The organism is Microcoleus sp. CAWBG27 (assembly GCF_020883145.1).
In the GTDB taxonomy this organism is placed as follows: Bacteria; Cyanobacteriota; Cyanobacteriia; order Cyanobacteriales; family Microcoleaceae; genus Microcoleus.
Map to the genome: position 1 here is coordinate 1 of NZ_JAHREU010000050.1, position 57,671 is coordinate 57,671.

46 protein-coding genes and 1 tRNA gene (1 of these 47 running past the window's edge) are annotated in these 57,671 nt (G+C 46.1%); 23 read left to right on the plus strand and 24 right to left on the minus strand.

Translation table 11 applies throughout. The features are described from left to right. The 8 genes from QZ938_RS23180 to QZ938_RS23215 form a co-directional block, all read left to right on the plus strand. Positions 1-1,159, plus strand: a 1,159-nt coding sequence (locus QZ938_RS23180) for a WD40 repeat domain-containing protein (protein ID WP_293365644.1), incomplete at its 5' end; no start/stop codon positions are given. Between the two features lie 431 nt (positions 1,160-1,590). After that, on the plus strand, positions 1,591-1,917 hold the full coding sequence (locus tag QZ938_RS23185; protein ID WP_293349389.1) for a calcium-binding protein: 327 nt from the start codon (positions 1,591-1,593) through the stop codon (positions 1,915-1,917). Continuing rightward, on the plus strand, positions 1,901-2,248 hold the full coding sequence (locus QZ938_RS23190; protein WP_293349386.1) for a hypothetical protein: 348 nt from the start codon (positions 1,901-1,903) through the stop codon (positions 2,246-2,248). The genes QZ938_RS23185 and QZ938_RS23190 overlap by 17 nt, the downstream gene beginning before the upstream one ends. A gap of 320 nt (positions 2,249-2,568) precedes the next feature. Next, on the plus strand, positions 2,569-3,927 hold the full coding sequence (locus tag QZ938_RS23195) for a cytochrome 450 (RefSeq protein ID WP_293349383.1): 1,359 nt from the start codon (positions 2,569-2,571) through the stop codon (positions 3,925-3,927). A 315-nt stretch (positions 3,928-4,242) separates the two neighbouring features. Next, positions 4,243-4,788, plus strand: a complete 546-nt coding sequence (locus tag QZ938_RS23200; protein WP_293142983.1) for a hypothetical protein — start codon at positions 4,243-4,245, stop codon at positions 4,786-4,788. A 321-nt stretch (positions 4,789-5,109) separates the two neighbouring features. After that, on the plus strand, positions 5,110-6,156 hold the full coding sequence (locus QZ938_RS23205; protein WP_293349380.1) for a PDDEXK nuclease domain-containing protein: 1,047 nt from the start codon (positions 5,110-5,112) through the stop codon (positions 6,154-6,156). Positions 6,157-6,403: 247 nt separating this feature from the next. Further along, positions 6,404-7,033 carry a hypothetical protein gene (locus tag QZ938_RS23210; RefSeq protein ID WP_293349377.1) on the plus strand — a complete coding sequence of 210 codons (630 nt, stop codon included), beginning with the start codon at positions 6,404-6,406 and terminating at the stop codon, positions 7,031-7,033. A gap of 818 nt (positions 7,034-7,851) precedes the next feature. After that, positions 7,852-9,009, plus strand: a complete 1,158-nt coding sequence (locus QZ938_RS23215; protein ID WP_293349374.1) for a matrixin family metalloprotease — start codon at positions 7,852-7,854, stop codon at positions 9,007-9,009. Between the two features lie 86 nt (positions 9,010-9,095). Here the strand turns inward: QZ938_RS23215 and QZ938_RS23220 are convergent. The 4 genes from QZ938_RS23220 to QZ938_RS23235 all read right to left on the minus strand — a co-directional run bounded on the left by QZ938_RS23220 (position 9,096) and on the right by QZ938_RS23235 (position 11,095). Next, a tRNA-Pro gene (locus tag QZ938_RS23220) sits at positions 9,096-9,169 on the minus strand. A gap of 37 nt (positions 9,170-9,206) precedes the next feature. Then, positions 9,207-9,572: a DUF1818 family protein gene (locus QZ938_RS23225; RefSeq protein ID WP_293337292.1), complete on the minus strand. Its 366-nt coding sequence runs from the start codon at positions 9,570-9,572 to the stop codon at positions 9,207-9,209. 241 nt (positions 9,573-9,813) lie between these two features. Continuing rightward, the gene (locus tag QZ938_RS23230; RefSeq protein ID WP_293142967.1) at positions 9,814-10,458 is read right to left on the minus strand and encodes a hypothetical protein; all 645 of its coding nucleotides are present in this window, start codon (positions 10,456-10,458) and stop codon (positions 9,814-9,816) included. A gap of 403 nt (positions 10,459-10,861) precedes the next feature. Next, positions 10,862-11,095: a DNA-directed RNA polymerase subunit omega gene (locus QZ938_RS23235; RefSeq protein ID WP_106148190.1), complete on the minus strand. Its 234-nt coding sequence runs from the start codon at positions 11,093-11,095 to the stop codon at positions 10,862-10,864. A gap of 79 nt (positions 11,096-11,174) precedes the next feature. On the opposite strand from QZ938_RS23235, the gene QZ938_RS23240 reads away from it, so the two are divergent. Together QZ938_RS23240 and QZ938_RS23245 are read left to right on the plus strand one after the other, a co-directional pair. Further along, on the plus strand, positions 11,175-11,867 hold the full coding sequence (locus tag QZ938_RS23240) for a GDSL-type esterase/lipase family protein (RefSeq protein ID WP_293142957.1): 693 nt from the start codon (positions 11,175-11,177) through the stop codon (positions 11,865-11,867). A 625-nt stretch (positions 11,868-12,492) separates the two neighbouring features. Next, positions 12,493-13,746 carry an S-layer homology domain-containing protein gene (locus tag QZ938_RS23245; protein ID WP_293349371.1) on the plus strand — a complete coding sequence of 418 codons (1,254 nt, stop codon included), beginning with the start codon at positions 12,493-12,495 and terminating at the stop codon, positions 13,744-13,746. Between the two features lie 140 nt (positions 13,747-13,886). Here QZ938_RS23245 and QZ938_RS23250 read toward each other — a convergent pair whose 3' ends face one another. From QZ938_RS23250 to QZ938_RS23280, 7 genes are all read right to left on the minus strand, one after another. Next, positions 13,887-14,411 carry a pentapeptide repeat-containing protein gene (locus QZ938_RS23250; protein WP_293142951.1) on the minus strand — a complete coding sequence of 175 codons (525 nt, stop codon included), beginning with the start codon at positions 14,409-14,411 and terminating at the stop codon, positions 13,887-13,889. A gap of 130 nt (positions 14,412-14,541) precedes the next feature. Continuing rightward, positions 14,542-15,891: an LCP family protein gene (locus QZ938_RS23255; protein ID WP_293349368.1), complete on the minus strand. Its 1,350-nt coding sequence runs from the start codon at positions 15,889-15,891 to the stop codon at positions 14,542-14,544. 17 nt (positions 15,892-15,908) lie between these two features. Next, the gene (locus tag QZ938_RS23260) at positions 15,909-16,253 is read right to left on the minus strand and encodes a DUF6717 family protein (protein WP_293349365.1); all 345 of its coding nucleotides are present in this window, start codon (positions 16,251-16,253) and stop codon (positions 15,909-15,911) included. A 702-nt stretch (positions 16,254-16,955) separates the two neighbouring features. After that, positions 16,956-18,131: an aminotransferase class V-fold PLP-dependent enzyme gene (locus QZ938_RS23265; protein ID WP_293349362.1), complete on the minus strand. Its 1,176-nt coding sequence runs from the start codon at positions 18,129-18,131 to the stop codon at positions 16,956-16,958. Positions 18,132-18,311: 180 nt separating this feature from the next. Then, positions 18,312-18,920, minus strand: coding sequence for a molybdenum cofactor guanylyltransferase (locus tag QZ938_RS23270; RefSeq protein WP_293349359.1), 609 nt, complete (start codon positions 18,918-18,920; stop codon positions 18,312-18,314). 99 nt (positions 18,921-19,019) lie between these two features. Beyond that, entirely contained in the window at positions 19,020-20,084 is a 1,065-nt protein-coding gene (locus QZ938_RS23275; RefSeq protein ID WP_293349356.1) for an anthranilate phosphoribosyltransferase family protein, read from the minus strand. Between the two features lie 206 nt (positions 20,085-20,290). Next, positions 20,291-21,280 (minus strand): LysR family transcriptional regulator, encoded by a 990-nt coding sequence (locus QZ938_RS23280; protein WP_293349351.1) that lies wholly within the window; start codon positions 21,278-21,280, stop codon positions 20,291-20,293. 781 nt (positions 21,281-22,061) lie between these two features. Between QZ938_RS23280 and QZ938_RS23285 the strand changes: the two genes are divergently transcribed. Both QZ938_RS23285 and QZ938_RS23290 read left to right on the plus strand, forming a co-directional pair. Continuing rightward, the gene (locus QZ938_RS23285) at positions 22,062-23,330 is read left to right on the plus strand and encodes a transposase (RefSeq protein WP_293349348.1); all 1,269 of its coding nucleotides are present in this window, start codon (positions 22,062-22,064) and stop codon (positions 23,328-23,330) included. Between the two features lie 90 nt (positions 23,331-23,420). After that, positions 23,421-26,837 (plus strand): PAS domain S-box protein, encoded by a 3,417-nt coding sequence (locus QZ938_RS23290; protein WP_293349345.1) that lies wholly within the window; start codon positions 23,421-23,423, stop codon positions 26,835-26,837. Between the two features lie 200 nt (positions 26,838-27,037). Here QZ938_RS23290 and QZ938_RS23295 read toward each other — a convergent pair whose 3' ends face one another. After that, a complete protein-coding gene (locus QZ938_RS23295; RefSeq protein ID WP_293349342.1) occupies positions 27,038-28,432 on the minus strand; it encodes a HEAT repeat domain-containing protein in 1,395 nt (464 codons plus the stop codon). Positions 28,433-28,588: 156 nt separating this feature from the next. Beyond that, positions 28,589-28,717, minus strand: a complete 129-nt coding sequence (locus tag QZ938_RS23300) for a hypothetical protein (RefSeq protein WP_293142922.1) — start codon at positions 28,715-28,717, stop codon at positions 28,589-28,591. On the opposite strand from QZ938_RS23300, the gene QZ938_RS23305 reads away from it, so the two are divergent. After that, positions 28,716-29,585, plus strand: a complete 870-nt coding sequence (locus QZ938_RS23305) for a lipid kinase (RefSeq protein WP_293142919.1) — start codon at positions 28,716-28,718, stop codon at positions 29,583-29,585. The two genes, QZ938_RS23300 and QZ938_RS23305, sit on opposite strands and share 2 nt — an antisense overlap. 226 nt (positions 29,586-29,811) lie before the next feature. Here the strand turns inward: QZ938_RS23305 and QZ938_RS23310 are convergent, their stop codons facing one another. The 4 genes from QZ938_RS23310 to hemW form a co-directional block, all read right to left on the minus strand. Continuing rightward, on the minus strand, positions 29,812-31,377 hold the full coding sequence (locus QZ938_RS23310) for an FAD-binding oxidoreductase (RefSeq protein WP_293349339.1): 1,566 nt from the start codon (positions 31,375-31,377) through the stop codon (positions 29,812-29,814). A gap of 671 nt (positions 31,378-32,048) precedes the next feature. Next, positions 32,049-32,315 carry a DUF1830 domain-containing protein gene (locus QZ938_RS23315; RefSeq protein WP_293142913.1) on the minus strand — a complete coding sequence of 89 codons (267 nt, stop codon included), beginning with the start codon at positions 32,313-32,315 and terminating at the stop codon, positions 32,049-32,051. 142 nt (positions 32,316-32,457) lie between these two features. Beyond that, the gene (locus QZ938_RS23320; protein WP_293349336.1) at positions 32,458-32,718 is read right to left on the minus strand and encodes a hypothetical protein; all 261 of its coding nucleotides are present in this window, start codon (positions 32,716-32,718) and stop codon (positions 32,458-32,460) included. 329 nt (positions 32,719-33,047) lie between these two features. After that, on the minus strand, positions 33,048-34,388 hold the full coding sequence (gene hemW, locus QZ938_RS23325) for a radical SAM family heme chaperone HemW (RefSeq protein ID WP_293349333.1): 1,341 nt from the start codon (positions 34,386-34,388) through the stop codon (positions 33,048-33,050). Positions 34,389-34,787: 399 nt separating this feature from the next. Here hemW and QZ938_RS23330 point away from each other — a divergent pair, with 399 nt between their 5' ends. Further along, positions 34,788-35,870 (plus strand): PIN/TRAM domain-containing protein, encoded by a 1,083-nt coding sequence (locus QZ938_RS23330; protein WP_293142905.1) that lies wholly within the window; start codon positions 34,788-34,790, stop codon positions 35,868-35,870. A 12-nt stretch (positions 35,871-35,882) separates the two neighbouring features. Continuing rightward, positions 35,883-36,068, plus strand: a complete 186-nt coding sequence (locus QZ938_RS23335; protein ID WP_293142902.1) for a hypothetical protein — start codon at positions 35,883-35,885, stop codon at positions 36,066-36,068. A 108-nt stretch (positions 36,069-36,176) separates the two neighbouring features. On the opposite strand, the gene QZ938_RS23340 is transcribed toward QZ938_RS23335, so the two are convergent. Next, positions 36,177-36,746 (minus strand): Uma2 family endonuclease, encoded by a 570-nt coding sequence (locus QZ938_RS23340; protein ID WP_293349330.1) that lies wholly within the window; start codon positions 36,744-36,746, stop codon positions 36,177-36,179. Positions 36,747-37,429: 683 nt separating this feature from the next. On the opposite strand from QZ938_RS23340, the gene QZ938_RS23345 reads away from it, so the two are divergent. Further along, complete coding sequence (locus QZ938_RS23345; protein ID WP_293349290.1) at positions 37,430-38,809, plus strand: MBOAT family O-acyltransferase; 1,380 nt, start codon at positions 37,430-37,432, stop codon at positions 38,807-38,809. Positions 38,810-38,824: 15 nt separating this feature from the next. Next, positions 38,825-39,943 (plus strand): GDSL-type esterase/lipase family protein, encoded by a 1,119-nt coding sequence (locus QZ938_RS23350; RefSeq protein ID WP_293142893.1) that lies wholly within the window; start codon positions 38,825-38,827, stop codon positions 39,941-39,943. 112 nt (positions 39,944-40,055) lie between these two features. Here the strand turns inward: QZ938_RS23350 and QZ938_RS23355 are convergent, their stop codons facing one another. Further along, positions 40,056-42,260 carry a Tex family protein gene (locus QZ938_RS23355; protein ID WP_293349273.1) on the minus strand — a complete coding sequence of 735 codons (2,205 nt, stop codon included), beginning with the start codon at positions 42,258-42,260 and terminating at the stop codon, positions 40,056-40,058. Between the two features lie 305 nt (positions 42,261-42,565). Here QZ938_RS23355 and QZ938_RS23360 point away from each other — a divergent pair, with 305 nt between their 5' ends. Continuing rightward, the gene (locus QZ938_RS23360) at positions 42,566-43,402 is read left to right on the plus strand and encodes a Uma2 family endonuclease (protein ID WP_293349229.1); all 837 of its coding nucleotides are present in this window, start codon (positions 42,566-42,568) and stop codon (positions 43,400-43,402) included. A 192-nt stretch (positions 43,403-43,594) separates the two neighbouring features. Here the strand turns inward: QZ938_RS23360 and QZ938_RS23365 are convergent, their stop codons facing one another. The 4 genes from QZ938_RS23365 to QZ938_RS23380 form a co-directional block, all read right to left on the minus strand. Beyond that, a complete protein-coding gene (locus tag QZ938_RS23365; protein ID WP_293349213.1) occupies positions 43,595-44,557 on the minus strand; it encodes a class II fructose-bisphosphate aldolase in 963 nt (320 codons plus the stop codon). Between the two features lie 235 nt (positions 44,558-44,792). Further along, positions 44,793-45,527, minus strand: coding sequence for a phosphoadenylyl-sulfate reductase (locus tag QZ938_RS23370; RefSeq protein WP_293142881.1), 735 nt, complete (start codon positions 45,525-45,527; stop codon positions 44,793-44,795). After that, positions 45,497-45,685 carry a hypothetical protein gene (locus QZ938_RS23375; RefSeq protein ID WP_293337356.1) on the minus strand — a complete coding sequence of 63 codons (189 nt, stop codon included), beginning with the start codon at positions 45,683-45,685 and terminating at the stop codon, positions 45,497-45,499. The genes QZ938_RS23370 and QZ938_RS23375 overlap by 31 nt, the downstream gene beginning before the upstream one ends. Before the next feature lie 208 nt (positions 45,686-45,893). Continuing rightward, entirely contained in the window at positions 45,894-47,345 is a 1,452-nt protein-coding gene (locus tag QZ938_RS23380) for an EH signature domain-containing protein (protein ID WP_293365645.1), read from the minus strand. 753 nt (positions 47,346-48,098) lie between these two features. Here QZ938_RS23380 and QZ938_RS23385 point away from each other — a divergent pair. After that, the gene (locus QZ938_RS23385) at positions 48,099-49,184 is read left to right on the plus strand and encodes a glycosyltransferase family 4 protein (RefSeq protein ID WP_293349196.1); all 1,086 of its coding nucleotides are present in this window, start codon (positions 48,099-48,101) and stop codon (positions 49,182-49,184) included. 569 nt (positions 49,185-49,753) lie between these two features. After that, positions 49,754-52,132, plus strand: coding sequence for an amylo-alpha-1,6-glucosidase (locus QZ938_RS23390; protein WP_293349183.1), 2,379 nt, complete (start codon positions 49,754-49,756; stop codon positions 52,130-52,132). A 126-nt stretch (positions 52,133-52,258) separates the two neighbouring features. Here QZ938_RS23390 and QZ938_RS23395 read toward each other — a convergent pair whose 3' ends face one another. After that, positions 52,259-52,462: a hypothetical protein gene (locus QZ938_RS23395; protein ID WP_293349168.1), complete on the minus strand. Its 204-nt coding sequence runs from the start codon at positions 52,460-52,462 to the stop codon at positions 52,259-52,261. Positions 52,463-52,568: 106 nt separating this feature from the next. Here QZ938_RS23395 and QZ938_RS23400 point away from each other — a divergent pair, with 106 nt between their 5' ends. The 3 genes from QZ938_RS23400 to QZ938_RS23410 form a co-directional block, all read left to right on the plus strand. After that, positions 52,569-52,934, plus strand: coding sequence for a response regulator (locus tag QZ938_RS23400; RefSeq protein ID WP_293175153.1), 366 nt, complete (start codon positions 52,569-52,571; stop codon positions 52,932-52,934). A 448-nt stretch (positions 52,935-53,382) separates the two neighbouring features. Next, positions 53,383-53,883 (plus strand): chemotaxis protein CheW, encoded by a 501-nt coding sequence (locus QZ938_RS23405; protein ID WP_293142860.1) that lies wholly within the window; start codon positions 53,383-53,385, stop codon positions 53,881-53,883. Positions 53,884-54,074: 191 nt separating this feature from the next. Next, positions 54,075-57,671, plus strand: the 5' portion of a protein-coding gene (locus QZ938_RS23410; protein ID WP_293349153.1) for a PAS domain S-box protein. 2,595 nt of this gene lie beyond the right edge of the window; 3,597 of the gene's 6,192 nt are visible here — the first part of the coding sequence; its start codon is at positions 54,075-54,077; its stop codon lies beyond the right edge, outside the window.

Below are 57,671 nucleotides of genomic sequence, written 5' to 3' on the forward strand. Positions count from 1 at the left end.
AAATTTTGACAAAACAGTGAGACTATGGAGTGCTGAGGGGAAGCTGTTGCGAACCCTAGAAGGACATAGCAATTGGGTCTATGGAGTCAGTTTTAGTCCTGATGGTCAAAGGATTGCTTCTGCTAGCAGTGACAGAACAGTGAGACTGTGGAGTGTTGAAGGGGAACAGTTGCGAACCCTAGAAGGACATAGGGATCGGGTCTATGGAATCAGTTTTAGTCCTGATGGTCGAAAGATTGCTTCTGCTAGCAGCGACAGAACAGTGAGACTATGGAATGTTGAAGGGGAACTGTTGCGAACCCTAGAAGGACATATGGATCGAGTCTATGGAGTCAGTTTTAGTCCTGATGGTCGAAGGATTGCTTCTGCAAATTTTGACAAAACAGTGAGACTATGGAGTGCTGAGGGGAAGCTGTTGCGAACCCTAGAAGGACATAGCAATTGGGTCTATGGAGTCAGTTTTAGTCCTGATGGTCAAAGGATTGCTTCTGCTAGTAGTGACAGAACAGTGAGACTATGGAGTGTGGAGGGGAAGCTGTTGTGCACCCTAGAAGGACATAGGGATCGGGTCTATGGAGTCAGTTTTAGTCCTGACGGTCAAAGGATTGCTTCTGCGAGTCTTGACAAAACAGTGAGATTGTGGAGTGTGGAGGGGAAACTGTTGCAAACCCTGGAAGGACATAACGATCAGGTTTATGGAGTTGGTTTTAGCCCCGACGGTCAAAGGATTGCTTCGGCTAGTGTTGACAGAACTGTGAGATTGTGGAGTGTGGAGGGGCAACTGTTGCAAACCCTAGAAGGACATAGCGATCGGGTCTATGGAGTCAGTTTTAGTCCGGATGGTCAAAATATTGCTTCGGCTAGTGCTGACAGAACCGTGAGATTGTGGAGTGTGGAGGGGCAACTGTTGCAAACCCTGGAAGGACATAGCGATCAGGTCTATGGAGTCAGTTTTAGTCCAGATGGTCAAAGTATTGCGTCGGGTAGTGTTGACAAAACAGTGAGATTGTGGAAAATCAATCCTGATGATTTGATTTTAGATTTAGATATCAAGCTGAATAATTTGCTCAAAAAGGGTTGCCTTTGGATTCGTGATTATTTGAAAACAAATCCTAATGTCAGTGAAAGCGACAGAAATCTTTGTGATGGTTATTGCTAGAAGCTTCATAATAAATTCTGGTATCCCTTGTTTGGCAGTGCGATCTTGTAGTGTGCGTTCCCTACTGCAACTCCTACTACCCCACCAATAGATTGTTGGGAACGCACCATGCTCATTAATTCTCGAAATCAGCGATCGATATCGATAAAGCGTCCGATCTGGCACCGGAAGCTGCTAAAATTCTTGCCGAAGGGAATCAGCGGGTAAGGGCGATCGCCACCAGCAACCTCTCACTATCAGATGCAGCAACTCAAATTGCCAAAGTTCAACAAGTCGCACAAGGTGAAATCGCCAAAGATTTACAGCTAGTCGCATCCGGAAATAAGACAATTCAGTCGGCTATTTCCGAAAATACAGGCACATCCTTAGACGCCAAAATTTAGTCAGCAACAGTCAATAACCCTACAATTCGCAACTGTACAAATAGCGATTTGACTGCCGATACACCTTTCCCCGACAGCGGCATAGAATTCATCAACAATTCCCCCGATCGCAAAAACGGTACGGATGGTGATGATGCTCTAGCTGGCGACAGCAGCGATGATGTTTTAAGCGGCAAAAAAGGAAACGATTTAATCTTCGGTTTTAACGGCAATGACTGGATTAATGGCAATCAAGGCAATGATTTAATCGATGGTGGTGTTGACGACGATACCCTTTACGGCGGCAAGGGAATTGATAGCATTACAGGTAGCGATGGTGCTGATATTATCTTTGGCAACCGAGGCGACGACTTGCTAGATGGTAGCACGCAATGATACTTTGCGTGGAGGCAAAGGTAACGATATCCTGCTTGGTGGTGACGGTGACGACTTCCTATTCGGTGAAGAGGGAGATGATACTTTGATTGGAGGCCTCGGGAGCGATCGCTTTTTACTCTCTAATGATTCGGGCATCGATACCGTTGCCGATTTTGAAGATGGCAAAGATTTGCTCGCACTCGCCAGTGGCATTACTTTCTCGCAATTAGCAATTATTCAAAGTGACGGTGCAACCTTAATTCGCTTGGCTGCTACCGGAGAAATTTTAGCTTCTCTAACTGGAGTATCGTCGAGTCTGATTGGTGTCGCCGATTTTGCCTCAATCTAATAGTAAGCAGTCGCAGATAACCGCAGTTATCTGCGACTCTCAGCAATTAGCGCTAATACTTAAAAACTAGAGAGTACATATACTTACTAGGAATTGTGAGAAATTACAGTCAATCTCCGGAATAAGGCTAGACTTGAGCGCAGACATATTCAGTAGAATTAATCTATATTGCCACGACGTTTACAAATAAAGATGGCTATAGTTGTACTTACTGATTTTGGCAATCTTTGAGGGTCTGAAATCCCGGTAAATAAGGGTTCAATACTCTCTTGCTGCTAAGTGCGTAGCGTGTTATGGCCTGAGTAACTCGGAGGATTTTCATGAACCTAAATTTAGATACTATTTTCTCACCGCTGATGAACCCCGCCCTGAATGAGTTTCAGGTTTGGGCTTTGGAAAACCCCCAGGAGGGCCTCAGCAAAACGATGCTGCCAGCGATCGCCCTGATCGAGGGTTTAATTGCCAACGAACCCACCTATTTGCCAATAAAACGGCTGGCTTTCGGGGCTAATTTTTGCTGCGCGGGACAAGTGGTGATGGGAGAGTTTGCAACACTCGAAGAAGCACTCACATCGCCCCAGGCGCGCGGATGGCGGCTGGGTACTTCTGTGCTCGATCCGGATCTATCCCCCAACCAAGATGTCGGCGGTAGGAACCTTTTCCTGCTGTCTTTGTCCGATCGCGAACCAGACGGTAGCAGCAATCACGCAGCCTTCCGAAGCTGTATGCAGAAGTATCTCTTCAACAGCGCGACAACCGATCGCCAGGGAGACGAAATCAGCAGGCGGTTGCTCGATCGCCTAGCATCAGATTATACCGAGATGTCGCACGGTGCGGGGGGAACATTTTTTACCGATGTCAGGCGCGGTTGGATGGGATTTTTAGTTCCATATTTGCACTACGTAATTTTTGGGATTAACCCAGATGACAAAGAGTCGATCGAACTTCTCACCGATTTACATTACATCCGCCAAAGCCCCGCGCACTACTTCGCCGTCGCGGGCAGTCTGCTGCAAAGCCTGAACCTGTTTGGACACGGGGATTTGTCGGCTTTGATCGAGCGCGCGGCGACTATCTACGAAAATTCTCCCGCCCTAGCCGACTTCGAGGTGAGCTCGGAAAACAACGGGATGACTAGGCGGGAATTGGCAAAGCTGATGACAGCGATTATGGGGATAGCGGGACTGCAAGGCCCCCTGCACCTAGGCTACACGGCTATGGGATACCGTCCTCTCCCGGCGTATAAAGGAACACAGACGGCTGACATTAATCCGACTGAGTTTTGGGACGAGCTCGATTTGGACGATCGCCAGTCGATCGAGCTTTTCCTGTTGGAATGCGGGCGCCTCTGGGCTCCCGTCAGCGCTACCCACCGAGTGGCGACAGAGCCATTTACCGCCACGATCGGGGGCAGACAGCGCACTTTCCCCGCCGGAACAAAGGTACTGATACCGCTCAGTTTGGGGCATCTAGACGCGAGTTTCTGGGGCTCTACGGTGTACGAATTCAACCCTAAGCGCGAGAATTTGTGCCCTTATCATATGGGTTTTCATGCGGTGGGCGATCGAAGTGCGGGACGGATTTGCCCAGCTAAAGATATCGCACTGAAGATGCTGGTGGATGTTATTAGTACCGTTGGTAAAGTGAGACGAGCTTCGGCACCTAATTTGCAACAGTAATTAATCAGGTTTGTAGTGAGGACTTTAGTCCTCTATCCTTGTCCGAAGAAGGACTAAAGTCCTCACTACGAACCTAATTTTAGTTATCTAACTGGACAGGTTTGTAGTGAGGACTTTAGTCCTCTATCCTTGTCTGAAGAAGGACTAAAGTCCTCACTACGAACCTAATTTGGATTATCTAACTGGACAGGTTTGTAGTGGGGACTTCAGTCCTCTATCCTTGTCCGAAGAAGGACTAAAGTCCTCACTACAAACCTAATTTTGGTTATCTAACTGAGCGCGAAATCACAAATATTTTCGAGGTTAAATAATACCATGTTAATCGAAACAAAGAAACAAAAAGATATCGCAACTTGGATGAAAGCAGAACATCCACCCGAATTCCCCGAAGCCCTCCAAGGCATCTTCTTTATGGATGGGAATATTTTGCCAGACTATTGTCTGACGATGTCCAATTCAGAATGGAATCCCAGCCAACGGACGTTATTGCTGCGGATTTATGAACCAGTTGTCTGGACATTTCATTCATCAATGGCGGGACGGATGTTGCTGTATGCCGTCAAAATTTCTCGCTTCAGCTACTTGTTTCGCTTCACGGATGCAACTTTGCAGCACGGGCACATCACGCCGATCGCGTTTGGATTCTCTGTACCGCCGTGGATTATGGATTTTTTGATCGATCGCGATCCGAACACTCCCAATGGGGATATCTGGGATCGCAGAAACTCGTTTTTCGGCAGAGCTCCTGAAAAAGGCTATACACTCCGCAGAGTCGTCAACAAAGATAGCAGCCCCACAGCAGCATTTCCTGATTTTCTGTCGAAAGTTGGCAGTGATTGTTTAATTATTGCTCAAGAATGAAAAATTTTACCACAACTACTAAACCCGCTGAATAAGGCGGGTTTTTGCGATCGAATTTGCGGATTTTATATCAAATCCGCTCTTCATCATCAGGTGATTCATCTCTCCATTCTCTCCCTCTGTGTCCTCTGCGCCCTCTGCGGTTTAATTATTCCGGTACAGCCGGATTTGATATTAAACCTACTAATCAGACTAATACAATCTTAAACACGTAAACAATTATCACAAAAACATTATTCACCCTCTCAGTTGTTGTGTTATATGAGATATTAAGTTAAGGATTGACAGCAGAAATTTAAGAAAATATGTGGGGGTTAGGCTATGGTGGATAGTTTATCAGTTCCAGAAGATTATCATATTTTACTGCGGGAGCTGAAAGAACGCATCCGCAATGCTCAAGTACGGGCAGCAGTTTCTGTTAACCGAGAATTAGTGTTGCTTTATTGGCAAATTGGACAGGATATTTTAAATCGGCAACAGCAGCAAGGATGGGGTACTAAAGTTATAGACACTTTGGCGACTGACTTGCAAAAAGCTTTTCCTGAAATGAAGGGTTTTTCATCTCGCAATCTTAAATATATGAGGAGTTTTGCGGAAACTTACCCGGATTTTGAATTTGTGCAAGAGGTGCTTGCACAAATTACTTGGTATCACAATATTGCCTTAATGGAAAAGGTTAAATCCACAGAGGAACGTCTATGGTATGCAAGACAAACTATCGAGGAAGGATGGAGTAGAAATGTGTTAGTTCATCAGATAGAAAGTGGGCTATACCGGCGGCAAGGGAAAGCTGATACTAATTTCTCTCGCACTCTGCCAAATCCGCAATCAGAACTGGCTCAACAGTTATTTAAAGACCCTTATAATTTTGAGTTTCTCAGTTTAGGTAAAGCAGCACAAGAACGCGATTTAGAGCAGGCTTTGATTGAACGAATCCGCGATTTTTTGCTGGAGTTGGGAGTAGGGTTTGCGTTTGTGGGCAGTCAGTATCATCTAGAGGTTGAAGGCGAAGATTTTTATATGGATTTATTGTTTTATCATTTACGGTTGCGTTGTTTTGTGGTAATAGACTTGAAGGTGGAAGCGTTTAAGCCGGAATTTTCGGGAAAGATGAGTTTTTACGTTTCGGCTGTGGATGATTTACTCAAACACCGGGACGATATGCCGACTATTGGGATGATTTTATGCAAGAATAAAAAGCAGAAGATTGTGGAATATTCTTTGCGAGACATGAATCAGGCGATCGGGGTTTCGACGTATCAATTGCGGGAGACTTTACCGGAACAGTTACAGGGGAGTTTGCCAACTTTTGAGCAGTTGGAAGCTGAGTTAGGAGCCGTGGATTTGGAGATTGAGGAGGAGTTATGAAAAAAAACAATGAAATGGTTTATGAGATAGCATTCGACAATATTTAACAGCACATTCCGACACTACGATTATGAATTTCTTACTCCCTCCCCTTAGCAAGGGGAGGGCTGGGGTGGGGTAAAAAAATCACGACTCATGCAAGGATTGCTACATACATAGAAAATTATTTAGGATCGCCATCTATGACATAGGTTTGTGTACAATCTAAAAAAACCTACGACAAAACTTGTGCATTCTATCAATTAAAATGAAACCAAAAACTTCACAAGCTCCTATTGCCACTAAAATCAAGAAATGGGTTCAAACAGCCAAGGAAATTGAAAAAACTCGGTTTGCTATTTCCATAACCAGGCTGACAAGTATCAAAAGTTTGTGCGCCGAAGATCGAGTTGCTGCTGAAAAATTTGCGATTTATATTGCGAAACGAGTGCAACAAGATATGAATCAGACTACTTGTCCCGAACACTACCCTGAAGAAGAATGGGAAGTGCACAAACAGGTAATAGCTGAAGGAATCGCCACAATGGAAATTTACCTAGAAAATCCTAGTAATGAAGGCGAGCATTCTATCCGTAATTTATTGAGAACAATTAACGGCCTACAAGGAGACGATTGTCGTAATAGTCAGTGGGGAACAATACATTTTGTCCGCAGTGGAAATTTACTAAAATTAGACTATGCACTGCGTTGTTTCACAGACAACGATTTTCCTTATTGGATCTATAAACTAGCTAAAGAATACGTAGAACGTTATGGCCCCCAGTATGGTTCAGGTATAACTTCTGAATCTGTACCGATGTTGTTAGAAGTAGCAGAATTTTGGTGTCAGTATTATTTCTCTCAAAGTTTGAGTGAGAAATTTCCTGGTTTTGTCTAAAAGAAGTCCTTACTCCCTCCCCGATGCCTTGGGGAGAGTTGGGGTGGGGTTAAAATTTTACAACGACTCCTGCAAAGATTGCTATATACGGTTCAGCTAGCGATCGCAAACAGCACTAAAAGAAATTGTGCTGTTTGCGAAAATAAGATGCTCCCTACCAAAACATCTGGAGCATCTGCACAAAAAACTTTACAAACCCCGAGGGTTGCTGTGATGGTTGCCTGGGAAAAATTGGGGAGGCTGCCCTTAATAATTTGTTGCAATATCGTAATAATCCTATACGCGGATCGTCGTATTGTTCGCAAAGTTTATTTTGAAGAGGATGAGAGCAATACTTCGCATATTGTTTGATTGCGAACCGTAGCATAAGGGTTTCAGGGCGATTGTGCGATCGCCTTTCCGGTAAATCAAGGTTTTTAGGCTAGGAGCTAAAAACTCCGCAGTGTGAATTGTTTACACTGGAAAAATTGAAGCTAGAATGGGAGAATAAAAGTTCCTTCCTTGTACAGCGGGAGCGCCATCTCCTTTGGGGATGTTGAAGGCAGGAAATCTATCCTGCCCAACAGATGAACCTCACAAAAAATCTTGGTTTCACAAGGATTTAAGTTTGTTTGCACAAGCTCGGGAACTCGCATTTGTCTGGGTCATTCCTGACATCGTTGCCGTTTCTATTTCCTGAATCTACTGCGTTCACACCTGATTCAGGTAGATCGAAATAAATATTCTCAAGCATCGCTGGTTATTTGGAATAATTTTTCAGCAATTCAGTACGCCTTGGGATTTACAGTCTCTAGGCATTTACTTTTGAGGAATTTGTCATGACTAAACTTTCGGAAATCGACTCGAATCAAGTTGAGCAATTACTAAAACGCATCGAACAAATTGAAGCTAAGCTCGGAATCCAAGTTGACTTGGGTGTCGGAGAATATAGTCAAAAAGCACAACATTTTTGTGCTATGCCAAAGGTTGCTCCACGCATCTTGGATGCAAGTGTGTCGCCGGATCGAGCTCGTCTCATACGGTACATCGGCAAGAAGTGGGTTAACGGTACAAAATTACGTTATTACTTTTTTGAGAGCGGCCAAAATTCAGGCCCGAACGAGCAGAAGGAGATTGTCCGTCAGGGGTTTGAGGTGTGGAAAAAGGTAGGGATTGGTATCAAGTTTGAGGAGGTTCGGAACATCGGCGAAGCAGAGATCCGAATCGGCTTTGTGCAAGACGATGGAGCCTGGTCATATCTTGGCCGCGATGTGCTCAGTATTCCTAAGCAGGGCGAGCGAACCATGAACTTTGGCTGGGATCTGCGGCAAGATCCCCGTGGGGTAGATGTCCCCGTTCACGAAATTGGCCACACCTTAGGTTTCCCTCACGAACACCAAAACCCCTTTGCAGGTATCGTATGGGACGAAGAAGCTGTTTATAAATATTTTGGTGCTGCTCCTAACAATTGGGATCGAGATACAACTTTTTACAATGTGCTCCAAAAGCTTGGAGTAGGAGAAGTTGAGGGTTCAAAGTGGGATCCCAACTCAATCATGCACTACGGTTTTGCAGGGGGACTGATTCAGAAACCCGTGGAGTACCAAAAGGGATTAAACCCGGCTGGCGGACTTTCCGAGCAGGATTTGTCCCAGGTACGATTGTTCTATCCCCCGCTTGATGACTCGAAGTATACTGAGCTTAAACCGTTCCGTTCGGAGATTCTGTCCCTCGCGCCTGCTGAACAGAAAAACTTTGCGATCAACCCGGATGCTACCCGAAGCTATACAATTGCGACTTTCGGAAAAGCAGATACAGTCATGGTTCTGTTCGAGGATCAAAACGGTGATTTGAAGTATGTTGATGGTGACGACGACAGTGGCACAGACTTGAATTCACAAATTACTGTTCGGCTTTATCAAGGTCGGCGGTATGTGTTGAGAATCCGCTTGTACTCTAACTTTTCTGCTGGCGAGGCCTCAGTGATGCTTTCTTGAGGGGGTTGTCGATCGCAATTACACTCACCCATAAAAACAACAAAACCTTCTCAAACGAGAAGGTTTTATCACGATCTTTATCACAATCGGAGCGGCGGGATTTGAACCCACGACCCCTACTACCCCAAAGTAGTGCGCTACCAAGCTGCGCTACGCCCCGACAGCTTTAACAGCTTAGCATACAATCTCAGAAAAAGTCAAAAAACTTTTAAAACTTTGGTTGCCTGCACCAAACTCGGAACCGCAGCAGCCGCCCAAAAACCCTCGCACCTCCTGCCAGCATTCAAGATCAACTGCACGCTGTAAGCTTCGGGATAGCCTTCTAACTGCACCCACAACAAGTCGCTTTCGGCTTCAATGGCGATTTTTTCTTCGTCCATGAGCTCGGAGGCCATTTGACTCATGGTGGCTGCTAATTGTCCCAACAACCGGCAAAAATCGTTTAACTCAGCTTCCGTAAGTTCGATCGCCCAACCGTCCCCAGCTACCAAACCCTGAAACTCTTCTGCGTTTGGGTTCCATCCCAAACGCCAGCCAACACCGGTCTTAATTACACGTTCCATTATTGGGGGATTTTAGATTTTGGATTTTGGATTTTAGGACTTATATCATGTCCGGTCGATTACCATAACAACAACCGATCGCGCGTGCGCCCTCCCATTCCGCAGCCGGATAGCGGACTGAAGTCCGTACTACAAACCAATCGCGCGTGCGCCCTCCCATTCCGCAGCCGGATAGCGGACTGAAGTCCGTACTACAAACCAATCTGCGAGATTTAAGCTAAATTTGATATTCAATAAAATCTTAAGGTGCGAGCAACTTTGCATCTCCCGGCTGCGGCTGCGGTATTTCCGGGGAAGTCTCGCGCCCTTTTGGTGTTTCGCCCGCCGCCGGTGTGCGCGATGGCCCCGAATTTTCGGTAAAAACATCAACCAAAGCTTGAACCAAAGCATCCCGCTGTTTTCTATTTAAACTTTGAATAGCCGCGCGATCGCGTTCCATCGGATTTTCTCGCAAAACATCTTTTCCCGGATACACGCCTTCCACCAAATAATCGGGAGTCGCCCCCAGATAGTCAGCCAAACTCAACTTCCAATCAAAACGGTAATTCGGCGGCCTTCCTTTGACAAACACGTGATATCGAATCAAACGCCCGACTAAAGTATTGTTGGGATCTACTTTGCCGGTTTCCTTAGAAATGTAGTTATTCTCGATCGGCAAATCAGGCACTTTTTCATACACCAATTTCCACGCATCTTGCGCCCTCAATTGCTGTGGCGCCGATTGTTGAGCAACCAGTTCTCTAGACCCAGAACCGCGCAGCAGCGAAGGTTCCAAAGCCGACACACTTAATTTGCCCGATTCCAATACCCCACTCAAAAGCGTAAAAATCGCCACACTCAAAGTAACTAGCAGAAAACTGAAGCCCAGCTTGAATTTCTTTTTCACGGTTTTGACAATAATTTCAATTCAAAAATAGAATAATTCCCTAAGCTCACCTACCAGCAGATATCCTAATTTCTGATTTGAGGACTTTCCCAAAATCAACCCGATTGGGTTCATCGCGATTTGGTGAAGATAGTTTTTTAAGAGTGCGAGGCGGACACTCCCTTGTCTATATATTTCTACCTCTCTTCGGTAGATATAGAAGTCTTTGCATGAGTCGTAAAGTTTTTCACCCCACCCCAACCCTCCCCTTATTAAGGGGAGGGAGTAAGAAATTCACAAATCATTTAGGATTGTTATATAATCAACCGGATTTTTTGGCCAGTCGCGCCAGTCTATTTGAAGAAAGTTTTGAGTTTTGAATTAACAAAAATTGTTGAAATTCACCACTCAAAACTCCCCAAGTCTAGATATCCCCGATAATTTCCGGCTGAGTGAGTTCGTCCGACATCTCAAATATCGCCCGCATCACAGGCTTCATCATTTGAGTGTCGTCCATATTCTCGAAATCTTCATAGCGACGGCGTTTGGCGCGGTTCGCCACTTGCACCGTAATCCGATAGCGGTTGGATGCAGCACCGATCAACTCTTCTGCCCGACGGGTTAGCTGAGTTGAATCGAAGGTTGGACGCTTAACCATGAGATTACCTACTTTATCTAATGTTACATTCTAGTCTAGTATGCGAAGATTCAAAATTACTAACTGAGTATCATTGCTTATGCAGGCAACAACAGCCTATTCCTTTGGTAACTTACATCGGGTAAATTCTCATCCCCTCAAATTGGTTGCTTTCGGCGACAGTTTAATCTACGGTTTCGGCGACGGTGTAGGCGGGGGTTGGGTGGAAAGATTGCGGCGACAGTGGATGTTAACGGAGAGTGCAGGACACGTTTTATATAATTTGGGCGTTCGGGGCGATCGCACCTATCAAGTCGCCCAGCGGCTCGAAAACGAGTTTAAACACCGCGGCGAGCTCAGAAACCGCGTCCCAGATGCGATTATTCTGTCGGTAGGCCTCAACGATACGGCGAGGGTGCAGTCGCCTACTGGGCGCAGCTATACTGATTTTGAACATTTTAAAGCTGTTTTGGATAATTTGTTAAACATATCGCAACAACTTTGTCCGGTGATATTTGTCGGGATGGTGCCGGTGGATGAAACCAAAATGCCTTTTCAAGATTGTTTGTACTACAATCACGCTGACCAATATCGCTATAAAGAAGCCACGAAGTTAGCTTGTTTGGAACGGGGAATTCCCTATTTAGATATTTTTGATAAATGGATCGATCGCGGTAATATTTGGTGGCGTTCTTGTCTGACTTCGGATGGTCTCCATCCCAATGCAGCCGGTTATCAATGTTTATTTGAAGATGTGACAAGTTGGGAGCCGCTACTTGCTATTAGTCATTAGTCTAGGTACGTTGTTGCGCTTTAGCGCTCTTTCCTAGATCTCAAAAGAGCGCTTAAGCGCAACTACATACCTTTATCTAGGTACGTTGTTGCGCTTAAGCGCTCTTTCCGATATCCCATTTAAAGATGTGACAATTTGCGAACGGTTACTCACTATTAGTCGTTAGTCTAGGTAAGTTTTTGTGATGTAAGTGCTTTTTCCTACATACCTAAGAGAGCGCTGAAGCGCAACTACATACCTAAGAGAGCGCTGAAGCGCAACTACATACCTAAGAGAGCGCTGAAGCGCAACTACATACCTAAGAGAGCGCTGAAGCGCAACTACATACCTAAGAGAGCGCTGAAGCGCAACTACATACCTTTTACGTACCTTTCTTCCAGGTAGATAAGGAAGATAAGCAATATAAGGATTTTAAGGAATTTAAGCATTTTAAAATCGACCAACTAGCATAAAAATATTTATTTTAAAAGACCGTATCTTCCCCTCGCCACAAATAAAAGCATTTAATAATGATGACATCACTGAGCGCAAGAGCAAGCTAGGCAAGAATCAATCAACGATAAATAGCCGGACAAAGGCTTGCTTTTTTCTCAATAAAAAACTTGTGTAAATTGGAGAATCAAAAATGTCTGTATTTCAACGCATTAAATTCGGCACATCTGTTATATTAACATTGGCAACTGTTGCCGGAACCGCAGCGCCGATGCTCGCTCCCGCGCCTGCTTTTGCTCAGACAGCTTTTTCAGATGTTAGTAATAACTATTGGGCAAAAGACTTTATTCAAGATTTGTCGGAAAGAGGAATTATTAAAGGATTTCCCGATCGCACTTTCCGCCCGGATGCACTGGTAACGCGGGCAGAATTCGCAGCCATGATCCGTTCTGTGAAAAAGGCGAAAACTCGCGCTGCTATAGGTTTTGTCGATGTTCCGTCTAATTTTTGGGCGCGGGGGGCGATCGCCGAAGCTTATGAAATGGGATGGATGTCTGGCTATCCCGGCAATGTTTTTCGGCCATCACAGCAGATTCCTCGCGTTCAAGTTGTAGTGGCTTTAAATAACGGACTGGGTTATGAGCCTACTTGCAATTTTCAAGATGTTCTCAGCTACTATAATGATGCGGGTGAGATTCAAAGTTATGCTGTGAAAAGTGTGGCTGCTGCTACTGAAAAACAGTTGGTTGTCAGCTATCCCAATCCTAAATCCCTGAAGCCAAACCAGTCAGCCACGCGGGCGGAAGTCGCTGCTTTTATCTATCAAACATTAGTCAGTACCAATCAAGCAAGAGCTATTAATTCTCCTTACATTGCTAAGATTGATATTGGTCAGAGTGTGGCTGTGAAAATTCCCAGTGGGGTGACTATTCCCATCGAGTACGCCAAAGGCAAGATTTTACTCGCGCCCAATGACAAGTCTCCGATTACGCTGACTGTGGCTGCGGATGTCGCAGGGAGTAATGGCAAGGTTATGATACCCGAGGGCTCGAAAATTAGCGGCGAATTGCGATCGACTGCTGAGGGCGTTCAGTTTGTGGCACAAGAATTGAGTATCATCAACGGTAGCAGGGTGCCTTTGAATGCTACTTCGCAGGTGATTACTCGCAAAGAAAGTGTGACTAAGGGCGTGAATGTTGGTAATCTGATTAAGAACACGGCTTTGGGTGCAGCAGCGGCGGCGGCGATTGCGGGAGTTACGGGCGATCGGGCGATCGCAACTGAAGAGGTACTCGGCGGCGCGGGAGTCGGGACTTTGGTTGGGGTATTTTTAGGTAGAGATAAAGTCGATTTGTATGCTGTTAATCCCGACACCGATTTAGATTTGTTGGTGAATTCTGACTTGGTATTGGGTACTGCAAATACAGGCATTTGTCGCACTCGGTAGAAGCAATTTCGGCAGCGGATGTAGCAGATATCAGTGATGCTGACTTAACAAGGTTCGTAGTGCGGACTTTAGTCCGCATTATGCGGACTAAAGTCCGCACTACAAACCCATTTTATTCAGTCTTATTTAAATCAAAATTTCTACGAACATCCCAGACTTTCTCGCGTAGAAACTCCCGTCACGGGATTGACACCATCTGCTTTTTCGCACATCATTGTTACTTGATAAGCATCGATAATTGCGTCGGTAAAATCAGCCCCGGAAATGGCAGCATCAAAAAAACGACTGCGAGTCATAATTGCTTCGGTGAAATTAGCATTCGTCAAATCAGCGCCATCAAATGTAATTCTATCGGCTAAAGCACCGGTGAGATTTGCACCTGACAAGTTGGCTTTCCACAAAACTCCCTTAGTCAAAATCGCATTGGTTAAATTAGCGCCTTGAAAGTTAGTTCCCCGCATCTCGGCGGCGACGAATGTTCCCCCGGCTAAGTCAGAATTGGAGAAATCGCGATCGGACAAGTTAATATTTGTATAATTAATATTGGTTTTTGGTAGCGCAAATGCCGGAGTAGCACTCAGCATTACCCACCCAAAGGCTAAGACTACACTTATAATTAGGCTCAAGACTATTCGGAATACACTTTTCACAGATTTTTTACTCATGGTAATTAACTAATAACTAATGATAGTATGTCCGAACCGAACAACAACTATAAAATCGGTTTGTAGTGAGGACTTTAGTCCTCTTTCAAATCAGAGGACTAAAGTCCTCACTACAAACACTTGTGACTAATTAAAATCGCTTTACCAAATCTTCGCCGACGCGAAGTGTCAAGTCAGATTCAATTTCACCAGTAGAAGATGCCTCTATTTTACCGTAGCCTAAAGTTTTTTGCAGAAGATTTGCTGCTTCTAAATCGCCTTGCTGTACAATAATTTGACTTTGACGTTGCTTGTCGGGCCAATCTTTGACTACAGATACGTTAGAAAAGCCCTTTTTTCTGAGAAATTCAGCGACGGTTTTGGCGGTTTTTGGGTTGCTACAAGCATTTTGGACGGCGATTTTGAGGCTGCTGGGTGAAACTGGCTGGCTGGGATTGGCGGTTCGCCCTTGGGCAAAATCCGCTGCGCCTTGTTTGAAATATTGTGTCATAATGCGATCGCGCGCAGCAACATCCACAATCCAATAACTCCTCAAATCCCCTTGTGATGAGCTAGAGCGTCCCGGCAACATCACCATTTTAAAATTATCTCGCTCCAATTGCAAACCGAAATTGGCGATCGTCAATATTTCCTCAAAATTTAGGTTTGTATCTACATATTTTTGCATCAATCGCAGAATTTGTGGCAATCGCACCAATACTGATGGGCTGGTGAGGCGGTTGCGAATAGCTTGAATTAAAGATTGCTGTCGCCCAATGCGGCCGATATCTCCCAAACCGTCGTTGCGAAATCGAGCGAATTGTTCTGCTTGTTCTCCGTTGAGATTTTGCCATCCCTGTGCTAAATTTATGCTTAACTTTTGGGCTTTATCTGTATAGGACATCGCCCGAGGTACAAATACCTCAACTCCGCCCAACAAATCGACTAATTCCCGAAACGCACCGCTGCTGACTCGCACGTATCTTTCAATTGTCGCATTGTTCGCGATAGCGCTCACCAATCGCGCCGCCAAAACTGCTCCTCCTCTAGCATTTGCTTCGTTTATTTTGCTGAAGCGAATTCCGGGAATTTCGACTTTTGTATCTCGCGGAATTGAAAGCAAATTAATAGATTTATCTCTAGGATCCAGGTGGAATAAAAGTATTGTATCGCTGCGGCCGTTAAAAATCTTGCGGGAATTGGGGGCAGCGTGCGGCACGCGGTCAACTCCGAGGATTAAGATATTAACAGGCCGCGAAAGGCGGTATCCAGAGCGGTTGGATGATATATAGTTAAAGCCTGTAGCGTCTAGGACTCTACTAATAATTGGGGGTTCGACGGGCGCTAAGAGGGCGGTAATTGCCCCAATTCCTGCGGAGATGGCTGCTGTAACAATTAGCACAAATAGCCCAAATATACATAGTGCTAATTTGAGCTTTTGTCTAGATTTGCGATCGGCTGGTTTAACAAAGTTTCTTTTAAAGATTGACAAGTTTTTCATTGACTTGCTTTTAATTATTACATTTTTTCAGCTTTGCAATAAAACTTGGGGGGTGCTTCGGGAAAGTATTTAAACAAAGCCGGACAAAGCCAGCCTTCCATATTTTTGGCTTCCCACCGATACCAGTTGCCGCCGTATTCTGCTTTAAACCAAGCCATTTCTGCTTGATATCCGGGAAATGGATTGGCTGAAAATAATAGTCGGAAACCTTGAGCGGCATTGGGAATGTCTGCGACAAGTACGTTAATCATTTCGGGGACGCCCTGAACAAATGGTTCTCGGACAAGTCCGGCTCGCTCGTCGTCAAAAACCCAGGTATACTGTTCGCGATAGGGGAAAATTACCATCATGGCATTTGACATCGTATTCTCCTCTTTTTATTTTGTTTTTTGGGGATATAGCGATTCTCAGAAAGATCGGGTACGTTGTTGGGCTTCAGCCCTCTTGGTTTAAGTGATTATATGAGCTGTCAGTCATACTTCATTTTTTTGAGAAAGGCTATAAATGCAAGTCTTGATACATTATATTCGGTGGGGCGGAAGTTGTGTACAATCCGATTAGAGCGCTATGTTTTAATACCAATTTAAAATAAATTGCTACAATTCTTAATATTGTGCCAATTATTAAAACTCGCTGTTCTGTGAGCTAGGCGGCATTGTCGTATCCCTACAGATGCTCACATACTATTTATATTTCGCCAGTTTTTTTAGGAAGTGAAGTACGTTGTTGGGCTTCAGCCCTCTTACCGTAGATTATAGATCGATACGGTTCAGTTAAGCATAGTCAGGCTGTTAAAAAATGCTTGTATTTTCTGTAAATTTGTGAGATTAAACTCATTTGAAAGCTTTAACCCAAGCGTATTTAGGTAGATTCGGTAAAAGCAGTTGTTGCGTAACTTGTCATTCGTCACAAATTTTCGGAGGGCTGAAGCCCAACAACGTACCTGAAAGAGGGCTGAAGCCCAACAACGTACCTGAAAGAGGGCTGAAGCCCAACAACGTACCTTGTTTTTTTTTTGGGAATTTCTTTAGTTAAGGGTTAGGTTTTTTTTGGGTAACTTTTAGTCAGCTTCCTGTTAGCTCAGCTAGCGCTTTCGCTAAATATTCATACTGTGGCAAGGTATTGTAAAATTGAGCTGAAATCCTCACCAGCCGCTTGCTAGTATCCGGCCAAGGAATCACGGGTACTTCTATTTTAAAAATCTGCCACAGCACCTCTTGCAATGGTGGAATTCCACCCGTTGCAGCGGCGTCAGGCTGTTCGTCGGCTAGTGGTATAACAGCCATGGAACCTACCATTTCATCGGGACAAGGCAGGGGCAAATCTAATTTATCTGCTAATATTTGTCTCCCAGCCAATGCTAAATCATGATTCTTTGCCATCAATTCCGGCCAGCCGCCACTCAACAAAGAACCCATGAAATCAATGGCTACAGGTACGCACAAATAGGGACTTGGATCGACTGTTCCCATCCAGTCAAATTCTAGTTGAAAGCGCGATTTGTCGGCGCGCGGTGAGTTGGCGCCGTGACTGATGGTAGTTGGCCGAATGCTATCTTGTTTGTCTCGCCTCACGTACAGAAAAGCTGCACCTTTGGGGGCGCACAGCCATTTGTGGCAATTTCCTGTGTAGTAAGCGGCGCCGATTTCTTCTAAATTTAGTGCTACCATTCCTGGCGCGTGAGCTCCGTCTACTAATACATCTACGCCACGATTAGCTAATTCGCCGACTAACTGTTTGATGGGGAAGATTAAACCTGTTTGGCTGACAATATGGTCTAATAAAGCTAGTTTTGTTTTCGGGGAAACGCACTTAATTATTGCTTCGATAATTTGTTGGGGCGATTCAATGGGAAATGGTATTTCTGCTACTATTACTTTGGCGCCTGTGCGCTCTGCGATAAAATCTAGTGTGTTGCGGCAGGCGTTGTATTCCTGATTTGTGGTTAGCAATTCGTCGCCCGGACTAAAATAGATCGATCGCAAAACGGCATTGACTCCAGTGGTAGCATTCGGCACAAAGGCTAGCTCTTCTTCGCCTGCACCGATAAAGGCAGCTAACTGATTTCTGGCATTATCTAACAGCGGCTCAAATTCCCGCATTAAAAAGCGCAATGGTTCTCTTTCCAGTTGTTCTCTAAAACTGGTTTGTGCTTCCAGTACGGGAATCGGACAGGCTCCAAAGGAACCGTGGTTGAGGAATGTGATTTCGCGATCGAGTAACCAATATTCGTTAATCATTAGTTGTTAGTTATTAGTTATTAGTTATTGCTTATTGGTTATTGGTTATTAGTCAAGAGTGCTGTCCCCGCTCGCGAACGTTATTAGTTATTAGTCAAGAGTGCTGTCCCCGCTCGCGAACGTTATTAGTGATTAGTCAGTCAACTATCAACTAAGAGGGCGGGCACGGGGGCACCGCCCCTACAGACTGTCAACGATTTTACCTTTTAATTGCTCAAACTCTTCTGATGTATTGCAATTTGATAACATTAGTGCTTCTGGTTCGCCTACGGGTAGAGGGATTGCTTGGATTTGATTTAACCACTCTTGAAATGAACGTCCCCCTTTGTCAATAAAACTTTGCAAGCTGGATAGAGATTGTTTGCGGTAGAAACCGCATAATGGCTCCCAGCGCGAATTTTGATAGGGGACAACTGCTAAGGTAGATGGGGGAAATTCTGTTAACTTACTCGCCCAATTATCAATGATTCGGGAATCTAATAAGGGCAAATCGCAAGCTAACAGTAAAATCCAGTCGGCTGAAATGTCCGTCAGTCCTTGAGTCAATGCCACTAAGGGGCCGGAGCCCGGATTGTACTCTACCAGAAATTGGGATTTTTGGGTTGCGGTCGATCGATAGCGATCGGGCCAAGCTGTCAAAACATACACTTGTGGCGTTAAGGCTGCTGCAACCTCACACGCCCGCTGCAACAGGCTTTTACCCTCAATTTCTAGGAGAGCTTTATCCGTACCCATCCGCGAACTTTGACCGCCTGCGAGTACAATTACTGCTATTTTATCGTTAGTCATTGGTCATTGGTCATTAGTCATTAGTCATTGGTGATTGGTCATTAGTTAACTGTCAACTGTCAACTGTCAACTGTCAACTGTCAACCTGATTGATTGTGTTCAATTCAAAGCACTAACTGCTTTGCTAACTTCCTCTAGTTTTTGCACGACTTCACCGCTGCTTAATAAATTTTCCGCTTCAATTAAGCCCGAGTTCATATCCAAACAAATTCCGCTGCGCCACAGATAAAATCCGCCGTTCCAGATAGCAGATTGCATCAGTTCTGAGGGTTTTCCTAACAAAACTTCCTGCATTTGTTTGAATAACTCAGATGCTGATTCAAAGGCGGGATTTGTACTGCTAAAACCGTAATCTCCGTGGGCTAAAAGCACTCGCTCGAACTCGGCGCCCGGTTTAGCAATGCCGATAATTGCAGTTCGATCGCGCGGCAAGTCGCAACTGCCCTCCAATCCTTTGACTGTGGTATAATTCTTGACTCCCCGCAACTCAAAGGCTGCTTGAAACATACCCTCTGTAGGCGGGTGCACGTAGCCTGAGATGACGTTAACGTCGCCGGCGCAGGGACACCACATCAATTCCATTGTCGAAAAAGGCGGCCGTTTGCCGATTTCGCGGCGGTAGGGCACTAAACTCGCGGCTTGAGGAAAATGCTTGGGAAGGTAAACAAAACCTAAACCGGTATTGTCAAAAACTTGCTGGACTTTTTCTAAACTAAGTTTTCTCCAGTCAACTCCCAAACCGCGCCAAATTTCGATTAAGGGAATGCCTTCTTTGGTTGGCATTGTCTCCCCTCCGTGCATGACGGTTGGGACGCCAGAGGCGGCTAATATTAGGGCGGTTATTGGGCTAATTGGAGCGGTGCGCGATCGCCCGTCGTAGGCTACGCCAAACACGGCGACGCTAGAAACGGCAAATCCTTTTTCTCGGTTGGGAGGGGCAAGCATTGGCCCCAATTCTTCGTAAGCATCCAGCATTCCGGCTAATTCTTCGCCGGTGGGCCGTTTGATGCGATGGGAAATCATGAAAGCTCCGATTTGAGTCGGTGTTGCTTCTCCTAGCAGCATCATTCGCGTGGCTGCTGCTGATTGCGATCGAGTTAGGTTTTCTCCTGTGTGTACTCCACTGCCAATTTTTCGTAGCAATTCTCTAAATGCGTCACTCATAATTATTGAAGTTGGGAATTTGTCAGTTGTCAGTTGTCAGTTGTTAGTTGTTAGTTGTTAGTTGTTAGTTGTTAGTTGTTAGTTGTTAGTTGTTAGTTGTTAGTCGTCATTGGTTGTTGGTTGTTGTTATTGGTTATTAGTAATTGGTGACGCCCTCAAATCTCAAATCTCAAATTTCAAATCTCAATTAGAAATAGATATTAATTTCAGGATTTTACTACTTTGATGACATCACGTGGTGGCACAAGTTCCCGTACTAGATTCCAGAAATGGGCGATCGGCGGAATTTGCATTCGATCGTGAGTTGTTACCAACACCACTTCGCGAGTCCAAGTCGGATCGATCGCCGATTGTCCGTTAGGGAAGCCCTCGAAGAGGATCGCCGAAACCTTGGAATTTGCGCTTTCTTGAGCGATCGACCGAATTGCTAAAGTGCGATCGGCCTTAGCGTCTAGCAAAGCTGAATGCGGCAGCAAAGCAATCAATTCTCCCTGGCGCACCACGCCTCGAAAAGCATCGAGAGTGTTGAGTTCCAAAACAGCATGAAGTTTAGCACCGATGCGTCCGAATTGCTCTTGTACCATGCGCTGCATTCCGTACCCGTCCTTAAACACCACTTGCGGGTAACAAATCAATTCCGGCCAAGGTACTCGATCGTACTGGGCCAGGGGATGATTTGCTGCCATTAATACCTCGATCGGCTCATTGTAGAGCACCTCAACCAACATTTCCGGGGCTTGAGTAAAATAGCGGTTGTTCATCACCACCGCGATGTCCACCAAACCGTCTTTGAGAACTTTCAAAGCTCGATCGCTTCCCAGGGATGTCACGCGCAACTGCACCTCAGGATAGCTGCGACAAAACCTTTGCAGCACAGGCGGTAAATAAGCAGCGCAAACCGAGTGAATCGCAGCCACGCAAAGTTCCGGCTGCTTTCCCGCCAGCAAGTCTCCCAATTCTTCCGCAGCATTTCGCCAACTCTGACAGATTTTGCGAGCGTGAGGTAACAGGCGTTCCCCTCCCACTGTCAGCTTGGCGTGGGCGGTGCGGTGAAACAGCGACAAACCCACCTCCGCTTCAAGTCCCTGCACTTGACGGCTAATAGTCGATTGGGTAACGCCGCACTTCCGGGCTGCTTGCTGAAAGCTACCGGTTTCAGCAACTGAAAGAAATGCTTGAAGCTGCTCTAAGCGCATGGATGTTTAATTCGAGATGGTTTGAGAAATTTGACTGGGAGATCGTCAGAGACTTTAGAGACATTAACCGATTGAGTAGAATAATTTAGTACAGCTTGATACAGGTGCAGATTAGTTTGGATTCTGGTTCTAGAGGCGCGGATGCTTGGCCCTACAAATTAATTTGCTCGGTTAGGATTTATTAGGCTAAATTAGACTTAGACTATTCCATTCTCCTCTATTGAATCCATTATATTATATGAACGGGCAATTTTATCAATCATAACGATTCTGTTGAGCAAAATTGAGCGATCGATGTTTTCAAGTTGGCAACTGACGATCGCAAATTAAATAATTTATATCTATTTGTGGGATGGGCGTCCCGCCCGTCCAGAAGAGACGGGCGGGACGCCCATCCCACAACAATTATCAAATTGTATGTAAGTTGTTTAATTCTCATTCCCAAACAGGTTTAATTGACTGTACAGTGATAGTGATTTGTTCGAGGAATTTAGTTATCTTTTTGATAATATTAAAAATTGCAAGCCAGCATTTTAGATCGTATGTTTTTCAAGATTATAGTATCTGACTCTCCTTATTACTGTCAACAAATGTCCAAATCTTGCCGCCCGGTAGAAACCTGCGATGAACTTTCATCCCCTGCCTAAAGTTATTGTTGTTTTCGGTTTTTTTGTGTATTGTAAAACTTCGTTGAGTTTATAAGAAATTATAAACAATGGTAGTATGATATTATCATGGTGGTCGAGTGAACTACACATAGGTTAAAAAATGGAAGCCTTAAATGCAGCTAACAGAAAGGCACATCATTAAATCGACGGAATATCGTTTCACAGAAATTGACACACTAGCTTTTAAATCAAAAAATCTCTACAATGCGGCCAACTACGTCATTCGTCAGAGTTTCATTTATGGATGGGGCTATGTCGGCTACAACGAAATGAATTGCTTGATGAAGTCCCACGAGGCATACAAAGCCCTGCCAGCTAAAGTAAGCCAGCAAATCTTGATGGTGTTAGACAAAAACTGGAAATCATTTTTTGAGGCTCTCAAGGCTTACAAAAAAGATTCCTCTAAATTTACTGGCCCTCCAAAACTGCCAAAGTACAAAGATAAAGTCAAAGGTCGAAATATCCTAGTTTATACAATTCAGGCGATTAGCAGCAAGCAACTGAAGAAAGGAATCATTAAGCTGTCAGGTACTGAGATTTTAATCAAAACCAAAGTAAATCCCGAACGAATCTGCCAAGTCAGACTGGTTCCCAAATGCGATGCTTATGTAATTGAGGTAATTTATAATGAGCCGGAGTCCACCGCTAGTAGTAGCAACTTCGTAGCTAGTATCGATTTAGGACTGAATAATTTAGCGGCGCTAACTTCAAATCAACCGGGATTTATTCCTTTGTTGATTAACGGGCGACCATTGAAGTCAATTAACCAGTTCTACAATAAACGCTCATCGCGATTGCAGTCTCAATTGAAAGGTAGTCGCAAAACCTCATCACGCATTCAACGTTTAACCCGGTGTCGCAACCAAAAAGTCGATAATTACTTGCATCACACAAGTCGATTAATAGTCGATATTTTGACAACCCATCTAATTGGAACGCTAGTAATTGGCAAAAATGCACAGTGGAAAACAGAAATTGACCTGGGAAAACGAACTAATCAAAACTTTGTCAGCATTCCTCACTCTCGACTAATTGAAATGTTGGAATACAAGGCTCGATTGGTGGGAATTAAGGTGATAGTGCAAGAAGAATCTTACACGTCTAAGTCGAGCTTCTTGAATCTAGATCCAATTCCTGTGTACGGGCATACTGGCGCTTTGGATGTCATATTTAGTGGCAGGCGAATCAAAAGAGGATTGTACAGAACATCAGCCGGTCAATTAATTAACTCTGATGTGAACGGTTCTTACAACATCCTCAGAAAAGCAATCCCAAATGCGTTTAGCAATGGGATAGAGAGCTGCGTAGTTCAGCCGAGGCGGGTTAATCCGCTCAAAGTAAAAGTGAAGGGGGAGGGATTTAACGCCTCCCATGTCATGTAATAAATGACTATACTTTTACCAGCTATAGACTAGGAATTAGTGACTCAGCAACACAAGTGCAAGTACGATCGATCGCACAGGTAAGGCGAAATGCAGAATTTTGTTAAGATGATGTCATTTAACCACAATTTTATGCGCCAAGGTGGATGGGAAGAGTGGGAATCGCAGTTAGTGGGATTGCACGCGGTGAGCGATTTGTTAATTGCCTTGGCTTATTACTCAATTCCAGCGATGCTGATCTACTTTGCCACGAAGCAGCGGGACGTGCCTGCAAGCAAGGGTTTTATCCTATTGGGACTCGGTTTTTTCTGCGGTGGGACAACTCACCTGATGCAAGTTTCGATGCTGGTTCATCCCAGCTACGCGCTGTCAAGTTTGCTCGCCGCCGTTACCGCTGTCATTTCTGTGTGGGCTGTGTTGGAATTGATGCCCTCGCTTTTTCAAGTGTTGGCTGCGGGGCGGGCGACACAATTAGCAGCAAATACAGCGCTGGAAACTCAAAAGGCCGATCGACCGCAAGCTGGCTGTACCGTTGAAAATCCCGTCCCATCCCCCAGCAGCGAACTCGGGCCAATTAACCAGCAATTGCTCCTAGAAATAGCGCAGTCGGAGGGAGTCCAACAACTCCTGCTGGAAATTGCCAACAAGCTGCAAGCAAGCGAAGAACGCTTTCGCGCTTTTCAGGAATTATCTCTAGACGGATTTAACGTGTTTCGCAGCATTCGAGACGGTTCCAAAATTGTCGATTTTGAATGGGAATACGTCAATCCCGCTGCTGCCAAAATTCAGCAAAGCACTCCGGGCGAAATGGTCGGAAAGCGATTGCTGCAAGTGCTGCCCGGTCATCAAGATAGCGGTTTGTTCGATCGTTACGTGCAAGTTGTAGAAACAGGAATTCCGCTCAATACTGAGATTTCTTACAACAGCGAAGGCATTGTCGGCTGGTTTCGGATTATGACCGTTAAATTGGGCGACGGTATGGCTATTTCTTTTAGCGATATTACTGACCGCAAGCAAGTAGAAGCATCCCTGGGCGACGCCCTGCAAAAACTGACTTCTCATTTTGAAAATACGCCCCTAGCTGTGATTGAGTGGGATGAAAATTTTCGCCTCAGTGGGTGGTCTCCGGCTGCTGAAAAGATTTTTGGGTGGAAGGCAACAGAAGTTTTAGGCAAGCATTTTAGCGAATGGAACTTTATTTTTGACGGCGATGTGAAAGATGTACAAGCGGCAATTGAGAGTTTGAAAAATCAACACGAACGGTGCAATGTCGTTCGCAACAGCAATTATGATAAGTCGGGTTCTTTGGTGCATTGCGAGTGGCACAATTCGGCTTTTTACAGCGATTCCGGACAGTTGATCTCGATGCTGTCTCTGGTTTTGGACGTGACGGAACGCTTTAAGTTTATGGAAGTGCTGCGACAGTCAGAAGAGCGGTTTCGGATTGCGGCAGAAAGTGCTAGCGATTTAATTTACGAATGGGATATCGAGACCGGTATCGTGCTGTGGTTTGGTCGTGTAGATGAAATTTTGGGGTACAAAAAAGGCAGATTTCCGAGGACGAGAGCAGCTTGGAACAGTATTTTAAATTCGGAAGACCGATCGCAAATCGAGGCCGCAGTCGATCGATATTTGAGCGCGCCAGACAATTGGACTGCCCCATTTTTGCAGGAATACCGCGTGCAATGCTCCGGTGGTGGCTTGCTCCACTGGATCGATCGGGGCAAAGTAGTTCTTGACAAACAAGGCCATCCGTGGAAATGGATCGGTGCGATTAGCGACATCAGCGATCGCAAAGAGGCCGAAGAACAGCGAAATCAGGCTTGGGCGCGGGAACAAACCGCCCGCCGCGCAGCCGAAGCCAGCGAACAGTTGTACCGCATCCTCGCTGAAACTATCCCCCAAATAGTTTGGACTGCTTGGCCTGACGGCTGGATCGACTACTACAACCAACGCTGGTTTGAATACACCGGTTTGACCCTAGAAAAAACTCAAGGCTGGGGGTGGCAGCCAGTGGTACATCCAGATGACTTGGAAAATTGCCTGGAACGCTGGAATGAGTCGGTGCAGATGGGGGAGACCTACGAGGTGGAATACCGCTTGAAACGGGCATCTGACGGGGTTTACCGCTGGCATCTGGGTCGCGCCATGCCAGTACGGGACGCTAACGGAAACATCCTCAAGTGGTTCGGGACTTCTACTGATATTGACGATCGCCAGCGATCGGCCGCCACAGCGGATTTGCGCGCCCGAGCTTTGGCTGTGCTCTCATCGGCTTCTTTGAATTACCAAGAGGCGCTGCAAGATTTGGCAGATTTAGCAGTACCGGGGCTGGGGGATTGGTGCTGCGTGCATTTAATCGAGGCCGACGGCTCGATCGGCTTGCAAGCAGTTGCTCACTCAGATCCGAGCAAAGTCGCTCTGTTGTGGCAAATCGATCGCCGTTTGCCGGTAGACCCCCAGGGACGCCACGGAGTAGCAAAGGTGCTGCGGACTGGGGAATCGAAGCTCTACCCAGAAATACCGCATTGGGCGATCGAGGCGGTGCTGTCGGACAACGAACTGTTGGAAGTGCTGTGCTACCAGAACCCGCTGTCGGCAATCTGCGTCCCGCTGATCGCTCGCGGGCGGACGCTGGGAGCGATTTCGTTGCTGTGCGGAGAGTCCGGCCGCCGCTGTTGCGAGGGCGATTTGATTTTGCTCTCGGATTTGGCGCGGGATGCGGCGGTGGCGATCGATAATGCGCGGCTTTACCGGGAAGCAGCGGAGGCCAACCGGATTAAAGACGAGTTTTTGGCAACGCTTTCTCACGAGTTGCGGACGCCTCTGAATGCAGTTGTCGGGTGGGCCCAGATACTGCGACAGCGCAAGTTGAGTGCCGAAAAAACGGCTGTGGGTTTGGAGACGATCGAGCGAAACGGGCGGTTGCAGACTCAGATGATTGAGGATTTGCTGGACGTTTCCCGGATTGTGAGTGGCAAAGTGTGTTTGAAGCTGCGCCCCGTGGATTTGGTGCCGATTGTAGAAACCGCAGTCAAAGCGCTCGCCCCTGATGCTGAAGCTCGGGGAGTTGAATTGGCGACTTTTTATGGCGAAGGGGTGAGCTTGGTGAGGGGCGATGCTACTCGTTTGCAGCAGGTTGTGTGGAATTTGGTCTCGAATGCCATTAAGTTTACGCCACCGTCCGGTAGCGTGGAAATCAGGCTCTCGTTTGAGGGGGAACCGCGATCGGCTCCTAGTGCGATGTTGTCTCCGTCTCCGGTTCGCTCTGTGACGATCGCCGTTACCGATACAGGAATTGGCATCAGCAAGGAGTTTTTGCCCTTTGTGTTCGATCGCTTCCGCCAAGCTGACAGCAGTTCTACACGCAATTACGGCGGGCTGGGACTCGGATTGGCGATCGTCCGCCATCTCGTGGAACTCCACGGCGGCACTGTCTGGGCCCAAAGTCCCGGCCTGGGACTCGGCTCGACTTTTGCGGTGCGATTGCCTATTGAAAAGAGGTAAAGAAGACAATATGGGAGTTAATTTTAGGTATGTAGTTGCGCTTCAGCGCAAAGCGCGAAGAGCGCTGAAGCGCAACTACGTACCTTCTAATTCTCTTGCCATTCTTGCAGGGCGATCGCAATTCCCTCTTTTAACCTAGGTATGTAGTTGCGCTTCAGCGCTCTTGGCTCGAAGAGCGCTGAAGCGCAACTACGTACCTTCTAATTCTCTTGCCATTCTTGCAGGGCGATCGCAATTCCCTGTTTTAATCTGGGTTCGAGACTTGGACGATCGACTAAACTTGCTAATTGCTGCCGAACCTCTCCCCCACCCAGCCGTTTGAGTGCCGATAAACTATGCAGTCTGACGCTATTATCGGCATCTGCCAACAGTTGAACCAACACATCTAAAGCTCTGATATCTCCTAATTGTCCTAACGCTAAAGCCAAAGATTGTTTGATTTGGGAAGACTGCACAGCGGGATGATTGCTCGAGAGCAAATCGATCGCAATTTCAGCAGCTTTGGCTTTTAATTCCAGCTTTTCCACTCGCCCCAAAACAGTGACAATCTCTTGACAAACAGCAGGATTCATGTTTTCAATTAATCGGTGTTCGCCGACAATTGGAATTGCAGAATTACTTGTCAATACCTCGCCTTCTAAATCAGCAGCCGATCGCCCGATCAGCGCTTTTTGCAAATATTCTAAACCGGCAGCGGTTTCGCTCCAGCCGAGGGCGCGCACAGTTTCGATTTGCAATTCAAGGGGAGTTGCGGGCGATCGCAACAATTCAAATAAAGCCGCCGCCGCCGCATCGGTTTTCAGTCGCCCAATTGCGATCGCCGCTTCCTGACAAACTTCTAAACGGATATCCCAAAGCAAAGGTTTGAGCAACTTAACTAAATCTAATTCTGCATCTAAATAGGCGCGCACTCCCAAAGCCCGCACGGCTTCTTTTCTAACTGCTGTCGCCGGATCTTTGAGTGCACCTACCAGTATTGGCGGAATCCGAGAGTCGTGAAAACTACTCAACGCCTCAATAGCGCAAGCACGCACCGCAACTTGAGAATCTGTGACTACACTCAACAGCGGTGCGATAATTTCGGGGCGCCGAATTTGGGCGAGGGCTGCTGTAGCAAACTGTCGCGAGTCTGGTTGTTGCAGGAGATTTGTCAGGGATTCGATCGCACTCGTGCCGAAATTTCCTAGGGTTTCCGCCGCAATTTGGCTCAATTCTTCATCAGAATTTTCGATTAATTTGACTAAAGCTTGCATCACTTCCGGGCGATTCCCTTCGGGATAGCTAGGCTTCACAAACTTTCCGAGGATGCGGGCGGCAAACCACCGGGGCTCTGTATCTGCCTCTTCGTCTTCAAGCAAGGCGATTAAAGGTGCGATCGCGCCATTTCCCAGATTGGGCAATACTTTAGCAATTTCCCAGCGGTCTTGAAAATCCCCCCATTCTAAGGCTGCGATTGCTAAACTGACAGCTTGTTCCAAAATATGTGCTTCCGGCTGCTGACTGCCGTTTGCTGTCACTTGCTGCAAGCATTCCACTAAAAGAGGCCAGTTTTGGCGATCGGCAGCAGCCTGCGCTTGTTCTAAAATATTCGACATGATTTTAATTTAGCTTCAAGAAGGTAGATGACAGCTAGCGCAGAATGCGAGATACTTTTCAGCAATCTTTTGCTACAATTATCAATTATTTAAGATTAATGTTAATCCATCACCATGGGTAAAATGTAATTAAAGCATTAAATTCATGCACTTAAGTCATCCACCTGTTAAATTCTTAATTTGAAAAACCAAAATCGCAGTCGATCGCAGCTTTGAGACAACCAAGATAAAAACAACGACACCCAACCGCGATCTAATTATTTTTCCCAATTCCCAATTATTCATGAAAAAAGCTCTCCTTTTAGTAAACCAGCACTCCCGCAAAGGGAAAAATCTGTTATCTCAAGCCACTCTAAAATTACAAGCACTTGGTTTTGATTTAATTGTAGAATCAACCAACCGCGCCGATGAAATTCCCGACACAATTCGGCGCCACCAAAATCAAGTCGAATTAGTCATCGTCGGCGGAGGCGACGGCACACTCAACTGCGCCATAGAAGGTTTGATAGACACTAAATTACCCTTAGGTATTTTGCCCATGGGAACTGCCAACGATTTAGCCCGCACTCTGAAAATTCCTACAGATTTATCCGCAGCTTGTCAATTAATTGCCAGCGGCAAAGTTCGGCTCATAGACTTAGGTTGGGTGAACGGCCAGCATTTTTTTAATGTAGCGAGTTTAGGATTGAGCGTGCAAATTACCCAGCGCCTGACTAAAGACGCCAAGCAGCGCTGGGGAGTTTTAGCTTATGCTTTTACCGCTTTGCAAACAATTTGGGAATCGCGACCATTCAGAGCAGAAATCAAGGTCAACAACCAATCTTTTAATGTTAAAACTATTCAAATAGCCATTGGCAACGGCCGCTATTACGGCGGCGGCATGACAGTTGCCGAAGATGCAACCATCGACGATAAGCGACTAGATTTGTATAGTTTAGAAACAAAAAATTGGTGGGAAATCATTGCTTTGCTGCCAGCGATGAGGCAAGGAAATCATAACAGTTGGCCAAACGTTCGCGCCTTGCACGCTCAAGAAATTGAGATCAATACTAGCAAGCGCCGTCCGATTAATACCGACGGTGAAATTACCACTCAAACCCCTGCAAAATTCCGAGTGATTCCTAAAGCTTTAGCTGTTATAGCGCCTGTATAACCCACAACTCATATATCAGATAAGACGGCGGTTGAAACCGCGTCTACACAAACCAAGTCCGCCTCCGCGGACTAAAGAAAATTAACTGTTTTAACTCGTTGCCAGGCTGAAGCCTGGGAGCCTGGTAACGAGTTAAACTGCTTGCTCTTCAACCCGCGGAGGCGGGTTTTGTCTGTATAGACGCGGTTTCAACCGCCCGGTATTCTACAAATAAAAATCATGATAATTAATAATCCCCTCCAGCGCCGTATTTCCAGGATTCAACCAATCGGTGAAAATAGTATTGCTGTTGGGCCCCTAAATTTTTCACCTGCGGTTCTACCGCTTTCCCTAAAGGCTGCAATCCTGTATAAATCCCTAAATTCACATAATGAACCATCCAATCGAGCAAATTAGCTATCCCCACCTGCGGGACAATTTTCATCACCAATCCGGGATGGCTGATTGCTGTTTTAAACAAAGTTTGCGACAAAGCCGGAAACAGCACGATATCCTGAAGAAACGGCTTGAGCACTGGTTCTCCCAATTCTTCCATTATCCCAAATACAGCAGCCAAAAGTTGATTGATTTGATTGGGGTCTATTTTCTGATTCATCGCAGCACTCATCGAACGCTGAAACAACCAAGTAACTGATAGATTTGGTTGATACGGTTGCAAAAGTGCCAGGGAATTTTTGTCTAGACTTTCGCTGGTTAAAGCTTCGTCAATTCCGAGAGTCAAGCGTTTGAGGTGGCGCACCATTGCCCCGAAACCGCCGAAGCTGAGGGGCGATTGGCTGCCGCTGCTGTCTCCGACTGGAAGTATCCGATTCCAAGGCATTTTTAGAGGGCTTTGGCGGTAGCAGGGAAAGAATCCGTAGAGTGCTCTTTGGAATTTTAAGTGTTCGAGTTCGACGTTTTGATATTCGGGAAGCAAGCGCAAATAGTCTTCAAATAATGTTTCTAAACTAAATCTTTCTGTGTCGGCATCTATATAGGTAAATAAGTAAGTCGTGCGCCCGTCTCTGGCGGGAAATGCTTCCCAAAAATATTGGCACTGATTTTGCATGGGGGTGAAGGATGCAAAGATATCGCCAGTGTCATTTTTGGGGTATCCTTGGGCGCAACTGCCGACTACTAAACATACGGCGTCGGGTTTTTTGCCTTGTCTGGCCTGGCGGACAATGGGCGAAAAATGTCCCATTGCGTCTAATAATAATCTGGTTGTAAATGCAGTGTTGACATTTTGTGAGTCGGTATTTTCTGATTCTACTATAACTCCGTTGGGGTGAATTGTTGCTGTTTTAAATGGTGTATTTTCAAATAGTTTTCCTCCGGAATTGAGAAATTTCTGTTTGAGGGTTTCGAGGAGGTAAATAGGATCGATGCCGATGTTGAGTACGTCGCGAACCCAGATGTCAGGGGTGTTCCTAAAGCTGATGCGGGCTGGGTTGTATTCGGTGGCAATTGCTTTGTCTATTTCTGCAACTGAAAGCAAGTTTAGTTCTAAGAATGCGTCTAATTCTTTGCGTGAAATGTTCCATTCTTGTTCGCGCCCTCGCAGGATGCCGCGTTCGAGTAAGGCTACTCGGCAACCGCGTACTGCTAAGGCTGTACCGATTAATATTCCTAGGGTTCCGCCGCTGATAACTATGTCGAAGTCGAGGGTTTGTAGGGGTTGTTGGCTGTGTTTGACGGCGGCGGGTGTTGGGGCGGTGTTTTGTTTGAGGTTTTCCCAGAGTCGATCGACCTTTCGCAGGCCTCCAAGGGCGTCTCCCGGCACTTGGGAGAGAATTTTTTCGGTGAGGGACATGGGATTTTAATATTTAAGAGCTCTTAATTTTATATAATTTAGCTTAAAATTTGGTCTGCATTTAAATTTAAGTTTCGTGGGATGGGCGTCAGCTAGGATGATTTTGGCGACAAACCCACAATCTCACACCTGACGCACGCCGGGAATCATCTCAATTCCGGTAGATTACTATAACAAAAACAGTTTGTAGTGCGCCGTCCCATTCCGCAGGATTTTCCAGGGCGTTTTTATTGTCGTCAGACAAATTAGGTACGTAGTTGCGCTTCAGCGCTCTTTCCTAATATCAGCTAAGGATCGCAAATTAAATAATTTACATAAGTTTGTGGAATGGGCGGGACGCCCGTCCTTCCCGGACGGGCGTCCCGCCCATTCCACAAGAACCATCAAATTGTAAGTTATTTAATTCTCATTCCTAAGAGCGCACAAGCGCAACTACGTACCTTTGCCCAAACGCGAGCCGACCTTTGAGCGATATTTTTGGTAGTTTGAGATTTCCTATCCTGACAATAAAACCACCCTCCCATTCCGCAGCATTTTCGGACTGAAGTCCGTACTACGAACAAATCTTACTGCGGTTAATCGCACACGATATCAATGGTGCGTCAGCCTGAGACTTTGGGTGGTGATTGAAAATGTCACACCTGACGCACCCTACTTATTTGTCAACTGGTTTAATCAGGTGCGCTTAATTCTTCAACTCGCAGCCGATCGCACAAAATTCGCTCGCACACAATAGCACCCGTCTCGGCACTCCTGCAAACTTCTAACTGAGCTTCCGGGAGCGCTTCAAACAAAAAACGTTCTCCCGGAAACACCGTCCGCTCAAAATACCAATTCGGAATATTTGTAATCCGAGCAATTTGCATTTGGCTAGTAGTATTGAGATACCAACACAAAATACGCGCATCACGTTCCGAAATTACCTGAGTAAGTGTCATATTCATGTTTTTAACTTGTTTGTGAAATTGTGCAAGGTATCTGTCACCAGCCTCAGTCTAATATATATCCGCTCGCCTGTCAAAATCAAATTTTTCCCGACATTCTTTAGATTAATTAATAATTAATTAATTAATTAATAAATTAATAAATAAATGTCCCTGAGGAAATAGTGGCGCCTTCCACTTGTTCCCAAGAAGGTGCAAAAGGCGGCAGTGCTAAAGTGCAAGATTTCCATCCTCCTCGCACTGGTGCGCCTAACAATTGACAGTGACCCACGGCACCTCTTTGCATCTTGTAGTGACCGCAAAATTTACACTTAGAAGTCTGATTGCAGCCGCGATCGCTAATTACCTGATTGGGATTGCTAGGAATATTGTGGCGTTCGAGAGTCAGGGTTTCCATCAAGATCTTTTTTAAATCGTCACTCTCAAGTATGACAGCCGGATTTCAGTCGCTGCGTCTATCTCAAGGCTTAGTTCGTTACTTAAGTTTTATTAAGGATCGATATAAAACACATTATTTTTGACATTATAAACCCAGGGAGCAATTTAATTTTCTTATCGTCGAATTGTTGGGTGTGGCTGGACGGGCGATCGCCTTAGCGCTGTGTATACCTCCTCAGACATAAAGAATGAAAATTTAATAACCTAGGCGACTATCCCCCCTTCGCCCTTACTCGGAAAAAAATGGGGAAGCAAAGTTACTTAAGTTATTCAATTTTAATTCCTAAGCTAATTATCTTCTCCTAACTTGCTGAACAAGTCGGCTAAAATTGTATTAGAAAACAAAAAACCTTCGGGATCGCTCAATCTCAAATTTCCCGAAAGCGGCAGTTTTTCACCTTCGGCTAAAGTGGCGATCGCCCCAGCATTCACAATTTCCACCAATCCCTGCCGCCAGTAGGGCTGCAAGCAATGCCAAATGCGATCGACAGTTTGCTGAGTAAACTTTTCAGTCAGCGCCGGCAGGTTAACTCCTGCTGCTAAACGCAAGCCTAGCATCAGCGTTTCTAACAAAACATCATTGTCTGAGACTTGAAAATTGGGTTCAATTGCTGGGTGAATATCGGTCTGGGTTTCCCCCCCCAGTTGGGCGGTAGCAGCAGAAGTTGTCTCGGAAAGATTTCGCACCCACTGATAATATTCTTGAGTTTTGCGAGGCCTTGTCAACCTCCGGCCTTCCACATAACTCGCCGCCCCCATCCCCAAGCCGTAGTAAGGGCGATTTTCCCAATAAACGCGGTTGTGCTGACACTGATAGCCCGGCCTAGCATAATTAGAAATTTCGTAATGTTCGTAGCCAGCATCAGTCAGAATTTCCTGCGCTAAACGGTACATTTGAGCAGCAGTTTCATCGGCTGGCAGCGGCTGGGAACCTGCTTCAAAGTATCGCCCGAAAGCTGTTCCCTTCTCAACAATTAAGTCGTAACTCGACAGGTGAGTCGGGCTAATTGCTACGGCTGATTTTAGGGAAGATTCCCATTGTTCTAAGGTTTGGTGCGGCAGTCCGGAAATTAGGTCTAAACTGAAATTGACAATCCCAGCCGATCGCACTATTTCTACTGCTTCCAAAATTTCTGCCACCGAGTGCGATCGGCCGCAAGCTTGCAGCAATTCATCCTGAAAAGCTTGCACTCCCAAACTAACTCGATTTACTCCCGCTGCGGCATATCCCCGCAACTGTTCTAAAGTAAATGTTCCAGGGTCAATTTCTATTGAAATTTCTGCCCCAGCAGCAATCCCAAATTTGCCGTCGATAGTTTCTAAAATATGGCTCAATTGACTGACAGAAAGTAGCGAAGGCGTGCCACCACCAAAAAAAACTGTCTTTAGAGATGTGCCTAAATTTCGAGTTTCTTGAATTTCTTGACACAGTACGGCAACGTATTGGACAATTGTGCCGGAATTTTCGCCATTTTTGCGATCGCCCACCACAAAAACCGGAAAGTCGCAGTAGTAACAGCGGCGGCGACAAAAAGGTACGTGCAGGTAAGCTGAACTGGGAATGCCGGAATTTGACACCTGCAAACTTTTTGGGAATTCAAATGTTAAATAATCTGTGGTAGGGTTCATTACATTTCCAGCCAAAAGTTCAACTTCAAATCTAAAGTTTTAATTAAACAGTGATAAATAATTATGTATATTATGACATTTTCTTAGCAATAATGCACTGGGAACGATGGCGTCGGGCCCCGCAAGCTACGCCTATTTTAGCTCGATCCCAGTAGCGATGGGGATCGGCAGCAATTCCCGAACAGGTTGCAGGGCGGTCTATTCGCACTTCGTGTCTGCCCGTGAAGGGGCGCGATCGATGTCCCGAAGCACGGGTAGCGTATCCCTGTTTACACTACAGGCGTGAAATATAAGTTCATAAAAATTGGTGAGTAAAGATAGCGATATCCGATCGCAACTACGAAAAAACTATCAGCACTCGAAAGATATAATGTAAACACATTCATTAACCTAGAACTAATGCTAGACGCAATCATAATTATCTCATTCATAATTGCAGGCGGAGGAATCGGCTATTACGGAGTCGAGTTACTGCCAAACAACCTGCTGGAGCAAGTTACAAATATACAAGGCCTAAGTTCGGTACTGGGCTCGTTTGGAGCATTAATCGGCTTCGTGTTGGGATTAGTGGCTCAAACAACCTACCGGCGCGTAGAAAAGCAAGTCCGCGATATGCCGGTGGAAATGCTGCTGACAAGGGCGATCGGCTTAATCATCGGGCTGCTAGTCGCCAACTTAATGCTGGCTCCGCTGTTTTTGCTGCCAATTCCCCGCGAGTTCGGCTTCATCAAACCGCTAGTCGCAGTATTGGGTAGCGTCATGTTCGGCTTCACAGGCGTCAGTTTGACAGACACCCACGGCCGCGCTTTCCTGCGACTGATCAACCCCAAAAGCTTAGACACCACAGTGTTGATAGGCGAAGGTAATTTCAAGCCAACAAGTGCCAAAGTTGTCGATACAAGCTGCATTATTGACGGCCGGATTGAAAACCTGCTAGAAACAGGCTTCCTCGAAGGTCAAATTATCATCCCGCAATTCGTGCTGCAAGAACTGCAACTGATAGCTGATTCCGCCAACGATCAAAAGCGAGTGCGCGGGCGTCGCGGCTTAGATATTCTCAACCGCATCAAAGAAACATATCCAGAACGGATTCAAATTCACTCGGCTGACTACGAAGAGATTGCCACAGTCGATGCTAAATTAGTCCGATTTGCTTTGGATATCGACGGCATTTTGCTCACCAACGATTACAACTTGTCGAAAGTAGCTACCGTTCAAAAACTGCCCGTTTTAAATATCAACGATTTGACTCATGCAGTGCGCCCGACTTATTTGCCGGGAGATACGATCGAACTAAAAATCCGCAAAGAAGGCAAAGAACCGTCTCAGGGAATCGGTTACTTGGATGACGGCACAATGGTTGTCGTAGAAGCAGGCAGCAGCTACGTCGGCGCCGAAGCCCGAGTCGTAGTCACTAGCGCCTTGCAAACTAGCGCGGGCCGCATGATTTTTGCCCGCCCTCAAGAGTCAGTTATTGCTTGAAACTGAGAAACAATGACCAGAGGAATTAGAATCAAATATTGCGATCGCTGTTCCCAATCTGCCCCGATTCTCTACCGCGCCCGGTATGACGAGTCGGGGCAGTGGTTTTTTCTGTGTCTTAACTGTTGGGAATTGGTAAGCAAAAACAATGCTTTGTACTTCTACGGCGGCACTTGGAAAGCCAGCAAGAAGAAATAAAGTTTGTAGTGAGGACTTTAGTCCGCTGTTTGTAGTGAGGACTTTAGTCCGCCCTCTGCCGTTTAGTCGCTCAGGACTAAAGTCCTTATTACGAACAATTTTGATGAATTAGAGCAGTATCGCATCTTCATACAATGCCTCGATCGCACAGCTAAAATCAATACTAGCAAACTGAACGTCTTGCCCTTGAGTATAAGGATAAAGCACCCACAAACCCTCTGCATTCCGGCGAAAACACTCTACACTAACTCTTTCTTGATTGATTAAGACATACTCTTGCAAAATTTCAGAAGTGCGGTAATCGGCAAACTTTTCGCCTCTGTCAAAAGCCGCTGTTGTCGGCGATAAGACTTCCACAATTAAGCGCGGGTAGATAATGAAATCTTCAGCAGTATTTCTGTCCCGTTCATCGCAAGTCACCGCTACATCGGGATAGTAATAACAATTTGCGGCCTCAATCCGAACTTTTATGTCTGCCACGTAAGGCATACAACCACTTCCCCGCAGATGGTTTCTCAGCAAAATTGCTGCATTGAGACTAATGGTAGCGTGAGCTTTGCTGGTTCCTGCCATTGCATAAATTTCACCTTGTCTGTACTCGTGTTTGATGGGGCTGACTTTCTCGCCTGCTAAATAGTCTTCGGGGGAAACGTAGGTGTCGCTTTTACTTGCAACCATATAATTTTGAGGTGGGTGAGGATTACACAATTATAGCTCGATACGCGATCGCTCAGAATACCAGGCGGTTGAAACGGCGTCTGTACAAACTCTCATCCCAACCCAGAGGGGTTGAAGAGCGGTTAAAATTAGCAGAAAGAATTAGTTGAAAGCCTATCCCTTATAAGGAGAAATAAAAAGAAAACTATTTATTACTCCAATCCTCTTCCTTCTAGGTCAACTGATGTCCTAGGTTAACCATTCGACTACGTTCACGGAAAGCTGTCAACTGTCAACTGTAGACAAGATTGCATAAGTCTTCGATCGATCCTGCAACCGCAGATGTCAGACAGATAAACACAGGTAAACGCAGATAATTTCAGGGTGTTTTCCGATTTTTGCAAGAGGTCTTGTCAACTGTCAACTGTCAACTGTCAACTGTCAACTGAGTCCCTCCCTCGGGCATCATTTGACCCTTTGGTGATTTGCACCGCAGTCAGCTATTTTAAAAATGTCAGAGAACATTTCCATCAAGATTAATAGCAATTCTCAATAAATCGTAAAGTTTTATTATCTCCGATCGAACTTTGGACGTTGCGCGTCTTTGGGGTTTGTTACGAAAAATAAATGTTCCAATCATTGACAACTGCTATCTCTATAGATACGATTCACTTAGCGATCGCTAAAATTTCAGATTTCAAAAGATGCTGTTTAACTCCACATTATTTTTGGTCTTTTTGGTGGTGGTGGTGTATGTCTATTACTTGCTGACACCGCAATACCGACGTTGGTTTTTGTTATTGGCTAGCTACTGCTTTTATTGGGTGTGGAGCGTACCTTACTCACTCCTAATGGTTTTATATACCCTGCTAGCTTATATAACAGCTCGCATCATAGAGTCATCAACTAAAAATAGAGATAGAACTACTGCGTTAATTACTTTTTTGGTTGTAGTTATAAGCACTCTATGCGTTTTCAAATACGCAAACTTCTTCTCAGCTTCCGCACACTCCCTGTTTGGATTTTATCCTTGGCCTCAACTAAATCTGCTATTGCCTCTGGGTATTTCTTTTTACACATTCCAGACGATCTGTTACATAGTCGATGTCTACAAAGGCGTTACACCTGCTCAAAAGTCATTTCTCGACCTAGCACTGTACGTCATTTTCTTCCCTAATCTGGTTGCTGGCCCGATCGTCCGCGCGAAGGTTCTCATGCCCCAGTTGACCTGCGAGTCAGCGGTAGACTGGGTTCAGATCCGCAGCGGCATTGCCCAAATCATCTGGGGGATGCTGAAAAAAGTTTATATAGCTGACCCGATGGCATCAATTACCAGTGAGGCTTTTAGTGGGCCCCAGAGCGTTTCCGGGTTGGGGTTGTTACTAGCTACGTTCGCCTTTACAGTTCAAGTCTACTGCGACTTTTCTGGTTATTCAGATATGGCGATCGGTTCTGCCCGCCTATTCGGAATAGAACTGCCGAAAAATTTTGACAGGCCTTATCTGGCTTACAGCATTACTGATTTCTGGCGCCGCTGGCACATTTCACTGTCAAATTGGCTGCGCGACTATCTTTACATTCCCCTGGGTGGCAACCGGCAGGGCCAACTCCGTACCTATGGAAACTTAATGATTACGATGCTGCTGGGAGGGCTCTGGCACGGTGCTGGATGGAACTGGGTTGCTTGGGGAGGTTTGCAAGGGGCAATGCTGTCAATGGAAAGAGCGTTTGGACTCTCCTCTGCACCTAAGTCGAAAGCCAGTTATTTCCTGCACTGGCTGTTGACCTTTTTTGTGATTTGTACTTCTTGGGTACTCTTTGCATCATCTGATTTGAACAGTGCGGGTGTGGTATTTCAGCGGATATTGACTTTTGCTGATGGCCGGATACCTATTGACTATCGCCCGATATTCTACCTGGCGCTAGTTTTGCTAGCTCAATGGGGGGATGTGAAGCAACGATGGATGAGTTGGGCTCAGATGCACCCAAATTTGCTCAAGTGGATTGTTTGTACGATCGCAATTGCGCTGATATTTACCTTTGCCGGCGCCTCAAGTTCAAATTTCATTTACTTCCAGTTCTAATCGGATCGATCAGTTATGCTCCCAATATTTAATGACCAAGCACTTTCCCATATAAAAACCGCATTTCGCCGCACCACCGCAGACTTGTCAAAGCTATTGTTAGCAGCTTTATTATTGGAAGGAATGCTGCAAGTTATTGCTCCTGAGTACAAAAATAACGTTTACGATCGCCAATTTACAGGAGGTCGTCCCATCGCGATGAGCAGTGCGGGAAATCGCGGCCCCCTGCTGCCGGTTCAGAAACCCCCTGGCGAAGTGCGAATCCTCGGGATGGGGGATTCAACAACATTTGGGACTGGGATTGGTGCAGAAGATACTTGGCCAGCTCAACTAGCAACTGTTTTTCAGAAAAATGGTGCCAAAGCAACCTATATCAACAGCGCTATAGAAGGTTATACGGTCAAAGAAATTAACTATGTTTATCGCAACCAGTGGTCGGCCTACAAACCAGATATAGTAGTGCTGGCTGTAGACAACAACATGGTCTCAATGACGTGGTTTCGCCGCGAGGACAAAGGTGCGCCGAAAAACCCCTATCTAGAGCCTGCCCCTCAATCCAAACTGGACAATTTGAAAAACGGATTAAAACAAGTTACTCACGTCTTAGCTTCTCCTTCCTGGCTGAGAATCAACTCCCAAAAATGCTTGTACTTGCTAGGTTTATCAAATAACAACATCAACCCGGAAGTTCCTTTGGGCGCAACGGTAGCCTCTGGCTGGAAGCAGGCTAATGTACCTCCAGATCTCCCCGATCGCGTTTGGAAGCAGTTTGAAGAAGATTTGAGCGTACTCCGAGACTCCGTTGCTGCTGACGGTCGATCGCTGGTTGTAGTTTACTTACCTGCTCGCTTTATTGCTTTTGACGGGTTTTTTGACAACGAGCAGCGAGTGCCAAAAAATCGGCTGACTATCGACGCGGGCAAGCGACTTGGGGAAATTAGTCAGTCACTCGGTGTACCCTATCTCGATGGTACCGAACCAGTCCGTCGGGGTCGATCGCAAATTGCCAAAAAAGAAGGTCGTTCTGCTCCCATGTATATTAAGTTTGATAGTATCCACCTTGATAAAGACGGCAATCAAGCTGTTGCTGAAGGGTTGTTCGATCTCGTTAGCAAATCTGAAAAAGCTCGATAAAATCTGTCTGTCGTGTTGAATGGTTTGTAGTGCGGACTTCAGTCCGCAGCCTAAAAGCGGACACCAGGACGCACTACGAACGAATCTTCTTGCGGTTAACCGATCGCTAGTTTTAACGCCGGCGCGGGGCCGGAAGCCTCGCGCTATTTGACGGTTGCGGTTTTTCTTGCAGCTTCATCGTCAAACTCACCCGCTTTAACTTTTCATTCACCTCCAAAACCCGCACTTTCACAACTTGTCCGACTTTCACAACCTGTTTCGGATCGTCCACGAAGCGATCGGCTAATTGAGAAATATGAACCAAACCATCTTGGTGCACTCCCACATCTACAAAGGCTCCAAAGTTAGCTACATTCGTGATGATGCCTTCCAATTCCATCCCAACTAGCAAGTCGGAGATTTCGTTAATTCCGGCTTGGAAAGTAGCATATTTAAACTCGGCGCGCGGGTCTCTTCCGGGTTTTTCGAGTTCGGAAATAATGTCTCGGAGTGTCGGTTCTCCGACTTTCTCGGTGACATATTTCTTGATATCTACTGTCTTGACTTTTGCCGATATTTGTGTTATTTCCGTCAGCGGCAAACTTAAATCTTTGGCGATCGCCTGGACAACAGGATAACTTTCAGGATGAACTGCTGTATTGTCTAACGGGTTTTCGCCGCCGCGAATGCGGAGAAATCCGGCTGCTTGTTCAAAAGCTTTTGGCCCGAGTTTGGGAACTTTCAACAGTTGGCGGCGATTTTTAAAGGCGCCGTTTTCGTTGCGGTAATTGACGATATTTTTGGCAACTGTTGCTGTCATTCCCGACACAAATGTCAGCAGTTCTTTGGAAGCTGTGTTTAAGTCAACTCCGACATAGTTAACGCAGCTTTCGACTGTTTCGTCGAGTTTCTTTTTGAGCAGTTTTTGGTCAACGTCGTGTTGATATTGACCGACTCCGATTGATTTTGGGTCAATTTTGACAAGTTCGGCTAAAGGATCTTGCAAGCGCCTACCGATGCTGACTGCACCCCTGACGGTGATGTCGAGATCGGGAAATTCGGCGATCGCCACATCACTCGCTGAATAAATCGATGCGCCGGATTCGTTCACCATAACTTTAATCGGTTTTTTGTCCATATCTGCCAAAACTTCCGACACAAAGTCATCGGTTTCGCGGGAAGCTGTACCGTTGCCGATCGCGATTAATTCAATTTTATATTTTTCCAGCAAATGCTTGACAATTTTACCAGCTTGTTGTCTCTGACCTGGGGCTTGGTGGGGGAAAATGGCTTGATATTCCAAAAACTGCCCGGTTTCGTCGAGGGCGGAAACTTTGCACCCCGTGCGAAATCCCGGATCTATTGCCAGTGTGGGTTTCATGCCCGCCGGCGCCGACAGCAACAACTCGCGGAGGTTGGTTTCAAAGGTGGTGATGGACTCGATATCAGCCTCGGCTTTGTGGTGCGATCGCACTTCCGTCATCAGCGAAGTCTTCATCAGGCGGTTGAAAGCGTCCTTCAAGGTCGATCGATAAAACTCTTTAACTTCAGGTATCCTAGTTCTAATTTCCTGAGATTCCAAATAAGCCATCACCGCCGATTCATCAAAGGCTAAGTCTAAATCTAAAACCCCCTCCGTTTCCCCGCGAAACAAAGCCAACATATTGTGCGACTGAACATTTCTCGCTGCAATTTGGTAATTGCGGTACATTTCAAATTTCGTAGTTCCTTCCGGGAAATCATCTTTAATTTTCGAGACAAAAACCCCAGTTTTCATCAAGAAATCTCGCAAATAAGCTCGGTACTCAGCTTTTTCAGAAACCGCCTCCGCCAAAATATCCCCAGCACCTTTGACAGCTTCTTCTGTTGTCTTCACGCCCTTTTCTTCCGAAATATATTTAGTGGCTTCCGCTTCGATATCGACTGGTTTCGCCGTCGGCAAATTCAGAGACTTAATAAAAATTGCCAGCGGTTCTAAACCTTTTTCTCTAGCAATCGTCGCCCGCGTCCGCCGCTTGGGTTTGTAAGGCAGATAAAGGTCTTCGAGTTCATTTTTTTGCAAGCACGACTCAATTTTGGCTTGCAATTCGGCCGTAAGTTTGCCCTGGGAGGCGATCGTCTCTAAAATCGACTTTTTGCGGTCTTCAATTTCCGTCAAATAGGTGAAGCGATCGGAAATATCCCGCAACTGAATTTCGTTCAGCAAATCGGTGCGTTCTTTGCGGTAGCGGGCAATAAACGGAATAGTTGCGCCCTCCGCGAAAAGTTCCAGAGCATTGTTGACTTGAGAAAGATTGATAGCAAGTTCTTGAGCAATCAGTTGAGGAATGTTGAGCATAGTACAGAAGTTCGAGTCAGTCGATTTGAGCTTTTAGATTGGAGATTAACTTCACGGAATAGACGCAGAAAAGGGGAGCATCCAGATTTTATAAAAATGGTTTTTTATAAGTGCGAGAATCCGCTAGCGAGCCGATAATCTGAGAGCATCCAGATTTTATAAAAATCGTTTTCTAGGAGTGCGAGCGTCCCGCTCGCGAGCCTATATATTTAAAGCTCGCGAGCCTATATATTTAAAGGTGTTATTACTCGCCCTAGCAGTATTAAAATAATGTTAGCATAAATGCAGTCATTTCTCAATATTATATGTTTCCTTTTAAATATCCAGTGCCGCAAAGCGATCCGCCGCGATCGCCCAGAGAAACGCTGCCGACAATGTACGATTTACCTAGCGAAGATCCGGAGGAACCTGGTTTGCCAGACGAATTTCACGATTTGCAGCCGCAGTTGTTAACCCTGGCCTTTCGCCCTCGCAATTATCAGGCTTCTGAGATATTTAGCGGCACTGACATGAACCTTTATTATGACGTGCAGCACCCTCTTTGGCACAAACGCCCCGATTGGTTTGGAGTTGTGGGAGTTCCGAGACTGTACGATGGATCAGAATTGCGGATGAGTTACGTTACTTGGCAGGAAGGCGTGAATCCTTTTGTAATTGTGGAACTGCTTTCGCCGGGAACGGAAAAAGAAGATTTAGGTGCAAATATTGATGAGGAAAAGTTGCCAACTCAGCGGAATGCTGGGGGTAACGGGCAAGTTTTAGAGGCCCAGACAGATGAGAAACCGCCCAGTAAATGGGAGGTTTACGAGCAGATTTTGCGGGTTCCTGTTTATGCAGTTTTCAGCCGCTATACTAATAGGTTGCGAGTGTTTGCATTGAATGCCGGACACTATCAAGAATTAGAATTATCTGACTCGCGAGTCTGGATTCCGGATCTAGGTTTGGGCTTGGGTTTGTGGCAAGGGGAGTTTCAGGGAATCGATCGCCTGTGGTTGCGCTGGTATGATGTTGATGGCAACTGGATTCTGACTGAAGCGGAACAGCAACGGCAGCGCGCTGAGTCAGCGGAAGCTCAATTGCAGTCTTTAATTCAGCGGTTGCGGGAATCTGGCATCGATCCCGATCGATTTTTAAACCGTTAGAAAAAACGTATAGCGCTTCTCAGAAAGATAAGGTACGTTGTTGGGCTTCAGCCCTCTTAGAGGTTGAAACCGCCTCTAGACAAACAAAGTCCACCTCCGTTTTTCAACCGTTAGAAAAGACGGCGGTTGAAACCGCGTCTACACAGACAAAGTCCACCTCCGTGGACTGAAGAAAATAACGTATAGCGGTTCTCAGAAAGATGAGGTACGTTGTTGGGCTTCAGCCCTCTTAGCGGTTTCAACCGCCCGATTTTCTTGTTTATTGCCAACACTATTTGCCGTAAATCCTTCCGCATAAGGTGACTGATGCAAATAAGCCTTACCCGCAGAACCGAAAAGTTGCAACTTGCCCGAAATCACCGATCGCATAGCATCAATTGCCTTTTCCATAACTTCCAACAAATCCGGATCTGACAAAGAATTGCTCGTTTTCAACACCTCCATATAAGCATCGCGAACTTCCGTATTTACATTAAACTTAGACACACCTAATGCAATAGATTGATTGATCGTGGATTCCGGCAAACCGCTAGCGCCGTGCAGCACTAACGGCAACGAAACAGAAGCCCGGATTTTTGCCAAACGCGGAAAATCGAGTTTCGGTTCGCTGAAATATTTACCGTGAACGTTGCCAATTGTTACCGCTAAAAAATCCACCTTAGTTGCTGCAATAAACTCTACAGCTTCCACCGGATCGGTCATCTTTGCCGCTTTTTCTTCAATTGTCAAACCGTCCTCCGTGCCGCTAATTCTGCCGATTTCCGCTTCAACTACCGCACCGTTAGCGTGGGATAACTCAGTCATTTCGCGAGTAAAGATTAAGTTTTGTTCGTAAGACAAAGGAGAACCGTCAGCCATGATGGACTTGATACCGGCGGCGAGGGCGAGGTGAATGTCTTTTTCTGAGGTGCTGTGATCTAAGTGTACTGCGATCGGCACTACAGCCTTGCGCGCTGCTTCCATGCAAAGCGCGACTAAAGGCGATTTTCCGTATTTGAGAGCGCTGGGATGAAGTTGCAACATCGCAGGACTTTGCAGCGCTTCGGCGGCATCGATGACGGCTTTTACTCCTTCGAGATTGTACACGTTAAAAGCGCCGATCGCGTAAGCATTTCTCCGGGCTGTGTTCAGCAATTCGCTAGTTGAGGCGAGCATAAGTACCTGGCTTAAAAACTTGTCAGTTGTCAGTTGTCATATCATGTCCGGTCGATTACTATAACAAAAAAAGGTTCGTAGTGCGGACTTCAGTCCGCAATATGCTGCGGACTGAAGTCCGCACTACGAACCGATATTATCGCGGTCAATCGACCGGACACGATATCATTAGTCATCAGTCATTAGTCATCAGTCATTAGTTAACTGTCAACTGTCAACTGATTAACGCTATCAACTATTTTTGTGTATTACCAGCGTGCAAACCGCACTCTTTCATCGTCGATTCTTCCCACCACCAACGACCTTCGCGTTCGAGTTGGTTTGGCAATACTGGTTTCGTACAAGGTTCGCAACCAATGCTGACAAAACCGCGTTCGTGCAACTTGTTGTAAGGCACTTCCAAAGCGCGAATATAATCCCAAACCTCTGCCGAAGACCAGTTTGCTAAGGGGTTGAATTTAATTAATTCATGGTCTGGAGTTGAAAAAGCACCGTCAGCTTCAATCACCGGAATACCGTTGCGGGTACTGGGACTTTGGTCTTTGCGCTGACCGGTAATCCAAGCATCAAGAGTATTCAATTTGCGGCGAAGCGGCTTGACTTTCCGCACGCCACAGCATTCTTTGTGGCCGTCTTCATAAAAACTAAACAATCCCTTTTCATCTACTAGGGCTTGTACTTCTGCTGCATCGGGAAACATTACTTCTAATTTAATGCCGTAATGCTTTCTAACTCGCTCCAGAAACTCATAGGTTTCTGAGTGCAACCGTCCCGTGTCTAGGGTGAAAACGCGGAAGTTTTTAGTAATTTTTGATGCCATGTCGATCAGAACTACATCTTCGGCACCGCTGAAAGAGATTGAAATATTGTCAAAATTGTCTAGGGCAAATTTGAGAATTTCTCGCGGTGTTTTTTGACTGTATTCTGCTTCCAGGGCGGCTATGTTGAGATTCTTCTGAGTGGCAACCATATTTTTGCGCGATCGGTGTTCTTTTTTTCTAACTCTTGATTATAGCCGATCGCAGTATCTATCTCACGGATTAATTTTACTGCATCTTGCGACAGTCTTTTCGGCTGTGCGATCGGGATCGAGGATGGCGATCGCCCGTTTGTCGCAATTTCGGTCAAGCCAAAACTCTTATACCGGGGAAAATATCACTATCGCGCCGTCAATGAGCACTGATATCACCTCCGCTCGATCTACCACTATAAAACAGGTTTGTAGTGAGGACTTTAGTCCGCATGAATTTTTGCGGACAGGTTTGTAGTGAGGACTTTAGTCCGCATGAATTTTTGCGGACTAAAGTCCTCACTACAAACTGATTAGTCGCAATCATTATGACAAAGATTCCATTTCTTTCTGCCACTTTTTCAATAAAACTTCCCGCTCTTTTTGTTCCTGAGGTTCCGGCATTCTCAAGCCATTTGTAGAATCATATTTGCCGTAATACTGCGACATTCCCTGAAAAGATTTAGTCCCCTCATTGGGCAGGATTTTTTTCTGTTTCAGCCACTTTTCGCAAGAACTTTGCCACATGAAAACGCGATCGTGCACTTCACCGCCTAGTTTTCTGATGCGCTTAACAGACAGTTCTTTTTTGACAAACAACAGCCGATCGCTCTCTTTGGTACGCTTAATCAAGCGAATTTCGGCGCCTGTACCCCGGAAAAACTCGATCGCGCAATAGCCCTCCAACTGAAAAATGCAAACTTCCGTTGGAGGAGCGCCGTCTTCCGGTAAGATATCCACATCAAACGGCAACTGGTAGCCGATCGCGCTCACAGACGACTGCGGCAACAGCAAGCGCACCCGCAGCAGGCGATCGGTATAATTGGCCCAAAAATCCCGGCGCTCCTCCAACTGCTTAATTTCCACATCAGACAGCCGCAGCATCCGCGCCACCAAATCAATTGTTTTCTGGAAATAACTGTAATTTAGTCCGCCAATCCATCGCCTCAGCGACTCTTGGGCGGGAGCCGAAAGTAACTGCAATTTCGGATAATATTCGTCTCGCACCCACTCAACCAATTTCGGCCGTTGATTTTTGAGAATATCGCTCGAAATTTTAACTAACAACTCTTCAACTGCTGCAAGTTGCGGCGCTGGTGGCATTTCCTTCAAGCACCTGAGCAGCCATTCTACACCCGACAAATCGGCAACCTGATTTTTGGCAAAAATTCCAGCAAGATGTGGCCCGGCGCGATCGACTACGGGGATACTTGCGGGTAACTGAGCTTTTCCTAATAGTTCTACGGGGGTTTTTAGGTATTGCCAACTCAGTTTTGCTAGCTCGTAATCTGGTAAATCGCGGGTCAGTATTTTAATGATTTGTACTGGCAAAGCATCGGTACCAGTCGCTGTATTAGCAAAGTCGGCAAAGCACTCTACCAAAGCTCGATCGAGGGCGGGAGCATTGCTAGAAACAGGATTTTCTAACTGGTGGCTGTAATGCAGCGCCAAACGCCACAACAACTGCTGTTTCAGGCGCACGTTGTTCTGAGCTACCAGCCAAATAGCTTGAGATACTTCTCTAGTGCGATCGGGATTTTTCAGATCCCATTGAGATTTAGCCCAGAGACAATAAGTCCATTCTAGAGCAGTAATACTGTCCGCTCGATCGCCCTCAATATCTGCTATAATTTCTGCCATTCCTCGCAAAACACCTGCTTTCACTTCGCTAATATTTGGCTTGCTTTTCTGTGCAAAGCTTCCCGCAGTTTTTGTTTTTTCTGGCAGCCGCTGGCTGGGATTTTCCGGTAGTTGAATTTGGCGAAACTGAACGCTCATATTTATAATTTGTTTGCTATAAAGTTGCTGCACTAGCATGATGCAATTTTTGACCAGAAAGAATTGGTTTAAAGGGAGCATCTCTGTTTTGCGAAAAGCATTTTTTTATTATAGTGCTGTCCCCGCTCGCGTATTTTACTCGCGAGCGGGGACAGCACTATATTCCTTCCATGTAGAAGTCGCTGTCATCTGTCAACTGTAAGTAAGGTGCGTCGCTCATCGATAGTCGATTTTTATTTGTGATGGTTGGTGGCGACGCACCCTACAACTGAAAGAGGGCGGGCACGGGGGCACCGCCCCTACAAATATCAACCGACTCTTGTAGAGAAATCTCTCGCAACTGCGCGATCGATCGCAATTGAAAACCCCGTTGATTGGCTCGCCCGCGCGTCATTTCTGTGATTGCAATATTTTACACAATTTTCGATATTAAGGGAAGGTACGACTGGAAAAACGAGCTGGCGTTGGGCGTTATTCTCTCTTTCGGCAGAAGTCAAGCTAGCTTTTCCGTGGCGCAGTAGCCCTGTAAACTCAAAAAAGAAGCACAAAAGTGCGTTAGCGAAGCCCTCGAAGAGGATCGGCTTGGCTGACAATCTCCCTCTCAGGTAGCATAGACTAAATTTGTAAATTGTTATTAAATTTAATTGTGCGCGACAGTAACTTAAAAGTTAAGAGAAGTTGCTAACACTACCTAGTGTAACAATCCTCAATCGCGTAGGAAATTTTACAGTAAATAAAATTAGAAGGTTTGTGATGAGAATTGCCCAAATTGCCCCCCTGTTCGAGCGAGTTCCGCCCCCAGCTTACGGAGGAATTGAACTGGTGGTCAGCCTCTTGACCGAAGAATTAGTCAGAAGGGGACATGAAGTCACCTTATTTGCCTCCGGCGATTCAATTACTTCTGCTACTTTAGAATCAGTTCACCCCAGAGCGCTGCGTCTCGATCCCACCGTTAAAGAATACGGCATTTACGATATGATGCAACTGAGCAAAGTATATGGAAAAGCCGGAGAATTTGATATCATTCATTCCCACGTAGGCTGCACAGCTTTGTCTTACTCGCACTTAGTAAAAACGCCCACAGTTCACACCCTCCACGGCATTTTTACCCCAGACAACGAAAAGATGTTTAGCTTGGCCCGCACTCAGCCCTATCTAAGTATTTCTAACTCTCAGCGGGAAGATAGATTAAATCTCAACTACGTCGCCACAGTTTATAACGGCATCGATCCGGTGACTTACGAATTTCACCCCCAGCCCGAAAATCCTCCTTATTTAGCTTTTCTAGGTCGCATTTCGCCGGAAAAAGGTACTCATTTAGCCATAGAAATTGCTAAGGCTTCCGGTTGGCATTTAAAGATAGCAGGCAAAATTGATACTGTCGATCGCGAATATTTCGAGCAAGAAATTAAGCCGCACATTGACGGCGAGCAAGTAGAATATTTAGGCGAAGCTAACCACGCCCAAAAAAGCGTGCTGATGGGCGGTGCAGTCGCCACATTATTTCCGATTACTTGGCGCGAACCTTTCGGGTTAGTCATGATTGAGTCCATGGCAACGGGAACGCCCGTAATTGCCATGAAATTAGGCTCGACTTCCGAAGTTATTGTTCACGAAAAAACTGGTTTTCTGTGCGAAAGCGTGGCAGAATGTATCGCCGCCATCGAACCGGTGCGAGAACTCGATCGCAGCGCTTGTCGCCAACACGCGATCGATCGCTTCAGCGTTAAAACAATGGTCGATGGCTATGAAGCAGTTTACCGACAAATTTTAAAAGAGCGATTTTCTCAAAATGGTCACGCGCATCATTTGACAGAATTTGAACTGCGTAGCAGATAGCTGGGTGATGACAAATTATATCATGTCCGGTCGGTTAACCGCAATAAAATGGGATCGAGCGTGCGGACTTCAGTCCGCCACCGGAGAGCGGACTGAAGTCCGCACTACGAACTTTCATTGTTATGGTAATTGACAGGACATAATATTAAGCGCAAGGCGGGTTTAGTTATCGAAAATTTACTTAGCACATTTAATTAACCGGGTTATATTATGAAATACCCGGTTTTTACATTGCTTCTATTGTCATTTTAGTTGCGACCAAACCAGGAGAGAACTGTCAGTATCGCAGTATTTCTACTATATTTTGTTCATTGAAAACTGCTAGATCAGTGGGTAGATATTATTCTTAGCTTTTTTCTGTTGTTTCACTTTTTAGTCTGAATTAAAAAAATGAATTCATCTTAGAAAGTCAACTATTTGCTGGCATCAGTCGTTTAAAAAATGGTATGATGCTAATAGTGAAGTATGACATCAGAGTGCTTCGTGTCAAAATTTAATGCCAAAAAGTCAAGAGTCAAAAGCTCAAGAAAATTAAACTTTTGAAAGCTGGGAATCCACTTTTTGTAAAAATGACCGATACCTATGAACTAGAAGGAAAAACATTTGTCGCCGCTGCGGAATTACCCGTAACCGAGTGGCCTTGCGCGATCGCCGATCGACCTCAACCAACACTCACCCTCAAAGACGATGATTTATTCCTGATTACTGACACCCTCGGCAACATCTCAGGCTGCTTAGAAGACGACAACGTGTCTAGCTTTGGGTTGTTTTGCCACGACACGCGCTTCCTCAGCCGCCTAGAATTGCAAATAGAAGGGCGATCGCCAATTTTGCTCAGCAGCAACGCCGAAAAAGGCTACCTGCAAACAGTTTTGTGCTCCAATCCCCGCATTGACGAGCGCATCGGCGCCGAAACCATCGGCATCAGGCGAGAAATGGTGCTCAACGGCGGTTTGTTTGAAGAAATAGAAATCACCAACTTCACCACAAAACCAGTCAGCTTTGAAATAAGTCTCAGCTTCAGCTCAGATTTCTTAGACTTATTTGAAGTCCGGGGTTACGGCCGCTCCCAGCGCGGGAAACTCCTGCGCCTGGTGCCCCAAAAAACCGACGGAGCATCCCCCAGCGAATTTGCAGGCAAAGCAGCTTTTCCTGACGCTGCAAACGGCAATAGCCACGGTGAAAATCCGGCAGTAGAAAACCCAAATGTGCCAATTCAAGAATCAGCAAAAAACCCGATCGGCGATCGAGCGATCGCCCCATATCCTTTCTGCGATCTTCAACAAGATTTAACCCTTGCCTACCAAGGTTTAGACGGCTTAGTAATGGAATCTCGGATCGAGTTTTACAACCAGCCACCATCACTGTTTCAGGGGAATACAGCAGTATGGCGCATCTCCCTAAAATCCCACGAAGCAATCAAATTGGGATATCGGCTCAAAATGCTGATCGACGGCAAATCGATCTCCCAAGTTACCACTCCCGTAAACCTAGTTCAAGCCAAAGCAGCGGAACTTTTAGAAGAGCGAGAATGGCTGAGCGAAATTACCCGAATTAAGTCAGATAAAAACACCTTTAATCGACTCCTAAAACGCGCCGAACAAGACATTTATTCCCTACGACAAACCTTTGGCAAAGGCAAAGCAATTTCAGCCGGAGTTCCCTGGTTCTCAACATTATTCGGGCGCGACTCCATCATCGCCGCTGCTCAAATCTTAATTCTCGATCCAACTTTAGCCAGAGAAACCCTAACAACTTTAGCTCACTATCAAGGCAAAAATGACGACGATTGGCGCGACGAAGAACCGGGCAAAATCTTGCACGAAATTCGCATGGGAGAAATGGCTCGCTGTCAGGAAATACCCCACACTCCCTATTACGGAACTGTCGATGCAACGCCGCTGTGGTTGATGCTTTACGCTGAATATTATGCCTGGACTTACGACAGCAAAACTTTAGACCTTTTGTGGCCAAATGCCTTGGCAGCGATGGAATGGATCGATCGCAAATGTGCCGCCACAGGCTACCTCAGCTATTACAAAAAATCCCAGCGCGGCTTAGCAAATCAAGGTTGGAAAGACTCGGGAGATTGCATCGTCAACCGATCGGGTGTCATCGCAGAAGGAGCGATCGCCCTTTGCGAAGTCCAAGCCTACGTTTACGCTGCCAAAACCAGGCTGGCAGAGATTGCCCGCATCAAGAAACGCATCGATTTATGCGATCGCTGGCTAGAAGAAGCAAGAGACCTAAAAACCCGATTCAACCGCGATTTTTGGATCGAAGATTTAGATTATTGCGCCCTAGCATTAGACGGCGAAGGCAAACCTGTAGACAGCATTTCATCAAATCCGGGACACTGTTTGCACCTCGGCATTTTGTCGCGAGAAAAAGCTCGCAGCGTAGCAGAAAGATTGCAAGCCCCAGATATGTTTAGCGGTTGGGGAATTCGCACCCTATCCTCCTTATCTCCCGCCTACAATCCCATAGGCTACCACACAGGCTCAGTCTGGCCGCACGACAACGCTTTGACAGCTATGGGATTGCGATCGCTCGGCCGAGTCGAACAAGCCCTAGAAGTAGCTCAAGGCTTATTTGACATGACTTTGCTGCAACCCTACGAGCGTCCCCCCGAACTTTTTTGCGGCTACGAGCGCAACAGCCAGAGCGATCGCCCCGTGCAGTATCCTGTAGCTTGCTCGCCCCAAGCTTGGGCAACTGGCAGCATTTTTCAACTGTTGCAAATGATGTTAAATTTAGTTCCCGATGCGCCTAACAACCAACTGCGAATTATCGATCCAGCCTTACCAGAATCGATTAATAAGTTGTCGCTAAACAACTTAAGGATAGGCTCAACTTTGCTAGATTTGGAATTTGAACGATCTGGTTCCTCAACCGCTTGTCGGGTGATGAAAAAACGCGGCAATTTGCGAGTAATTATCGAAGCTTAAATGCAGCTAAGTGGGAATTGGGAATTCCCAATTCCCTTGATTCGCGACACGGAAGTCACGGAGGCAGGGATAGCTTTTTTTTCTCTTCCGACTTCATCGGACTTCTTCTTTCTGGCTTATTCTGGCTTATTCTGGCTTATTCTGGCTTATTCTTCCCTCTTTCTTCTTCCCTCTTCCTTTTTCCCTCTTTCTTTTTCCCTCTTTCTTTTTTCCTCTTCCTTTTTCCCTCTTTCCTCTTCCTTTTTCCCTCTTCCCTCTTCCTTCTTCCTTCTTCCCTGAGGCTATGTGACCGGCTATATTGTATTTAGAAGTGCATTTATTTGTTTGCAAAATGGCGCAATCAAATAACCGTAGCGAAGCGGGGCGAAAGCCATCACGCCAGCAGCTTCTGGAGCGAGATTATCCGCCGTCAACAATAGTAAGGAAGTGTGAAATTATGTCAAAAATTTTAGTAGTGGACGATGTTCCCAGCGAACTGGAAATCATCTGTCGCATTCTTCAAGATGCCGGAATGCAGGTGATCCGGGCTGGTGACGGCGAAGAAGCGATCGCCCTGATCCGAGAAGTGCCGCCTGATCTCGTGGTTTTAGACGTAGTGATGCCGCGAATGAACGGATTTGAAGTGATCAGAGAATTGCGGGGCGATCGCGCCACTGCACACTTACCAGTAGTATTTTGTACTCATAAAAACACTGATATCGATAAAGCTTGGGGAACCGATTTAGGCGCCGATGCTTACGTCAGCAAACCATTTGAGCCTCAGCAACTCGTCAACATCGTGCAGCGACTGCTTTGGGCATAAACAAAATATATAGCGCTTCTCAGAAAGATAAGGTATGTTGTTGGGCTTTAGCCCTCTAAAGATTTGTTATATAGCAAGGTATGCGCCTAACAACTCCATTTACAGTCATACCTCATCTATCCGATCGAGGCTATATAGCCCTTCTCCTAATAGTGAGGGAATTGATAATCGTCATTGACCTCACTCACACTATTTTGTGCTATATCAAGTGTTCAGTAACTTTCACCAAATATCATAGCGACAAACCCCGTTTTTTCAACAAACAGGGTTTCTAAATTCCTTAAAAGTGGTACATATAATCAGAGAAATCTTTCCTGTTGCCCAGCCCGCTATTTATTTAACCATTTGATGTGGCAAAACCGCTCCTGAAAAACTTTCCGGGCGATCGGCTTTCCTGGCAAAGCAAAATCCTAATTTGCTAAGATACACTATAAACAAAAAATCAGCAATGAAAACAACTGCTACCCAGGCGGCGGGGAATCAGACAACTGGAACAAAGCAATTTCTCCTTTTCGGTCAAGGAGGCAGTCTCTTTGGCGTAGAGTTAGAAGCAGTGCGGGAAGTTCTTTCCCTCAACGAACAACCGATTTCCCCGGTTCCCAACACCCTGCCATTTTTGTTGGGATTAACCAACTTGCGGGGCGAAATCCTAGCAGCAGCAGACTTCGGACGGTTTGCTGGGCTCGATCCGGTTGACACCCACCACCCAAGCAGCCGCATCTTAGTGGTGGAAGCGCCCGATCCGCGAGATGTGAGATTGTCGAAAATGCGGATGGGCTTGGCTGTCTCCCGTGTCGAAGGAGTTTTGTCTCTAAATCCCGATCGCACTGTCTCAGCAGTAGATGTCAGTCCCGACTTGGCTCCCTTCTTAAAAGGTTTGTACAATTCCGAAGGACGCTTACTCATGATAGTGGATGTCGAGGCGATCGCCCATTCCGAACGCTGGTAATTAAACAGTTGACAGTTGACAGTTGGCAGTTGGCAGTTGACAGTTGGCAGTTGGCAGTTGACAGTTGACAGTTGACAGTTGACAGTGAGGTTTTTAGGCAGTTGACAATTGACAAAGGAAGAATATGGAGTCAATCTAAAATCTAAAATCTAAAATCGATCGCCTTTAATTTACCAATTCTTAATTTTATCATGAATTTTATCTATAGTTCGATCGCCACGACATTCACCCTGACATTACCTGACTTCTCTACTTCGCTGGTAGCTGGGATTGCCAATTGTATTATTTGTTTCTGTTACTTTGCGATCGCCTCGCTAATCAGCTTAGGTTTGTGGCGAAACCGTCAATTCGGGTTCGACATCTTCGCCACAGTCACAGCATTCATATTTTGGAGCTGCGCTTTCGGCCACAGCGGCCACGCAGCCGAATACCTGGGATTGCCACACTCCCCGGTAATGCAAACTGTATCGGATTGGATAACTGTCATTCCGGCGATCGCCTTTTTGAGTCTGTCCAACCGCTACAGCTTATTAGTAGGTTCCACCCAAATTCTGCAAGCTAAAAAAGAAACAGAACAAGCCCTCAGCGAAACAACCCAGCGATTTCAGGCAATCTTCGACCAAGCTTTTCAACTGATCGCATTATTGAACCCAGACGGCACTCTGATCGAAGCAAATCAGACAGCATTACAATTGGGAGATTTGGAACCATCAGAAGTGCTGGGGCAAAAATTTTGGCACATACCTTGGTGGGCATCATCCCCAACCAACCAGCAGCGCCTCAAAACCAACATTAAACAAGTCTCGATCGGCAAGTTTGTGCGGGAAGAATACGAAATCACCGGAGCCAACAACCAGGTGACAGTAATTGACGTATCATTTAAGCCCCTGTTAAATGAAACAGGAGAAGTATTTCAAATCCTCGCCGAAGGTCGCGACATAACAGCGCGCAAACAGACAGAAGCCCAATTGCAGCATCTAACCGCAGAACTAGAGCAGCGAGTCAATGACAGAACCGAGCAGATTCAGCAAACCAACGCACTATTGCAACAGGAAGTTCGCGATCGCACCGCTGTTCAAGAGCAATTAAAAGCCTCTGAACAATTTTTAAACAACATCATCAACACCATCCCTGACCCGATTTATGTCAAAGACGAACAGCACCGCTGGCTAGCATTAAATGATGCTTTTTGTCAATACATCGGTCGCAGCAGATCGGAACTAATTGGCAAAGCTTACCGCGACTTCTTGCCCAAAGAACAAGCAGACATATATGAAGAAAAAAACCAATTAGTTTTCTTGGCAAACACCAGCAGCGAAACCCAAGAAACCATTACTGAACCGGACGGAAATACCCGTTTTCTGTCGGTCAAAAAATCTACCTTTGTAGATGCCGGCGGCAGCAAAGTCCTCGTTTGCGCCATTAGAGAAATCACCAACCGGGTGCGTATGGAAGAACAACTGCGGGAGACACTCGCCGAGGCTGAAAGCTCCCAAAACTTGCTGCGAACAGTTATTGACTCCACCCCAGACTTGATCTTCGTCAAAGATCGAAACTTCCGCTACAGCCTAGTCAACGCAGGTTTCGCCGCCGCCTTCGGCAAAACCCAAGCAGAAATGCTAGGCAAAGATGACCTAGAACTCAACGTACCCACAGAGCAAATATTCGGCAACTTCCATACCCAAACAGATCCTCAAAGACAAGTTAAAGGCTGGCGCGCTGATGACACAGCCGTACTCAACGGTCAGGAAGTCCATAACCCCAACGACATTGCCTCCTTAGCAGACGGCAAAGTACACATCTTCGACACCCAAAAATCGCCCCTCAAAGACGCAGAAGGCAAGATTCTAGGCGTTCTCGGCTTCTCGCGCGACATCACACAACGGCGCGAATCCGAACAAGAACTATTGCGGCTCAAAGCAATCTTAGAAACCACCACCGACTGGGTAGGCATGGCAGACTCCCAACAGCGCACCATCTATCTCAACCGCGCAGCCAGAGAAATGTTGAGAGTTGGCAAGGACTCAGGTTTAGCCGGAATTAGCATTTCTGACCTAACATCGCCCAAAAGTATGGACGCTCTGATGGAAGTTGGTATCCCCGCAGCTTGCCGGGACGGGGTGTGGAGCGGCGAGACAATTTGGCAGACTTTAGACGGCGAAGAAATACCGGTTTCCCAAGTAATTATTGCCCACAAATCCCAGAGCTCAGAAGTTGAATTTATGTCAACGATCGCCCGCAACATCACAGAACGCAAGCGCACGGAACAAATCTTGGAGCAGAACTTGCAAATGCTCGACCTTGCTAGCGATGCTTTGATTGTTCGGGATATTGACGGCACGATTAATTATTGGAACCAAGGCGCCGAGAGAATGTACGGCTTCACGAAACAAGAAGCTTTGGGTCAACTCACCCACACTCTATTCCATACTATTTTCCCCCAACCTTTAGCAGCAATATTGGCGCAGTTAGAAGAGCGGGATTATTGGGAAGGAGAACTGATTCACATCACCAATCACCAAACCCAAATTACCGTATTCAGCCGCTGGAATTTGCAGCGAGACGAACAGGGAAAACCTAAGGCAATTTTAGAAACTAACAACGACATTACAGGGCGCAAGCAAGCCGAAATCGAAAATCAAAGATTGAGATCGATCGTCGAAAGTAGCTCGGATTTTATCGGGATGGCAACAATGGAGGGAGAGCCATTTTACCTGAACCCCGCTGGCACGAAGCTAGTGGGACTCAACTCTCCAGATGAACTCAAAACTAAGAATACGGGGGAATTCTTTTTTCCCGAAGACCTCGAGCAATTCACAGCAGACATTATGCCGTGCGTCATGGAGACTGGCTCTTGGCGGGGCGAGTTTCGGTTGAAGCACTTTCGCACCGGCGATCGCATTCCCGTTGACTACAGCCTATTTACAGTCAAACACCCAGAAACAGGAGAGCCGATGGGGTTGGCAACAGTTACCCGCGACATCAGCGATCGCAAACGGGCAGAAGAAATGCTGCGCGATCGCGAAAGACTGTTCCGAGCCATTTTCGACCAATCGTTACAATTCATGGGGCTGCTAGAGCCAGACGGTACTGTTTTGGAAATCAACCAAACAGCCCTCCTTGCCGCTGAGGTGGGGATTGAAGAGGTAGTAGGCAAGCCGTTTTGGGAAACCCCGTGGTGGCAGATTTCCCCAGAAGTCAAGCAACAGGTACGAGAAGCTGTCGCCAAAGCCGCCGCCGGCGAGGTAGTTCGCTACGAAGCGGACTTGTTAGTTGTCGGCGGTGCAGTAGCAACCGTTGACTTCTCCCTCAAACCAATCAAAGACGAGAGCGGCAAAGTCGTGCTATTAATTCCAGAAGGCCGGGATCTGAGCGATCGCAAAGCCCTAGAACGAGAGCTTTCTTTGCGTCAAGCTCGCTTTGATGCCTTTTTCGCCGCAGCACCAGCGGGAATGTTCATCACCGACGACCAACTGCGGTTCATGCAGTTCAACGAAAAGCTTGCCGAACTTGGAGGTCAGCCTGCTTCAGCATACATCGGCAAAACCCTATGGGAAGCCGAACCGGAAATGGCACCGGTGCTCGGCCCGCTGTACCAGCAGGTTTTGAGTACCAACGAACCGATTTTAAATCTCGAAGTCGCCCACGCTACCACCGCCCACCCAGATGTGGTGCGGGATTGGCTGTCTTCTTACTTTCCTTTGCCGGGAGAGGACGGCAAACCCCTTGGTATCGGTGCTTTCGTTCTGGAAGTTACCGATCGCAAAAATTTAGAACGAGAATTAGTT

Bases quoted from the DNA above. Each gene is read 5' to 3' on its own strand.
- QZ938_RS23360 (WP_293349229.1), top strand. From the start codon at position 42,566: ATGTTTCCTTTTAAATATCCAGTGCCGCAAAGCGATCCGCCGCGATCG.
- QZ938_RS23275 (WP_293349356.1), bottom strand. From the start codon at position 20,084: ATGAGTGACGCATTTAGAGAATTGCTACGAAAAATTGGCAGTGGAGTA.
- QZ938_RS23385 (WP_293349196.1), top strand. From the start codon at position 48,099: ATGAGAATTGCCCAAATTGCCCCCCTGTTCGAGCGAGTTCCGCCCCCA.
- QZ938_RS23365 (WP_293349213.1), bottom strand. From the start codon at position 44,557: ATGCTCGCCTCAACTAGCGAATTGCTGAACACAGCCCGGAGAAATGCT.
- QZ938_RS23340 (WP_293349330.1), bottom strand. From the start codon at position 36,746: ATGGTTGCAAGTAAAAGCGACACCTACGTTTCCCCCGAAGACTATTTA.
- QZ938_RS23240 (WP_293142957.1), top strand. From the start codon at position 11,175: ATGCAGGCAACAACAGCCTATTCCTTTGGTAACTTACATCGGGTAAAT.
- QZ938_RS23290 (WP_293349345.1), top strand. From the start codon at position 23,421: ATGCAGAATTTTGTTAAGATGATGTCATTTAACCACAATTTTATGCGC.
- QZ938_RS23205 (WP_293349380.1), top strand. From the start codon at position 5,110: ATGGTGGATAGTTTATCAGTTCCAGAAGATTATCATATTTTACTGCGG.
- QZ938_RS23195 (WP_293349383.1), top strand. From the start codon at position 2,569: ATGAACCTAAATTTAGATACTATTTTCTCACCGCTGATGAACCCCGCC.
- QZ938_RS23285 (WP_293349348.1), top strand. From the start codon at position 22,062: ATGCAGCTAACAGAAAGGCACATCATTAAATCGACGGAATATCGTTTC.
- QZ938_RS23320 (WP_293349336.1), bottom strand. From the start codon at position 32,718: ATGGAAACCCTGACTCTCGAACGCCACAATATTCCTAGCAATCCCAAT.
- QZ938_RS23335 (WP_293142902.1), top strand. From the start codon at position 35,883: ATGACCAGAGGAATTAGAATCAAATATTGCGATCGCTGTTCCCAATCT.
- QZ938_RS23250 (WP_293142951.1), bottom strand. From the start codon at position 14,411: ATGAGTAAAAAATCTGTGAAAAGTGTATTCCGAATAGTCTTGAGCCTA.
- QZ938_RS23390 (WP_293349183.1), top strand. From the start codon at position 49,754: ATGACCGATACCTATGAACTAGAAGGAAAAACATTTGTCGCCGCTGCG.
- QZ938_RS23315 (WP_293142913.1), bottom strand. From the start codon at position 32,315: ATGACACTTACTCAGGTAATTTCGGAACGTGATGCGCGTATTTTGTGT.
- QZ938_RS23305 (WP_293142919.1), top strand. From the start codon at position 28,716: ATGAAAAAAGCTCTCCTTTTAGTAAACCAGCACTCCCGCAAAGGGAAA.
- QZ938_RS23350 (WP_293142893.1), top strand. From the start codon at position 38,825: ATGCTCCCAATATTTAATGACCAAGCACTTTCCCATATAAAAACCGCA.
- QZ938_RS23265 (WP_293349362.1), bottom strand. From the start codon at position 18,131: ATGATTAACGAATATTGGTTACTCGATCGCGAAATCACATTCCTCAAC.
- QZ938_RS23345 (WP_293349290.1), top strand. From the start codon at position 37,430: ATGCTGTTTAACTCCACATTATTTTTGGTCTTTTTGGTGGTGGTGGTG.
- QZ938_RS23405 (WP_293142860.1), top strand. From the start codon at position 53,383: ATGAAAACAACTGCTACCCAGGCGGCGGGGAATCAGACAACTGGAACA.
- QZ938_RS23245 (WP_293349371.1), top strand. From the start codon at position 12,493: ATGTCTGTATTTCAACGCATTAAATTCGGCACATCTGTTATATTAACA.
- QZ938_RS23310 (WP_293349339.1), bottom strand. From the start codon at position 31,377: ATGTCCCTCACCGAAAAAATTCTCTCCCAAGTGCCGGGAGACGCCCTT.
- QZ938_RS23190 (WP_293349386.1), top strand. From the start codon at position 1,901: ATGGTAGCACGCAATGATACTTTGCGTGGAGGCAAAGGTAACGATATC.
- QZ938_RS23300 (WP_293142922.1), bottom strand. From the start codon at position 28,717: ATGAATAATTGGGAATTGGGAAAAATAATTAGATCGCGGTTGGGTGTC.
- QZ938_RS23330 (WP_293142905.1), top strand. From the start codon at position 34,788: ATGCTAGACGCAATCATAATTATCTCATTCATAATTGCAGGCGGAGGA.
- hemW (WP_293349333.1), bottom strand. From the start codon at position 34,388: ATGAACCCTACCACAGATTATTTAACATTTGAATTCCCAAAAAGTTTG.
- QZ938_RS23400 (WP_293175153.1), top strand. From the start codon at position 52,569: ATGTCAAAAATTTTAGTAGTGGACGATGTTCCCAGCGAACTGGAAATC.
- QZ938_RS23215 (WP_293349374.1), top strand. From the start codon at position 7,852: ATGACTAAACTTTCGGAAATCGACTCGAATCAAGTTGAGCAATTACTA.
- QZ938_RS23370 (WP_293142881.1), bottom strand. From the start codon at position 45,527: ATGGTTGCCACTCAGAAGAATCTCAACATAGCCGCCCTGGAAGCAGAA.
- QZ938_RS23260 (WP_293349365.1), bottom strand. From the start codon at position 16,253: ATGTCAAATGCCATGATGGTAATTTTCCCCTATCGCGAACAGTATACC.
- QZ938_RS23200 (WP_293142983.1), top strand. From the start codon at position 4,243: ATGTTAATCGAAACAAAGAAACAAAAAGATATCGCAACTTGGATGAAA.
- QZ938_RS23280 (WP_293349351.1), bottom strand. From the start codon at position 21,280: ATGCGCTTAGAGCAGCTTCAAGCATTTCTTTCAGTTGCTGAAACCGGT.
- QZ938_RS23235 (WP_106148190.1), bottom strand. From the start codon at position 11,095: ATGGTTAAGCGTCCAACCTTCGATTCAACTCAGCTAACCCGTCGGGCA.
- QZ938_RS23270 (WP_293349359.1), bottom strand. From the start codon at position 18,920: ATGACTAACGATAAAATAGCAGTAATTGTACTCGCAGGCGGTCAAAGT.
- QZ938_RS23210 (WP_293349377.1), top strand. From the start codon at position 6,404: ATGAAACCAAAAACTTCACAAGCTCCTATTGCCACTAAAATCAAGAAA.
- QZ938_RS23225 (WP_293337292.1), bottom strand. From the start codon at position 9,572: ATGGAACGTGTAATTAAGACCGGTGTTGGCTGGCGTTTGGGATGGAAC.
- QZ938_RS23295 (WP_293349342.1), bottom strand. From the start codon at position 28,432: ATGTCGAATATTTTAGAACAAGCGCAGGCTGCTGCCGATCGCCAAAAC.
- QZ938_RS23255 (WP_293349368.1), bottom strand. From the start codon at position 15,891: ATGAAAAACTTGTCAATCTTTAAAAGAAACTTTGTTAAACCAGCCGAT.
- QZ938_RS23355 (WP_293349273.1), bottom strand. From the start codon at position 42,260: ATGCTCAACATTCCTCAACTGATTGCTCAAGAACTTGCTATCAATCTT.
- QZ938_RS23380 (WP_293365645.1), bottom strand. From the start codon at position 47,345: ATGAGCGTTCAGTTTCGCCAAATTCAACTACCGGAAAATCCCAGCCAG.